Below are 57671 nucleotides of genomic sequence, written 5' to 3' on the forward strand. Positions count from 1 at the left end.
ATCTGGCGGTTCTTTCGTTAGTATATATAAACAATTTCCTGAATATCATTTTGAGTAATATCGACAAGTTATTTGTTGTTTTTGTAGCTGTAATTGTGGCCTTAGGAGCAGCACAATACTACAAGATATTCGACATTACAACTTTTACAGCTCCCTTTTTTCAAGGGTTTTATAACACAAAGGGAATGGTCTTTATTCCGGTTTTGGTATTAGTTAGTTTGTATGTCTTTACGTTTAAATATTTTAAAAACAATTTATATTTAGATGCAGGACTTTCTAAAAAAGAAGACATTGCCAGCACAGAAAATCTTTCATGGCTGAATCAGTTTGGTACTTTGGGGACATTTCTTAAGAATGATATTAAATTGATTAAGAGGAACAAGAGATCAAAAACAACTATTTTAATGAGTATTCTCTTTTTGTTTTACGGGCTTATCTTTTTTGGAAATTCACACCAGCCGGCTGTGATGTATATTTTTGCCGGGATATTTGTTTCGGGTGGATTTCTATTTGTTTTCGGACAATTTGTACCGAGTTGGGACAGTTCGTATTATCAATTGATGATGACGCAGAATATTCCGTATCGCGGTTATATTACTTCAAAATGGTGGTTGATCGTGATTGCCACTTTTGTTTCGACTATTATTGCTTCTTTTTATCTTTTTTACGGATGGGAAGTGTACTTAACAATCGTTGTTGGAGCGATTTATAATATTGGAGTTAATTCTCACATGGTACTTTTAGGAGGCGCATTTACCAAAACGCCAATTGATTTGAGTAATGCAGGAGGAGCCTTTAGCGATAAAAAAGCGTTCAACGTTAATGCCATGTTATTGACGTTACCAAAAATATTATTGCCTTTGGGATTGTATGGTATTGGACTTTATTTGGGAGATAAAACGCTCGGATTAGTATTAGTTGCCGGAGCCGGTTTTTTAGGTTTTATTTTTAGAAATAAGGTCTTTTCTTTGATTGAAAAAAGATACAAAATAGAAAAATACAGTACGATAAGTGCTTATAAACAAAAGAATTAATTAGAAAATGTGTCAATTTGATAATGAGATAATTTTATCGGATGAAAACAATCACTTTTTTAATCTAAAATCAGCAATCTAAAATCCACAATTACAATGATACAAGTAAGTCAGCTTTCAAAAAAATACAACGGGACAACAGTTTTAAATATTGAGCATCTTGAGATTCCAAAAGGGCAAAGTTTCGGATTAGTTGGAAATAACGGAGCCGGAAAAACCACTTTTTTCAGTTTATTATTGGACTTGATTCAGCCTTCGACAGGAAATATTAAAAGCAATGATATTCAGGTTAATACCAATGAAAATTGGAAATCGTTTACAGGTTCTTTTCTCGATGAAAGTTTCCTGATTGGGTATTTAACTCCGGAAGAATATTTTTATTTTATTGGAGATTTACGTCACCAGAACAAAGCAGATGTGGATGCCTTGTTAGCAAAACAGGAAGAGTTTTTTAATGGAGAAATCCTGAAAAACAAAAAGTACTTGCGCGATTTATCTAAGGGAAATCAGAAGAAGGTGGGGATAATTGCCACACTTATCGGTAATCCCGAAGTAATTATTCTCGATGAGCCTTTTGCTAATTTAGATCCTACAACGGTAAGTCGATTGAAAAAAATTATTAAAGAATTAGCCGAAGATCCAAACGTAACCGTTCTGGTTTCCAGTCATGATTTGCAGCACACGGTGGAGGTTTGCGATAGAATTGTAGCACTCAATAAAGGTGAAATAGTTAAAGATATTCAAACTTCAAAAGAAACCTTACAAGAATTGGAATCGTTTTTTGCAGTATAAATTTCGATATTACAAAAAGAAGCGTATTTTTACAAGTCATTATACTAAAAATCGTTTTTAGAAGTTAAATGATTTAAACTCTTTTCTATTGAAAAAGAATACTCTTAAATATAGCTTTTTTCTGGTGTTTTTCTTCCTTTTGATAGCCTGCTCTACCAAAAACAACACTTTTTTGTCTCGAAATTCTCATGCTTTAAGTACAAAATATAATATTCTGTACAATGGGGGTATAGGTTTAGACAAGGGATTAAAATCAATTCAAGGCAATAATCAGGATAATTTCTGGAAAATGCTGCCTATTGAGAAAATGCAGGTCGATGAGAGTTTCGCGGATGATACTAAAGCTAAAAATGCGGATTTCGAGAAGGCCGAAACAAAAGCAACAAAAGCCATTCAGAAGCATTCCATGAATATTGGCGGACGAGAAAAAAATTCTCAGATAGACGAGGCCTATCTAATGCTAGGAAAAGCCAGATATTATGATCAACGTTTTATTCCGGCTTTAGAAGCATTCAATTATATTTTATACAAATATCCCAACAGCAGTAATATTTATACCGCAAAAATCTGGCGCGAGAAAACCAATATGCGTCTGGGAAATGATGCGATTGTTGTAAAAAACATTAACAAATTATTAAAAAATACAGATCTAAAAAAACAAACTTTTTCGGATGCCAATGCACTATTGGCAGAGGCTTTCTTAAATTTAGAAAAGAGAGACAGTGCCGTTACCAAACTTAAAATTGCGGAAGAGTTTAGCCGTATAAATGAAGACAAAGCCCGTTACCGCTTTATTTTAGGACAGTTGTATCAGGAAGAAGGTAAAAAAGACAGCGCTATTTATTATTACGACGGAGTTATTGATATGAATCGAAAAGCCGATCGAAAATATATGATGCATGCTTATGCAAAAAAAGCACAACTGTATGATTATGAAACGGGTAATGATACCATTTTTATTGAAAAATACAATAAGTTGGTAGCAGATCGTGAGAACAGACCCTATTATGATGTACTGTTTTTCGAAATGGGTGTCTTTTTTGATAAAAGAAAAGAACAGGAAAATGCCTTAGAATTCTATAACAAATCATTGGACAGAAAATCCAAAGATCCTTATTTGATTGCTTCGACTTACCGGAACATCGGAAATATGTATTTTAAAAATACAGATTATACCATGGCTGCGAAATACTATGACAGTACATTGGTAAAATTAGATCCCAAAAGCAGAGAGTTTACATTTATAGAAAAAAACAGAAAAAACTTAGACAATGTTATAAAATACGAGGCCATTGCCAAACGCAATGACAGTATTATTACCGTGTATGGTTTACCGGCTCCCGACCGAAAGTTATATTTTGAAAATTATATAGTTGAGCTTAAAAAGAAAGACGAGGCCAAACGTATTCTGGAGGAAAAAGAAAAAGAGAAACTGGCTAATGTAGAGCGTAATACAAAAGCAGATAGTGAACCGACGGCTGTTAATCCGCAATCTCAACCCGGTATCGTTCCTCCCGGTGTTGGAGTTTTTAATCCGCCATCTGCTAATGAGACAACAAGTACCTTTTATTTTTACAATCCAACAACGGTTGCTTACGGTAAGTTGCAATTTAGAAAGTCTTGGGGGAACAGAATCTTAGGAGGTTATTGGAGAATGGCTTCATCAAAAGCGGCAAACGATGATGCAATAGCAAAAGAAGCAGCAGAGATGACTCAGGATTCTTTAAATGCGATAAAAGATACCATTGTTATCGAAAAATACACGACAGATTTTTATGAAAAACAGCTTCCCGCTACAGAGTTGGCTATGGATAGCATTGGAAAAGAGCGCAATTTTGCTTACTATCAATTGGGGCTTATTTACAAGGAAAAGTTTAAAGAATACAATTTAGCGAGTGGTAAATTGGAGCAATTATTGAAAAATAATCCAGAAGAAAAATTGGTTTTACCAGCCATGTACAATTTGTACAAGATTTACGAAATTACGGATCCGCGAAAAGCTCAGGAGATAAAATCGAAAATTACCACAAACTATCCAAATTCAAGATATGCACAAATCTTAAATAACACAGGTAACGATGATTTGGCACTCCCGGAAAAAGAATATCAAAAATGGTATAAATTATTCCAGGAAGAACAATTTGATTTGGTCTTGGATAATATTGATAATTTAATCAATCAATATTCCGGAGATGAGATCGTTTCTAAGTATGAATTATTGAAAGCGAATACATTAGGAAAAGTAAATGGTCTGGCAGCGTATAAAAAAGGCCTGGAAAATGTTGCCGATAATTATCCGAATAGTGTAGAAGGGAAAAATGCGCGTGAAATTTTAGAAAAACAAGTTCCAAACTTAGAAAAACTTGATTTTACAACTGTTGATGCAAAGAATTGGAAAATTATCTATCCAATTGCTAATGAAGATACTAAGACCGGAAAAAAAGTCGAGGAAGCAATTCACAAGTTTTTAGACATAGAGAATTTCCTAAAACTTAGAACATCTATCGATAGGTACAATAAAACCCAGAGTTTTGTGGTTATTCATGGTATAAAGTCGGAAGCTTATGCTAATGATCTTGCCGGTGTTTTCAGAGACGATAAAAAGTACAAAATCTCAAATAAGGCAATTATTATCTCGAGCGACAATTATAAAATAGTTCAAATTAAAAAAAATATTGACGTTTACACAGCCCCCAAAATCCCATAATCTAATGTTTGATAAAGTAAAAAAAAACGGAACAGAACTCTTAGGAAAAACCAATAGAATAGTAGAAGGAACCTCGATTATAGGCGACATCGTTTCAAAAGCCGATTTTAGATTAGATGGCGAATTAATAGGTAATTTTACCTCACAAGGAAAATTAGTTATCGGAGTTTCCGGTGTTGTAAAAGGTGAAATCGTTTGTAATAATGCTGATATTGAAGGAGAATTCCAAGGAAAAATAAAGGTTTTAGAAGTTCTTAATATAAAAGCTACAGCGCAAATTCACGGAGAAGTTACCGTTGGAAAACTTTCTATAGAACCCGGTGCCGATTTTACAGCGACTTGCAGTATGTTAACCAATACCAACGAAGTAAAACTAATAAATGGAAAAGGAGCCGAACAAAAGTCCTAACAATAAGTGGATTGCACTCATTAATATTCCATTTCAAATGGGTATTATTATCTTTTTATTTTCTTATTTAGGCGTTTGGCTGGATGAAAAATATTCGAATGGCTCTTCAGTTTGGACAATAGTTCTATCTTTGCTCTCTGTTTTTCTAGCCCTTTATAATGTCATTCGACAAGTTAAAAATTTAAATAAATAATGAATAGAGTTGTAGATTTTCTAAAGTATTTCGTTCCTTTTTCAATTGTATTATTTGCTGCACAGTACTTTGTAATGCAAGCATTGTCCCCAAAAGTAATTTTCTTCTATGCCGCATGGAGCATTTATTTATTTAATATTGCTGCTACATTTTTGGTTTATCTGTTTTTGATTTTTGTGAATAAAAATTTTTCAACTTATACAGGATTCGCCTTTCTTGGAACTAGTTTTATTAGAATGATGGCAGGTGTCGTTTTTTTGATTCCTTTTATTAAATCGAATGTTAAAGACCCGATAATAGACCTTGGCGCATTTTTTATCCCCTATTTTTTATACTTGCTTTTCGAAGTATATTTTACAATTCGATTACTAAACAAAAATTAAAAGCTTCATTATTAAGCTAATCGCAATGAAATATCGAAATATTAAAAATTATATCGATATATTTTCGATTTTCAATTTAATATGTACCTTTGCAAAAAATTTTTGAAACCTAAAATTAGATAAAGATTTAATAATGATAATTTCAAATAAACCAGTTCAGTACTTACTAGTTGCCTTATTCGCATTTACTTCGTCGACAAATTTCGCTTCAACTCCTGTTGATAGTGCTTCTGTTGAGCATAAAAATGTTGAGATAGTAGAAGAAGGAAGTCATCCAGAAGCAGGTGGTCACGGTGAAACTGTTGGACACAAAATAGAAAAAGAGTTTAATGCCAGTGAGCTGATTAATTCTCATATTGGAGATTCTCATGATTTTCATATTGCTGATTGGAATGGTCATCCTATTTCTTTTAATCTACCAGTAATTTTATGGACAAAAGGCGGGTTGGAAATTTTCTCGTCAAAAGAATTTCACCATGATAATGAAGGAGAACACGTTGTTGATATCAATGGTCAAAAATTAGTTCGTTATAAAGAGATTATTTTTTATGCTGACAAATTTGAGGAAATGGCACTTGAAGAAAGAGACAATGGAGCTTTTGCTTTTGATGCAAGACCTTTGGATTTTTCAATCACGAAAAATGTTTTCTCTATGTTAATGTCTGCAATTGTTTTGTTCTTCTTGTTTTTTGCAGTAGCAAGATCTTATAAGAAAAATCCAAATGCACCAAAAGGATTAGCAGGTTTCTTAGAGCCTCTTGTAACTTTCGTAAGAGATGAAATTGCAATACCAAATATAGGTACAAAAAAATACGGAAAATATATGCCGTATCTTTTAACGATCTTTTTCTTTATCTGGATTAACAACCTTATCGGATTGATTCCTTTCTTTCCATTTAGTTCTAACTTAACAGGAAATATTTACTTTACTTTTGTAATGGCTTTTATTACTTTTATCGTTACTACTTTAAGCGGAAACAAAAGCTATTGGGGACACATATTTAATACACCGGGAGTTCCTGTGTGGTTGGCTCCAATTATGATTCCTGTAGAAATTATCGGGATGCTTACAAAACCTTTTGCTTTGATGATTCGTTTATTCGCGAACATTACAGCAGGTCACATTATTATTTTGAGTTTAGTTTCTTTAATTTTCATTTTCAAAAGTATAGCTATTGGCCCGGTTGCTGGAGCGTTTGTTTTATTCATGAGTGTTTTAGAAATGTTGGTTGCTGCTTTGCAAGCGTATGTATTTACATTGCTTTCAGCATTATTTATTGGTCAGGCTGTTGAAGAGCACGATCATCATTAATCAGAGTTTTATTAATTATTAACTATATAAATTTATTATTATGGTATTAGCTGGAATCGGAGCGGGATTAGCTGTAATTGGTGCAGGTCTTGGTATTGGAAAAATTGGTGGTTCTGCAATGGACGCTATTGCTCGTCAACCAGAAGCTGCTGGAAAAATCCAGACTGCTATGATTATTGCTGCTGCACTTATTGAGGGTGTTGCACTTTTCGCAGTAGTTGTTGCGTTAATCGCAAAATAATTAAAATCTAAAACTTCCTGTAGCGGTTGGCTTCAGGAAGTTTTTTAAAAAAAGACAAACAATTTTAAATACATAATGTTATGCAATTAACTTCACCAGAAAGTTTAATTTTTTGGACAACAATTATCTTTATTGTTTTCTTCATTCTTTTGGCAAAATTTGCTTGGAAACCTATTTTGAGTGCTGTAAAAAGTCGTGAAGAATCTATCAATAATGCTTTAGCTTCTGCTGAGGCGGCTCGTAAAGAAATGCAAAATTTGACTGCAGATAATGAGCGTATTTTACAAGAAGCTAGAATTGAACGTGATGCTTTATTAAAAGAAGCTCGTGAAATGAAAGAGCAAATAGTAGCTGATTCTAAAAAAGAAGCACAAGAGCAAGGCTTGAAAATGATTGAGCAAGCAAAAGCTGCTATTCAAGTTGAAAAAAATGCAGCAATGGCAGATTTAAAATCTCAAGTTTCTTCATTGTCACTTGAAATTGCTGAAAAATTATTGAAAGACGAATTATCTAACAAGGATTCTCAAGCTAAATTAGTAGAGAAAATGTTAGGTGATGTAAAGCTAAACTAAGATTATGGCAAGTACAAGAGCAGCAATTCGTTATGCAAAAGCAATTCTGGACTTAGCAAACTCTAAAGGTGTTGCCGAAGTTGTCAATAACGATATGAAATCAATTGCATCTGCAATTGAGAATAATGTAGAATTGAGTACATTTATCCAGAACCCAACAACAAAAGTTGAAGTTAAAGAAAGTGCTCTTTTAGAAGTTTTCGCGAATGTAAATGGAGTAACCAAAGGTTTATTTCATTTATTATTCGAGAATAAAAGATTTGAAATTCTAGAAGCAATAGCTTTAGAATACAATAAATTATTTGATGAAAGCAATGGAATCGAAGTAGCAAAAGTTACAACAGCAATTCCTATGGATGCAGCATTAGAAGCTAAAGTTTTAGCTAAAATTGCAACATTGTCAGATAAAAAAATAACAATAGAAAATACAGTAGATGCTTCAATTATTGGAGGGTTTATTTTAAGAATAGGCGATAAGCAATACAACGCTTCTGTTGCAAACAGATTACAAGTATTAAAAAGAGAGTTAAGTAATTAGTTTTATTACACATAAAAGTGTCTAAATTATAAATTAAGATGGCGGAAATCAAACCTGCTGAAATTTCAGCAATATTAAGAAAGCAAGTAGAAGGTTTTGAATCTGGTGCTACGCTAGAGGAAGTAGGAACAGTACTTCAAGTTGGAGATGGTATTGCTCGTATTTACGGGCTATCGAACGTACAATACGGTGAGTTAGTTGAATTTGATAACGGACTTGAAGCTATTGTATTGAACCTTGAAGAAGACAATGTTGGTGTGGTACTTTTAGGACCATCAACAGGAATCAAAGAAGGATCAACTGCAAAAAGAACACAACGTATCGCTTCTCTTAAAGTAGGTGAGCAAATGGTAGGACGTGTAGTAAACACTCTTGGTTTTCCAATTGACGGAAAAGGACCAATTGAAGGTACTTTATACGAAATGCCGTTAGAAAGAAAAGCTCCTGGAGTTATCTTTCGTCAGCCAGTTACGGAGCCATTACAAACAGGTATTAAGGCAGTAGATGCTATGATCCCGGTTGGTCGTGGACAACGTGAGCTTGTAATCGGTGACCGTCAAACAGGTAAATCAACTGTTTGTATCGATACTATCTTAAATCAAAAAGAATTTTACGATGCAGGAAAACCTGTATTCTGTATATATGTTGCAATTGGGCAAAAAGCTTCAACTGTAGCAGGAATTGCTAAAATGTTAGAAGAAAAAGGTGCAATGGCGTATACCGTTATTGTTGCAGCTAATGCTTCTGATCCAGCTCCAATGCAAGTTTATGCTCCTTTCGCAGGTGCTGCAATTGGGGAATATTTTAGAGATTCAGGTCGTCCGGCTTTAATTGTTTATGATGATTTATCTAAACAAGCGGTTGCTTACCGTGAGGTTTCTCTTTTATTAAGAAGACCACCGGGACGTGAGGCATATCCTGGAGACGTTTTCTACTTACACTCTCGTTTATTAGAGCGTGCTTGTAAAGTAATTGCTGATGATGGAATTGCTAAAAGCATGAATGATTTACCGGACTCTATTAAGTCTATCGTAAAAGGTGGTGGTTCATTAACTGCTTTACCAATTATCGAAACTCAAGCTGGTGACGTTTCTGCTTATATCCCAACAAACGTAATCTCGATTACAGATGGTCAGATTTTCCTTGATGGAGATTTGTTCAACTCTGGAGTACGTCCTGCGATCAACGTAGGTATCTCAGTATCTCGTGTTGGAGGTAATGCACAGATTAAATCTATGAAGAAAGTTTCTGGAACTTTAAAATTAGATCAAGCTCAATTCCGTGAATTAGAAGCTTTTGCTAAATTTGGTTCTGACTTAGATTCTGTTACTTTAAACGTAATTGAAAAAGGAAAAAGAAACGTTGAAATCTTGAAACAAGGTTTAAACGATCCTTATACAGTAGAAAATCAAGTAGCTATTATTTACGCTGGTTCTAAAAACTTATTAAGAAACGTTCCTGTAAATAAAGTAAAAGAATTCGAAGCTGATTTCTTAGCATACTTAAACAGCAAGCATAAAGATACTCTTAATGCTTTAAAAGCTGGTAAGTTAGATGACAACATCACTGATGTTATCGAAAAAGCAGCAAAAGAAATTTCAGCAAAATATAACTAATAAGAGAATTAGTCAATTAGATAATTAGAAAATATCTCCGGATACTTCTGATTATCTAATTTTCAAATTGTCACATTTTCTAATTAATAGATGGCAAATTTAAAGGAAATCCGTAATAGAATTACTTCCGTTTCATCGACGATGCAGATTACATCGGCTATGAAAATGGTTTCTGCTGCAAAGCTTAAGAAAGCACAAGATGCAATCACTGCGATGCGCCCTTATGCCGAGAAATTAACGGAGTTGTTGCAAAATCTTTCGGCTACACTTGATGGTGAAGTAGGAGGAGATTATACAACACAACGTGAAGTAAAAAAAGTATTACTTGTTGCGATAACTTCGAACAGAGGTTTATGTGGCGCTTTTAATACTAACATTATTAAAGAGACTAAAAACCGTACTCAGTTTTACGCAGGAAAACAAGTAGATGTTTTTCCTATTGGTAAAAAAGGAAACGATGTTTTAGTTAAAACGCATAAAGTTCACGGTCATCATAATGCAATTTTTGATCATTTAACTTTTGATAATGTTGCTGCAATTGCAGATAACTTAACTGAAAAATTCTTGACAGGAGAGTACGACAGAATCGAATTGATATACAATCAATTTAAAAATGCCGCTACTCAAATCGTTCAGGTTGAGCAATTTTTACCGTTAGCTCCAATTAAATCTGATGTACCGGTTTCAACTGGAGATTATATTTTTGAGCCTTCAAAAGAAGAAATCGTGTTGACTTTGATTCCTAAATCATTAAAAACACAATTATATAAAGGAATTCGTGATTCATTTGCTTCAGAACATGGAGCGCGTATGACAGCCATGCACAAAGCAACTGACAACGCAACTGAATTGAGAAACCAATTAAAATTGACTTACAATAAAGCACGTCAAGCATCTATTACTAACGAAATCTTAGAGATCGTTGGTGGAGCAGAAGCTTTGAACGGATAATTTATTTAAGAGAAATAAAAAGAGCAGACAGTCATACGATTGTCTGCTCTTTTTTTATAGAACTGTTTTTCTTTCTGTATAGTTATAAAATGGTGATTCTCATTTTACTCAAAAAACAAGAATCGACACCATTTTAGAATTGAGTTGCAGAAACCTTAAAATCCGCAATGCTTTGTCTTTTTTGGGAACAAACAAGCTTTATTAGTCCCAATGCTCTGTTTTTGTAGGGTTACAGATCAGCTGTTATCAATCCCTGTTTAGCAAATTTAGAAAAGTATGGATAAAAAGAATTACAGAATTTTTAGCCTTTATTTATATATTTCGCACCATGGGCTGTGAATTATATAACAGGCAATGAAAAAAAATTAAGTATTTTTGTCCTCTATTTTTACACCAATGAAACTACAAATACAAGAACTTACTACGATCCCGGAAATGCTGGCACAAATTGAAACCATGCGATTTCTTTATCCGAATCTAACTATTGAAAAATACGAAGCTTATCTTTCTGAGATGGTACCGCGTAATTATATCCAAATAGGCGTCTTTGAAGAAGAGCAATGTGTGGGAATTACCGGTTGTTGGACCGCAACTAAATTATGGACCGGTAAATATCTCGAAATAGATAATTTTGTTGTTGATCCCGGACAGCGATCTAAAGGAATTGGAAAATTATTAACAGATTATATCGAGCAAAAGGCTTTAGATTCTGATTGTAGCAGCATTGTTCTAGATGCTTTTACCGGTAATTTTGCAGCGCATCGTTTCTATTATAATCAAGGTTATGGGCCCAAAGGCTTTCATTTTGTTAAAATTTTGGATGAAACAAAATTAACACACTAAAAAGACCTGCTGCGTTTTTTATTGAATCAACAAAAGCAATAATAAACGAAAGAATTGGTTATTTTTGTTTTACGAACTTTATTACAAGTATATTTTGGGATTATATAAAAATCTATTCAAACAAACGGCTATTTATGGACTAGCGACGGTGTTACCGCGAATGCTAAGTTTTTTATTAGTACGCTTGTATACCGGTATTTTACCAACGGCGGAGTACGGGGAAGTTTCTATCGTTTTATCCTGGATGGTCTTCTTTAACGTAGTGCTTTCTTATGGAATGGAAACGGCATTTTTTAGGTTTTATAGCGCAGAAGACGATAAAAAGAATGTTATCGCTACAGCGACAATATCAATATTCTGGTCTTCAATTGGATTTTTGTTTGCCGCATTAATTTTTAGAAATACGTTGGCAAATTGGGCTGAAGTAGATTCACAGTATATTACGTATTCAGTTTGGATTTTAGTTCTAGATGCGCTGGTTTTAGTGCCATTTTCTAAACTTAGAGCCAATCAGAGGCCAATGGTTTATGCGGCAATAAAGATTGGAAATGTCGTAATAAACATGGTATTAAATTTTTTCTTTTTAATATACCTACCCAAACTCGCCATCGCAAACCCAAATTCAGTTTGGGATAATTTATATATTGAAAACTTCCAGATCGCTTATATTTTCATAGCCAACTTATTAGCCAGTTTGGCCACTTTTGTTGTATTATCTCCAAATTATCTTTCGCTTGGACGAAAATTCGATCCGGTACTTTGGAAAAAGATGATGAAATATGGTTTACCTATTCTGGTTGCCGGACTAGCGTTTGCCGTTAACGAACATTTTGATAAAATCTTACTAGGTTATTTACTGCCTGAAAATTTGGCTAAATCTGAGGTTGGAGCTTATTCTGCCTGTTACAAGTTAGGTTTGTTTATGGTTTTGTTTGCAACTGCCTTTAGATTGGGTATTGAACCGTTCTTTTTTAGTCACGCCAAAAACGCCAACGCCCCACAGACCTACGCCGTGATCACGAAGTACTTCGTTATTTTTGGTTCACTGATTTTATTGGGTGTAATTGTTTTTGCAGATTTCCTGAAATTTCTTTTACTGGACAATAAATCCTATTGGGAAGCGATGAAGGTCGTGCCCTTAATCATACTGGCGAATTTCTTCTTAGGAATTTACAACAATTTGTCGGTTTGGTATAAACTGACAGATCAAACCAAAATTGGAGCCTATATTTCTATCGTTGGTGCTATAGTAACGTTGGTTTTGAATTACTTTCTAATTCCAAAATACAGTTATTACGGATCCGCAATTGCAACTATTTCAGCATATGGAAGTATGATGTTAATATCATATGTTTTAGGAAATAAATATTATCCTATTCCCTACGACATGAAGAAAATAGGGGCTTATTTAGGAATTTCAATCGCATTTTCTGCTATTTCTTTTTACGGATTCAGAGAGAAATATTACGTTGGAATCCCATTACTTTTAATCTTTATTTATTTTGTTTATCACAATGAAAAAGATACAATCAAAGGAATTATGAATAGAAAATAGAATGGGGTTAAATCCAATTTTATTTTTTTAGAATTTAATATAAAAATGAAAATACAAATTATAAATAAATCACAGCACGATTTACCAAACTACGAAACAATTGCTTCGGCTGGAATGGATTTGCGCGCTAATTTAACAGAATCAATAACTTTAAAACCACTGGAAAGAACCATCGTAAAAACGGGACTTTTTATTGAATTACCAATCGGATATGAAGCACAGGTAAGACCAAGAAGTGGTCTTGCAGCAAAAAAAGGAGTTACGGTTTTAAATTCTCCTGGTACTGTAGATGCGGATTATAGAGGAGAAATAGGTGTAATTTTAGTAAATTTATCAAATGAAGTTTTCGTAATCGAAAACGGAGAAAGAATTGCACAGTTGATTATCGCCAAACATGAAAGAGCAGAATGGGTAGAAGTAGAAGAACTTTCTATAACCTCTAGAGGTGAAGGCGGTTTTGGAAGTACGGGAGTAAAATAATTTACAGTCTCGATTTTCCGTTTATAAACTTTACAACAAACCAAACCAATTGAAGATTTTAAATCTTCCCATAAAAAATAAAAAACAAATGAAAATAATCGTTCCAATGGCAGGTCGTGGATCACGACTTAGACCACATACTTTAACTGTTCCTAAACCATTAATTCCAGTTGCAGGTAAATCAATCGTTCATCGTTTAGTTGAAGACATTGCTGAGATTTTAAAAGAACCAATCGATGAAGTTGCTTTTATTCTTGGAGATCCTGCTTTTTTTGGAGAGGATCTTGTGGAGAGTCTGGAAGAGTTAGCAGGTAGTTTAGGAGCAAAAGCATCTATTTACCGTCAGGACTTACCTTTAGGTACCGGACATGCTATTATGTGTGCAAAAGAATCGTTATCAGGCCCGGCAGTTATTGCCTATGCGGATACTTTAATCAGAGCTGATTTCGAATTAGATCCATCAGCTGATGCGGTAATTTGGGTAAAACAAGTTGAACAACCTGAAGCTTTTGGTGTTGTAAAATTAAACGCAAACAATGAAATTATTGAATTGGTTGAAAAACCAAAAGAGTTTGTAAGTGATTTAGCTGTTATCGGAATTTACTACTTTAAAGAAGTGGGTGATTTGAAAAAAGAACTTCAGAATGTTTTGGACAATAACATCCAAAATGGAGGAGAATATCAGATTAACGACGGAATTAAAGCCATGATGGCAAACGGAAAAGTTTTTAAAACCGGAAGTGTTGATGAGTGGATGGACTGTGGAAACAAAGATGTGACTGTTGAAACAAATACGAGAATGCTCGGATTTTTGCATAACGATGGAGAACATTTAGTAGACTTTGATGTGAAATTAGAAAACGCAACAATTATTCCGCCTTGTTATATTGGTGAAAACGTAGTGTTGAAAAACGCAACGGTAGGACCAAACGTTTCATTAGGAAAAGGATGTCATGTGATTGACAGTACCATTAAAAATAGTTTAGTACAAACGTTTTCTCAAATAAAAAATGCTAATTTAGACAATGCGATGATTGGAAATCACGTTAGCTATGATGGTAAGTTTACCAGTATTAGTATTGGTGATTATTCGGTTTTAGAATAGACAGGTAGTATTCTTTTGTTTTAAATGAAATTATAAAAATGATGAAAAAGGGAGTTTTAGTAATTTTGTTTTCTGTTTTCTTTGGTAATACGATGTCGGTTATGGCTCAGACAGAACCGGAGGATATTGCTATGGTTACAGACGAATATAAAGACTCTTTTTTCGAATCATTAAAGCAAAAAGGAATTGAAAATTATGATAAGGCGATCGTTTCGTTGCAGAAATGTATCAAGTTAAAACCCAATGATGCAGTTGCTTATTTCGAATTAGGCAAAAATTATCTGGCTTTAAAAGAGTATAAAAATGCACAGGATTCTTTTGAAAAAGCGACTCAGCTAGATCCAAAAAACAAATGGTTTTGGCTTGGAATTTATGATGTAAGTTTTGAAACCAAAAATTACAATCTCGCAATTGAAACCATTCAAAGAATCATTTTGTTTGATGAAGAGTACAAAGACGATCTGATTTCGATATACATGATAACCAATCAATACGATAAAGCGTTGGTTGCGATTAATGAAATGAACGACAAGTTTGGGAAATCATCAGATCGTGAAATTTATAAGAATCAGATCATGTCTCAGGGGAAATATCAAAATGCAGAGATTGGCAATTTGATTGATCAGATTAAGAAGAATCCAAAAGAAGAATCCAACTATGTAAACCTGATTTTTCTGTATTCGAAAGGAGAAGAAACGGACAAGGCTATAGATGTTGCCAAGCAATTGGCAAAAGAAATTCCGACTTCAGATTGGGCGCAGGTCAGTTTGTTTAAGGGGTATTTAGATGCCAATCAGGCTGATAAAGCGATTAAGGCGATGAATGTAATTTTGTCCAGTGCAAAAATTGATTCAAAAATAAAACACCGTACCTTAAATGAATTTTTGATTTATGTGAATAAAAATCCGCAGTACGCTCCGGATCTGGAAAAAGCGATTTCTTATTTTGATAATGATAAAGAAATTGATGTTGCAAAAGAAATAGGAAAGTTTTATCACAGCAAAAATCAGTTTGAAAATGCCATTAAGTATTATGAGAAAGATCTAAAATCAAACTCAGATACCGATCGCGAGACCAATTTACTTTTGCTGGAGGCTTATACACAGGCAAAACAATTTGAGCCTATGACAAAAAGAGCTATGTATATGATTGAAGTGTACCCGAGCCAACCGCAATTTTATTATTATGCCGGTTTAGGGAACAATCAATTGAAGCAATTTAAAAATGCAAAAACGGTTTTAGAAATGGGACTGGATTATGTAGTTGACGATATAAAACTGGAATCGAATTTTAATATTCAGTTAGGTGAGGCTTACAATGGGTTAGGAGATGCTAAGAAAAAAGAGGAATACTTTTTGAAGGCAAATGAGTTATTGAAGAAAAAAAAGTAAAGAGTAAATGAAAAAGTATATAATAATACTATCGATGTCCGTTTTTGTGATTTCTTGTAAATCTAAAGCTGTTGCCGTACAAAACAATAAAACGGAAGTAGTTGAGGCAAAAAAAGACAAAAAAGCAATAGAAAAACATTACGATAATAAATTAGATTTTTCAACCGTATACATAAAAGCAAGTGCAAGGTATGTCGATGAAAAACAAAGTCAAAATGTTTCGGCCGAGATAAAAATCGAAAAAGACAAACAGATTTTAATAAGTGTTCGTTTTCTGGGAATTACCATGGCAAAAGCGTTGATAACGCCGACAGCTGTAAGTTATTACGAAAAAATAAACAGTACTTACTACGAAGGCGATTTTACGAGTTTGAGCAAATGGTTGGGTACAGAATTGAATTACAGTAAGGTACAAAACTTATTGGTAGGTGAGGCTTTAGAAGATTTGAGAAAAGGAGACTTCACACAAACCATTGTAGAAAACCTCTTTCGTCTGGAAGATCAAAAAGAAGCGAATATCAAAAAAGTATTCTTTCTGGAACCGGAAAAATATTTGTTGCAAAAGGAACAAATTTCACAACCATCAGAAAACAGAATGTTAGAAATTAAATATTCTGACAGTAAAGTTTTTGATCAGGGAACACTTCCAACTGCAATCGAAATTAATGCGATTCAGCCGAAAGGAAAAACAGATATTAATTTAAATTACAATACTATTTCGTTCAACGAACAACTTTCTTTTCCGTATAGCGTACCAAGTGGCTATAAAAAGGTTATAATTAAGTAAATTTGCAAAAAGAAAAAAGAAACATGCCGAAATTTCTCCTAAGTCTGATTTTTATATGTGCCTCTACAATGCTGTGGGCACAAGATTCGCAACAAGAAAAGCTGGAACAGCGTAAAGCTCAGATTCAGCAGGAAATTAGAGATAACGAAAAGATGTTGCAATCCGTAAAGAAAAAAGAAAAATCAGCGGTAAATGTATTTTTAATTCAGGCCAATAAAATTAAGCTGAAAGAAAAGCTGATTAATACTACGGCAAAACAAGAGAAACTTTTAAGTAACGATATGTATATTAACCAAGTTAAGGTTAATAAACTGAAAAAAGAATTGGCGATTCTAAAAGAGGATTATGCCAAGATGATTCTTAAATCGTATAAAAGTCGTTCGGAGCAGAGCAGGGCTATGTTTATTTTATCTTCGGAAAGTTTTTTGCAAGCTTATAAAAGAGCGCAGTATTTAAAACAGTATACGAATTTCAGAAAAAATCAAGGTTTAGAAATTCAATCTAAAACGGCAGAATTAGAAAATTTCAACACAAAACTAAACGGTCAGAGGCAAGTCAAGAAAAAAATTATTGCCGAAAATCAGAAAGAGCGTTCTGCTTTAGAGATTGAGAAAAAAGAGCAACAAAAGCTGGTTAACTCAATCAAAAAAGATAAAAATAAAATTATTGCCGATACCAAAAGCAAGCAGCAGGAAGCAAAAAGAATCGACAGACAAATCGATCGTTTGATTCGTGAAGCTATTGCGGAGGCCAACAGAAAAGCAGCGCTGGAAAGAGCAAAAGAAAATCCGGGATCTACAGCATCAAATGTACCAGTTTCCTCTTCTAAAATTGCATTGACACCGGAAGGAAAAATTCTAGCTGCCGATTTCAAAGCAAACAGAGGAAAATTACCTTGGCCAGTAGAAAAAGGATTTATTTCTCTTGGTTACGGAGATCAGCCGCACCCGCTTTATCCGTCATTAACCGTGCACAATTCAGGTGTAGAGATTACGACCGAACAAGGAGCAAATGCCCGTGCCGTATTTGCGGGAGAAGTAGCGAGTATCATGGTTTTATCTCCAATTAACAGAGCTGTTATGATTCAGCATGGAGATTATTTTACCGTATATCAGAATTTAAGTCAGGTATTTGTAAATAAAGGAGATAAAGTAAATATCAAACAAAGTATCGGGAAAGTAAGAACCAGTGGTGATACAGGAAAAACAATCATTAAGTTTTTGATTCTTCAAAATACATCAAATAACAATCCGGAAGGGTGGTTGCAGAATAGATAAAAAAAGGGAGCTCGGCTCCCTTTTTTTATGAACTTTTTTTAATCATATCACTCTAATAAAGGTCTCATCATAGCGATGGTCAAAAAAATGCAACTAAAGATTCCATTATCTGCTAAGGGTATGAATGAAAAACTTTAAAAAAAAGAAGAGTAAAAACACCTTAAAACCACTGCGAATGCAAAAATCAGTCTATTGTTTATTTGAAATGGTATTGATTGAAATTTAAAATAGTATTTTTGCAGTATGGAAACAAATAGACAGAAAAAAATAGGCGGTGTCATCCAAAAAGATTTGGTTGATATTTTGCAAGGTGAAGTGAGAAAAAACGGAATTAATAATTTAGTAATTTCAGTATCCAAAGTAAGTGTTACTTCAGATTTATCGGTTGCTACCGTATATTTAAGCATTTTTCCTCAGGAGAAAGCCAAAGAAACTTTAGAGGGTATAAAATCAAACTCCACTTTAATTAAGCACGATTTATCACAACGCGTTCGTTTGCAATTGCGTCGTGTACCTAATTTGGTATTCTTTATCGATGACTCTTTAGATTATATTGAGAAAATTGACAATGCTTTATCTAACAGAGAAAATCCAATTGAAAATCGTGATCTTTTAGAAAAAAGAAGAAAATCATAAGTTGAATTTCCCATTTTACATAGCCAAGCGTTATATTTTTAGCAGAAGTAAAAACAATGCTATAAATATTATCAATTATATTGCCAGCATGGGGATTATTGTTGGTACGATGGCTTTGTTTGTGGTGTTATCCGTTTTTAGCGGATTAAAAGTATTTAGTCTTTCGTTTACAAATGAAATCGACCCTGATTTAAAAATGACCAGTACCTATGGAAAATCATTTTTGATTACACCCGATCAGGAAAAACAGATTAAAGAAATTAATGGGGTCGTTTCGTATACAAAAATTATTGAGGAACGGGTTTTGTTTCTTTTTAAAGACAAACAACAAGTTACTTACATAAAAGGAGTTGACAGCAATTATGTCGCTGTAAACGATATCAGAAAAAAACTTTTCAACGGACAATGGCTAAAACCGGACACCTATCAGGTAGTCGTTGGTTATGGAATTGCAAGAGATTTTTCGATGGGCATATTAGATTTCGAAAATCCCTTGCAAATATTCGCGCCTAAACCGGGAAAAGGAGCTTTTGAAAATCCCGAAGAAGCATTTAATAAAACAGATGTTTTACCGGTCGGGATTTATTCCATTAGCGAAGATTTAGACTCCAAATATGTGTTTGCCGACTTAGGTTTAGCACAGGAATTATTGCTGTACAAACCGAATCAGATTTCGGGAATTGAATTTAATATAAAGGAAAATGCCGATGAAAAGGCAATTAACCTTCAATTAGAAACTATTTTCAAAAATAAAATTACTGTAAAAAACAGAGCACAGCTTAATGAGTCTTTGTATAAAATGCTCAATACCGAAAATATAGCGGTTTATCTTATTTTTACCCTTGTGATTATTGTGGCACTTTTTAATTTGATCGGGGCTTTGATTATGATGATTTTAGATAAAAAAGGAAATCTTAAAACCCTTTTTAATCTGGGTACGGAAATCAATCATCTAAGGAAAATATTTTTACTTCAGGGAACATTACTAAGTGTTTTTGGTGGCGTTATTGGCCTTGCGTTGGGTATTATCTTGGTCGTACTGCAACAACAGTATGAGTTAATTATGATTACACCAACTTTGGCGTATCCGGTCGTTTTTACTTTAGAAAATGTACTGATCGTAATGGGAACCATTATTTCTCTTGGTTTTGTAGCTTCTTTAATTGCCAGTAGCCGGGTAAGTAAAAGACTATTAGATTAGTGTTTTCTTAGTAAGAAAATAATACCTATATTTATCGTCTTAAAAATTCAAGTTTATGATTGTTTCTGCCTAGTCCTATTTTTATTTTTTTAGAATAATTAGGATACTTACGTTTTTTTCTTCAGTTCAGGTCTTTGCATCTGGGCTCATTTTTACATTTATCTTAATATATCATGACAGAAACAACCATAAAGAAGAGTTTATTTTCTAAAATTTTCACCACATTAAAATTAGCAATCAAAGGAGACGAGTCTTTTGATTATACCGAAGGAAGCATTAAAAAAGCAGTCATATTACTAGCCATACCGATGGTTTTAGAAATGATGATGGAATCGGTATTTGCGCTTGTCGATTTGTACTTCGTCGGCCATCTAGAGCATAGTAGTTTTGCCATTCAAACCGTTGGTTTAACAGAATCAGTCATTACAATTGTATATTCAATTGCAATAGGAATTAGTATGGCAGCAACAGCTGTTGTAGCGAGACGTATTGGAGAGAAAGATCCGATTGCAGCTGCAAAAGCGGGAATGCAGGCTATAATTATCGCCTTTGTAATCAACAGTGTAATGAGTATTTTAGGTTTTATTTATGCCAAAGATATTCTGATATTCATGGGAGCCTCAGTTGATGCGGCTGAACATGGCTATCGATTTACACAAATTATGATCGGCGGAAGTTTATGTATCATGCTTTTGTTTTTGATTAACGGAATTTTTCGTGGTGCCGGAAATGCGGCTATTGCTATGAAAAGTCTTTGGTTGGCCAATATTTGCAATATCATTTTATGTCCAATTTTGATTAACGGCTTTGGCCCAATTCCCGCGTTTGGACTTACTGGTGCTGCGATAGCAACTACCTTAGGAAGAAGTATCGGGGTTTTTTACCAATTGTATCATTTGTTTTTTGGGAAAGGCGTTCTGAGAATTTATGCCGCTTATTTTATTCCTGACTTTACACAAATAAAAGCATTGGTAAAAATTGCTGCTCCGGGTGTTTTACAATTTGTAATTGCCTCTTGCAGCTGGATTTTTCTGGCGCAATTGGTAGCAACAACAGGAGGTGATCATGGTTCTGCCGGATATCAGACGGCTCTTAGAATCATGATGTTTTTTATACTTCCGGCCTGGGGACTTAGTAATGCAGCGGCCACTTTGGTTGGACAAAATTTAGGAGCCAAGCGAATTGATCGCGCCGAGAAATCGGTTATGACAACAGCGAAGTACAATGTCATTTTTATGGCTACAATTATGGTAGTTACATTAGTTTTGGGAAAATATATTATTTCTTTTTTCACCAATGACGAAAGTGTAAAAACCATCGCAGTCGAAGCTTTACAAATTATGAGCATTGGTTTTGTATTCTACGGAATCGGAATGGTTTTAATAAACACATTCAACGGAGCAGGAGATACGTGGACACCAACGGGAATTAATTTCTTTGGATTTTGGTTGTTCCAGATACCATTGGCTTTTTTACTGGCAAAGCACTACCAGATGGGACCAACAGGTGTTTTCATCGCAATTCCGGTTGCTGAAACCGCTATAACACTGGCAGGTATTTTCTTTTACAAACGTGGAAAGTGGAAACGTGTTCAGGTGTAAGTTTTATTTTTGTACAATATTTCTTAATCAGTCTCGTTAGAATTGATTAATAAACCAAAAAATAAACTAGCATGAAAACCAGCACCAAAATTTTAGGAATCCTTAGTACAGCATTATTATTTACCCTTTTTGCTTTTAAACCTGCTGCAGAAAAAAGAGTAATTGTTATTGACGCAGGTCATGGTGGCCATGATTTTGGTGTAGCGATGTATGGTTTTCAGGAAAAGATCATTTCAGAAACGATTGCTAAAAAAGTAAAAGAACTCAATAAAGATGCTAATCTCGAAATTGTATTACTTCGTGATGCGGATCATTTTATGGAATTTAGCGAAAGAGTTTCCATAATCAATAACATCAAACCTGAATTGGTCATTTCATTACATATCAATTCTTCGAAAAGTTTTGAAACCAACGGAGTCGACGCTTATATTACATCAAGAGAAGAGTTTCATGGAAAGTCGAAAGAAAAAGCAGAGAAGATCCTTACGGAAGTTTCGGGTGAAAATCTTTTGAAAAGAAGAATAAACGTAGCTCCTTTTTATATCTTGAAAAATGCTAATTGTCCTGCTGTACTGTTAGAGATGGGATTTTTGTCTAACGAAAAAGACAGAGCTTACATCACCAGTGAAAGCGGGCAAAATGAGGTGGCTGCTAAAATTTTGGAATCAATAAAGTAATAGGAAACATTTAATGTTCTGTGAATAATCTTGATTTCTGGGTCTGTTTCTTTTAAAGATTTGTTGACAGATATACTTTTTATTTACGTTTATTAAGTATCGTTAGATAGGTGTGTCAATTGTGGTACTTCTGAGCTATAGTTCATAACAAGAAAGGAATTACAAAGATTATAATGTGTTTTTGATTCTTAAATTTTGCTTAACTCAAATTATGAGCCATCCAAATTACTAAAGTTTGGATGGCTCATTTTACTTAATTTTGAGATGAAAAGATTTGTTAATCTTTGCCAATTACTTTAATTCGAATTACTGTAAGATTTCCGTATTTTTCTGCATCTTCTTTTGTCCAAAATAGTTCTTTGTCTTTTGATCTTTTTTCAAATACCCAATCAATTGGCTCTTTTACGTAGATAAATAAGCCGATGTTGTTTTTTTCTATTATACTCCCATTTTTAAATGCTTCTGGATCAGTAAAATAAAAAGAGAAATAGGACTGTTCTCCTAGAGTCGCCCAGGCAGTTTTTATTTCCGGTTTTATTTCTTTTAGCAAATTTTTCAAGGGTTTATTTAGAAACTGCTGTTCATTTGTTTTTAATTTATAAGCATCTTTTGGTAGTTGAACGATTTGTTGTGCATTGCATGCAACGTTCATAAATAGTAATAGGATAGGGATTATTTTTAATGTAAATTTCATGACGTTATATTTTTTTTGTTTAGTAGCAAGGAACTGTAGTGTATGCTTTATTCCCATTAGGTTGTGTTATTTGTTTAATTTTTATAGGTTGAAAATCACCCGTGCTATCTTGTTTAAATAATGTTATTCCTGAATTGTGCTGATCTAAAACATATGCCATTGCTATTGCTAATCCATTTTGGCTATATCCCATAGCTGGTCTGAGCGCTTCCATTTCATAAAATAAACTATCGGGAAATTCGGGAGTATTAGGTGGATTTATGTAAGCTGGATAAGCTTTTACAAAAGCTTGTGCTGCTACTAAATCTGTAACCACAATTGCGTAAACTTCACCACCAGTTAAAACAAAAGAAGTGTTAAAGAAAACACTTTTTTCATTCAATGTAACACTGGCATAGATGTCGCCAGCAGATGGTTTAGTATTATTTGGGTGGTTGTGTAAAACCGCAAATGCTCCAGGCCAAGTTGTATTTGTTACAACATTATATTGTCCTCCGTTATTCATCGGAGCTTGACTTATCTCATTGTAAGTACTTCTTCCTAAAGTGATACTGTGTTCTTTTCCGTCTGAACTTGCGGCAATTATTGCTGCTTTCGCAGCTGTAAAAGTAGTAGATTTAGCATCTAAAGTAGCCTGTGCTGCTGTCTCGCAAGGGTCTAAACCTGTGTTGTTTTGCGGAGGATTTGAATTCCCTCCACCGCCGTCTGATGACCCCCACATATAACTCATGTCAGCTGAACTTTCAGGGCTTGCCCCACCTGAAGCCCAGTCAAAATATTCAACATCCAAAGCATATGATTTGTGATATCGGTTAATAATGATAACCTCACGTAATTCTATCTCACCACCAGTACTTTTACTGATTCGTTTTTCTGCTCCAAAATACTGTATAACCAAAAGGCCATTTTCTACTTTAAAACCAGTAATCAGACTACCGTCAATTCTATAAAGAAATAGTTTTCCCGAGAAAAATTCAGTTGATACCTTTTGATCCGGAGTCATTTTTACTATAGCCGATTTCAGTACATTGTGTACCTTAAGTAGAACTAGTCGGGTGGTGCTTTCTTTTTCTGTTGAGAATACGGGTATTACCGTCATAAACTGATCGCTGTTTATTATTTTTTCCTGAGTTATATTTGCTGTATCGGGCGACAAAACAGTTTTTTTACTTGTTGTTGCGTCTGTTGTTATAGCATGCTCTTTTAGAAACCCAAGAGTTTCATCAATACTGACGGTTTTTATGTTTTTGTTCTGTTCCGTATTGTTTTCTTCTTTCTGACAATTAGTTAGTGTCATTGTCAGGAATAAAAATAGTAGTAATTTGTGGATTTTGGGTTTGCTTTTTTCTATCCGGCTCATAGTTAGTTGAGTTTAAGATTTTTCTTGTTTTGATCAAAAATAGGATAAAAATTACAAAGAACAAGTGTAAGAGCGAATAGTTTTTTTTCTGAGAAGAATGTTTTTCATGTCAATTTAATAACATAAAAAAAGACCTTCATTTTTGAAGGTCTTTTTACTTTTAAACAAATTCGTATCCGGCATAAACGTCTTTAATTTCATCCATAATGGTGAATAAAATTTCAGGTTCATCGGTTGTAACCAATTTTTGTTTGTATTCTTTAAAAGAGTGAATTCCTTTGAAATAATTAGTATAATGACGACGCATTTCTACAATTCCCAAACGCTGGCCTTTCCAGTCCATAGACCATTGCAGGTGGTTTCTGGCGGCTTCAACGCGATCTCCGACTGTTGGAGCAGCTAAGTGTTCACCGGTATTAAAATAATGCTTGATTTCGTTGAAAATCCATGGATAACCAATGGCAGCACGACCAATCATGATACCGTCAATGCCGTATTCGTTTTTATATTTTAATGCTTTTTCGGGGCTGTCGATATCGCCGTTTCCAAAAATGGGCATTGTAATTCTCGGGTTGTTTTTTACACGTGCAATATGCGACCAGTCGGCATGACCTTTATACATTTGGGCACGGGTTCTGGCGTGAATGGTTAGAGCCTGAACGCCAATATCCTGAAGCCTTTCGGCAACTTCATCGATATTGATAGAGTTGTCATCCCAGCCTAAACGTGTTTTTACAGTTACCGGTAAATCAGTACTGCGAATAACAGCTTTGGTTAAACGCACCATTAAGTCAACATCTTTTAAAACTCCCGCACCGGCACCTTTACAAACTACTTTTTTTACAGGACATCCAAAATTGATATCTACTAAATCGGGTTTTACGGCAGAAACAATTTTAGACGAAAGGGCCATTGCTTCTTCATCACCGCCAAAAATCTGAATACCAACCGGACGTTCGTAATCAAAAATATCCAACTTCATTCTACTTTTAATAGCATCACGAATCAATCCTTCCGACGAAATAAATTCAGAGTACATTAAGTCAGCACCATGCGTTTTGCATAATCTGCGAAACGGCGGATCGCTCACGTCTTCCATCGGTGCGAGTAATAAAGGAAATTCGGGTAATTCTATGTTGCCAATCTTGACCATCTTCAATATTTTGTGCAAAATTACAACTTTTAGTTTAATTGATTGCTATTTAGAGGGGCAAAGGGAGAAAGGGGTAAAGCTGTGGGTTAGTTTCACCATATAAGTGATGTAAGTCCAGTGCAGTAGAAGGGAGCTACAAACGTTACTTTCACCATATAAGTGATGCAAGTTCAACGAGCCAAAACACCCAGTTTATATGAACTTACATCACTTATATGGTTTAAAAAAAACTAAACAGTTGTCTTCCTAAAATCAAAAAAGCGAATAGGTTTTCTGCTCATTGGGTTAAAAACCAGTGGGTTTAAAACTTCTTTTGACGCAAATTCAATTTTTGGTGTAACCCTTAATTTGGCTCTGAAATGGTCTTTTATTTCCTGTAAAAACTCAGGAGTTTGATTTTTTACGGCAATTTTTATAAGGATTTCATCAGTTCCTAAATCATTGGTAGAGATCTCAATAAGATGATTTTCTATATTGTCGAAATCGCTTAGCACATCATTCATTGCCGGCGGATAAAGGGTTGTTCCTTTATATTTAATCATTTGTTTTTTACGACCAATCACCGGACCAACTCGGAAAGTGTTTCTTCCGCAAGCGCAAGGTTCATCATGAAGCTGTACAATATCCCCGGTTTTAAAGCGCAGCAATGGCATGGCTTCAATGCCCAAAGTAGTAAAGGTCAATTCGCCTGCTTCGCCATTTTTTACGGGATTGTTATTTTCGTCTAAAACTTCCGTAATGATTAGTTCCGGATGGTGATGCCCTCCGATTCCATGCTCGCACTCTGTAAAAGCGGTACTCATTTCTGTAGAAGCATAAGTCGAAAACAACTGAATATTCCATTGATCTGTTATTTTTTTGGATAATGTATTCATCGAAAAATCCTGATTTCTCAGCGATTCTCCAATGCAAATAGCGCCTTTTATGCTGGAGTTGTTATAATCTATTCCGTGAATTTCGGCATATTCAATCAATTTCAATAAAAAAGAAGGAACCGTTATTAAGTAAGAAGGTTTGTATTTTAAAATAGAATCCCATTGCAATTCCGGGATTCCTGCGCCTACCCGAATGACACCTACCTTAAGTTTTCGCAATCCTAAAAAGTAGGCTAAACCAGCCATAAATTTACGGTCAATTGTCGTCATAAGTTGCACAACATCTCCTTCTGCGATTCCGGCACAGGCAAACGAAATGGCTTCGTTATAAGCCAATCGGTCCAAGTCCGAATCGGTTAAACCAAAAGTTACAGGATCGCCCAAAGTCCCTGAAGTTGAGGCGTAATCGATAATTTTATGTTGTGGGACACATAAAAAATCATCATTGTATTGCTGTAAATCTTCTTTTGTAGTTACGGGTAAATGTTGTAAATCTTCAAGCGTTTTTATTTTTGAAATGTCAATATTCTGTCCTGAAAAAAGTCTTTTGTAAAAGGGAGAATGTTGACTGACATAGACTAAAAGGTCGGCTAATTTTTGCTCTTGAAAAATTTTAATTTGTTCTAAAGAATCCTTTTCTATTGATGGAATCATGTTCATTTTCTTTTGAGTTTTTTTAAATATTTTTCAATTGCCAGTTTTTGAGGAACTGTTGTGACTTCTTTGGTCAATGCTTTCTCAAAGTTTTCCTGCGCAAGTCTAAAGTATTTCTTTTGGTAAAAATACAACCCTGCTTTATAATACACAACCCAATAATCAGGGTTTAATGATTGATATTGTTGAATAAAATCAAAAGGAATCTTTGTTTTATTTTTTAGGTATACATCTATTTTATGATCTTCAGTTTTAAACTTTTTGTAGTTTTTAAAGGCTGTTGTTTGTAAAAAAGGATCTTTGGCAATGTTCCGGTTTTCTTCTTCAAACGAAAGAAGGGGATTTGTTTTCCTTTCTTTAAAAACAGAATCTAAATTGTAACAGACAAACTCGCCTAATTGATACGGATTTGCTGAAATCCAAACCGTTTTTTCTTTCGGTTTGAAAATAATTCCATGATGCGCCATCAACTGGTTTAGTGCTTTTTCATTGCCATAACCCAAGGTACTATTTTGTAAACCTTCTTTGTTTCTGAGGATTTCGGAAGCAATTTGAGGGTTAATTTTTGTGTTTTGACTAAGGAGTTCCTGCATTCTTTCAAAACGATATTCCGAGTGACTGTTGGCAATTTGAAATTTATTACGTTCGTCATTTTTAAAAGCTTCACTCTGAAAATGATTGGAACAAATTAATTGATCGCTGTTGGGAACATCGTAAACATCCATCTTTTTCGGTGAGACTTCAATCAGAATAGCTTTGTTATCGTGTGCACTTCCAACCATGATGGATTCTGAAACAAATACGTTTCTCTTTTTGACAATTGCAATGGCTTCGTCTATGTTTTGTGCGTGTTGTAAAATCTCTCTGGTCAGAATAGAAATTGGTGTTTTGGCACTCAAAGGAATTTTCGATTTTCCGGCATTTATGGTTACGGTCAGTCCTTCTTTATTCATTCCCGAAACTGCCCCAATCATTCCGGGCCAGGTTACCATCATAAAAGGATATCCTTCTTTTGGATTGATAAAGGCAACTATTTTATTTTCTGCGAAAGCCTCATTGACATAAAAATCAAAATTGCGTCCCAGAATCAGATTTCCGTCTTCCGATTTTTCATTCCAGGCAGCAAAAGAGGAACAACCGACCAAGGCTAAATCTTGTAGGGCATGGCCAATATCATGTGCTCCATGGAGGTACAAATTGCGTTGATATTGTGGCGCCAGATTGTCAAAAGTATGCGAAGTATATTGCGAAATGCCATAAATCTCGGCCTGATATTCGTTCGGAACATTGAGATATAATTTTCGATTGTACCATTTTAGAAAATTACGAAGCAAGTTTTGCTGGAATTTAGAGGGAACAATATCTTCAATTCGGGAGAAAAAAATCTGCTCCTGTTTTTTTAAAAGGGAATCCGTTAAAGCACCGGTACTAAGACCGATTTCAAGCGGATCTCCTTCAACATACAATTCCCAAAGACCTTGTTTATTTTTTAAAAACGAATTTCTTCCGGACACAAAAGCGCTGTCCGATTGTTTTGTCACTACCGGTTTTGTTGCATTATAACGGGCAACATCAGGTAAATGATGTTTTGATTTTGAGATACCACAAGAAGTTAGCAGCATCGAAATACCGATAAAGAAAAGAAGTATTCTTCTGCTTTTCATAATGCTTACTTATTCAGATTCTTGATTTATTTTGTCAACCAGATATTCTTTGCCTACAATTTCCGAGCAGGTTACTACAGCTCCGATTGTTACCCCCAGTACACCGTGCATATTGATGCTTTGACCTGTGAGATAAAGATTGTCTAATTTTGTTTTGGAGGCAATCAGGGTTTTCATCGGACTATTTGAATCTTTGACGTAACCGTACATATTGCCTTTATCACCGCCAATATAGTCGCGATAAGAAAGAGGCGTAGAAGTATGAACGGATTGGATACAGTCTTTGATTCCTGTAAATTTCTTTTCGATTTGATCTAAAAAAGCAGCAGCCTTTCGGGTTTTAAATTCTTCATAACTTTCGCCGCGATCTTTTTTGTCCACGATCGTATTATGGGTATCTACCCATGGCGAAACATCATCATATTTCATGTAAGTAATAAAAGTCATCCCGTCTGCCCATTCTTCTTCTTTTGCTGAGGCATTCATGGATGCCATATAGGCTTTTGGCCATGAATTTTCATCATACTCATGAGCGGTCCAGACTTCCTGGCTGTTCTTAAAATGATAATAATTATGGTTGATGTATTTGAAACTTTTTGGTTTGAAAACAATATAAAGACTAAAGGCAGAAATGACACCTTCCAGACTTTGAATCCTGCTGTAGAATGATTTTCTGAAATTTTCTTCCCCGACCATTTTCAGCGTAGTTTTCGGTTCAATGTTCGAAATAAAATAGGTACCCGAAACTTCCGTTCCGTCTTTCATTTTTACAGATGTGACCTTGTTGTTTTCAACGGGAAAATGGATTACTTCTTTGTGTTTGTAAAACTCTCCACCGTGTTTTTTTAACTGTTTCAGCAGTTGCTTTGTAATCTGACTTCCACCATTAATACAGCGCCAGGAACTTTGGATATAAGAGTTTACCGAGAGCGCGTGCACATAAAAAGGAGATTTGTCCGCAATTCCGGCGTACAGAAAATTAGAACCACTCAAAACGGCTCTTAACTTTTCGTTTTGTGTAAATTCTTCTATAGTTGCCTTGGCATTTAGTTCTAAAATGGCATTGTCATATTTGCCTCCCCATTCCAGATTATAAAGCGGAAAAGAATCGCAGATTGTTCTTAGTTTATCGCAATAATTTTCAATGTTGGTTTTCTCTTCGGGGAAATAGGCTTCTAATTGTTTTACAAAATTATCATACCCTTGAGCATGTGGATATTCGTTTTGATCGTCTTCAAATGAGATCATATCAAAACCATTTTCATCCATTTTTTTTAATTTCAAATGGTCAATTATCCCTAGATATTTAAAATATTTGTGCAGATTTTGCCCTTCACTCAGACCTCCGATATAATGAATTCCGGTATCAAAAATGGTTTTATCACGCACAAAAGTCTGCAGATTTCCACCGTATTGATTGTTTTTTTCCAGCACACAAACGCTATAGCCTTCTTTCGCCAGGATTATAGACGAAACTAAACCGCCTAAACCGCTTCCTACAATTACGACGTCGTAATGCTCTTTCATCCTAGTTTTTCTTTAATATAATTATGGAGTCTTTGTCTAAAACCGAATTAAAGCCAAAGTTAGTCAAAGTGTCTTTTAAACCTGAACTATCAATTAAAATAACGATAGAAGTTGTAGCAACAATTTTCTCAAGGTCATTTTTATAGTTTTCGTCAGAAATTAAAACAGCATCGTATTGATCTTGTAAAGTCAGATCAAAATGGTCCAGATAAGTGATTTTTCTTTTTGAAACGATGTAATTGGTTTTTGCAACGGCCAATTTTTCTTCGTCTTTAGTATAGGAATATATTTTTCGTTGTGGCTCTTGTAGCGTCAACAAAACATCCAATTGTCCATAATCGTTTGATAAATGCAATATTTTAGCCTTCGTCGAAAGATGTTGGTTCAGATTGTGATACGTTCCTAAGTTGACTTTCAGATCGTTTTTTACACTGTTTACGATTTCAATTTCTTTGTAATCGTAACTGTGCAAAAGCATTTTTTTAAAATATTTCGGGCCTTCTAATTCTTGGCGGATTTTAGCAAATTCGTCTTTAAAATAAGCACCAATTTGTTTTGTTCTTTCGGTGTAATTTTTGCCAAACGAAAGATTATCAGGTGCAATTCTTTCCAGAATAGAAACGGTAAGTGTGGTGTCGTGAATTACAAAATCGCCTTTCGGAATTGCTTCTGAAGCACCATGAATCAAAACAGGAAGAATGTCTAAATTAAATGCTTCGGCAAGGTAAAAAGCACCTTTGTGAAAACGTTTAATCTGATTGCTTTCTGAGCGTGTTCCTTCGGGGAAAATCATTAACGAATACCCTTCGTTTACTTTTTGACGCAAATGTTCAACACCGCCTTCGAGTCCTTCAGAAACGGGATAGAAGCCTGCTTTTCGAACGGTCGCACCAAAGATTGGCGAATTGTAAACCCAGTCATTTACTAAAAATATAATTTTTGGACTGAGCATTCCCACCAATAAAATATCAAGAAAAGAAGAATGATTGGCGATAATAATAGCCGGCTTTTCAAAATTTTCATTAAAGTTGTTAATGACTTTTTTATGAATATAAGGATTGGTATACAACACCGATTTCATGAATTTTGAAATCGCATATCGAAAGCCTTTCATTTTTGTTTTTTCGTTTAACGGAATAATCGGCATCACAATTAAACTGAAAAGAGACATTAAAAGACCACCAAGTCCGTAGTAGGCAAAAGACAAAACACCGTGAACAAAACTGCGCAATTCAAAAGGAGCATTTCCTTTTTTAGGACGATTCGATAAAAACAGTTTGAACAGTATCGGATAAAAAATAAAGGTGATAATGAGTGCGGCAAAAACCCCAATTAGGGAGATAGACGAAATAGATCTAAGCGCAGGATGATGTGCAAAAATCATCGCGCCAATTCCTAAGATAGTTGTGATTACTGCCAGAATAATGGAAGTTCTGTAGATGGCAATTTCGTTTTTTCCGGTTGTATATTCTTTTTGAAGTGCACTGGTCATGAAAATACTGAAATCGACTCCATGACCAAAAATCAGGGTACAGACAATCATACTGAAAATATTCAGCTGAATGCCAAAAATCCCCATAATCCCGGCGGTAACAATTCCCGTTAAAACAATCGGAATACAGCTTACGATGACCAATTCGATTCTTCTGAAAAAGAAGAATAAAATCAGAATTACAGCCACAAAAGAATAATTTACAAGAGAATTAAAATCAGTCTTTAAAGTGCTAAAGAATGTTTCATTCATCTGTTGACGGTCAATTGCAATCAGGTCTTTTTGAGTTTCCGCAGCTTTTATAAAAGGATCACGTTGTTCGGGAGTCACTTTTACTAAGGTCGAAATGGTATAAAAGCCTTTCTTTTCTGTTACAAATTCATGCAATTGCAACGCCTGAATTTTTAGATAATCGGCGGGTGTAATGGGTTTGAAATTGTAATCTAAATGCTCAAAAAATGTCGCGTAAGTTGTGGGTTTGAAACCTAATTTGGAACCTTCAGCAACTAATTCGGATTGCAGAAGTTGTTTTTTGTGGGTATCCCAAAACGAATTCCATTGATCTATTTTTTGCTTTTGAGCAGATTCTGAAAGCATAATACCGCCGACAGAACTGAAATTTAGTATTTTCTGTTGTTGTTTTTCTTTAGCCAAATGAGCAAAAAGACGACTGTTGTTTTGCAGCACTTCCTCCATACTTTTCCCGTACGAAGCAACATAAATGGTTTTTGAAGTCAGACTAGTGCTTTCTTCGAGGTCTTTTTCGGCCGCTTTTATTTCTTTTGGAACGAAATTTAATTGTGATAAGTCATTGTTGAAACCAACATCATTATAAGTAAAGCAGCAAACAATCGTAATGAGCACGCAAAATCCGATTAAGAATTTATTATTATGAAAGGAGAAATGAGCCAGTTTATCGATCACGTTTTTCTTATGCTCAGTAGTATGCTCTTTTGGTTTGTACAAGTGCGGAACAATCAAAAGCGAGAAAAAAGCAGAAGACATTACAATCACGGCTGCAAAAATTCCCAAATCATTCAAGGCATCAGATTTTACAAAAAGTAGACACAAGAAGGCCACAGCAGTTGTTGAACTGCTCATGATCACGGGCATTGTAATGTCTTTGTATAACGTTTTTACATCGCTGTTGTGTTTGTAATGGGTGAGGATATGAATGGAATAATCAATTGTGATTCCCAATAAGATAGAGCCAATTCCGAGGGAGATGGCCGAAATCTGGTCTTTTATAAAATACAGAAAAGCCACAGCAAAGAGACCACCAAAAACCGTTGGCAGAAAAATAATTAACGGGATCAGGATTTTTCGGTAAAACAAAATCAGAATCAACATTAAAGTGATCATCGCGATAGATGTTGTTAGTATGATATCGCTTTTAATCTGATTGGCATTGGCAACCGCAATTAAAGCCGAACCAAAATAACTGATCGAAGTTTTGGTTTTGAATTTCTGATTTAGATGGTCCTGAATCGATTGAAGCTTGGCGGCAAAAAGGGTATTCTTTTCGGTTTCGCTCGACGGAAGATTAGAGGTGATAAAAAGCAATAATTTCTTTTTGTCTTTGGTCATAACAAAACCATTATTGAGGGTGAAATCATCCCCGACATTTAGTTGTTGTAATTTTTTTAAAGCAATAAAAGAAATTCCCAACGGATCCTGTAAAATAAAATCTTTGGTAACAAATCCTGAAGGTGAAATAATTGCTTTATAATTGCCCTGAACCGTTGCCGCAATACTGTCTTTTTGAAGCTTGTTTCCGATGGCGGCATAATCTTTAGTATCCAGAAAAAGTGGCAGATTATGGTAAACAAAATCGATAGTTTCCTGAATATTTTCTTCGTCAACTTTTCCTTGAATTCCGGTGATATAGGGTTTACAGGATACCGCAACACTGTCAGAAAAAGCAGTTGCCATTTGGGTTAAATCTTCTTCGGTTCCGTTTTTTTCTAGTTTGAAAATAACGGTAATTTTATCTGCAAAATTAAGCTGTTTAAGCACTTTTGCCGTAACATCTGATTTGTCGTTTGTTGGAATAATTTTGGTAATGTCTTCTTCAAATTTAATTTGAGAAGCAAAAAATCCAAACACAAAAAGCATCGCAACAGCCAGTACAACCGATAGGGGTTTTCTTCGGTTTACAAATAAGTGAATGGCGTAGAAATAGTGATGCATAATTATTTTTTTATTGTTTTTTTGCCACAGATTAAAAGGATTAAACAGATTTTTTTTGCCGTGAATTACGCGAATTGCCACCAATTAATTCGTTTAATTTGTGAAATTCGTGGCGAATAATCACAGATCTGTAATCAATTTAATCCTTTTAATCTGTGGCAAACTTTTATTTGCTATTTATTTTTTTTAGAACTAAAAGCAGTCAAAAGTAAATAACTGATAAGACCAACTGAAAGCGCTAAAACGGATGCTAAAATAAGACTTCCGACGATATATTGTGTTGCATTTTTTTGAATATCGTCAAACGTCACGGAACTGTCTAAAACCAAAGGCGTGTCTGTGGACACAAAATAGCTGCCCATTTTTAATGATCCATAAATTACAAATGGAATAAAAGGAGGGAAACTCACATTGGATGACAAATAAGCAATGACTTTGTTGAGTTTAAAAAGAGTAGCAAAAAACAAAAGCAATACGGTTTGAAATCCCCAAAAAGGCGAAATTCCGATAAAAATGCCCAGTGCAATAGCAGCTGCTTTTTTGAAATTAGAATCACTGCTTTCTAAAATGTCTTCAAGAAAGAATCTTTTAAAACCTTTTTTTTTTGCTTTTCGAACGAAGTCCCGAGGCTTAATGTACAAAAGGGCATTGAGAACTAAAACGGTATTTAAAATACTGATTCGGGTAAAATCTTTGAAAGGACGAAAGTGTGAAACCCGCTCCGTAGGGTCATACAAAATTTGAATTGGGATATTTTTCACCGGAATTCCTTTCCAGGCTGAGCGAACGATAACTTCAATTTCAAACTCAAATTTGTTTGTATAATATTTTTTCGGGATGAGTCTTAACGGGTACAAACGGAAACCCGATTGTGTATCGTCGAGTTTAATCCCGGTTTCGAACCAAAACCAAAAGTTGGAAAACTTATTACCAAAACTACTTTTTTTAGGCACATTTTCCTGTGTCATATTTCGGCTTCCGATCAATAAAGAATCGGGTTGCTTTTGAATTTCGGCAAGAAAATTTGGAATATCGGTAGCAAAATGCTGACCATCGGAATCAATTGTAATGGCATACTCAAAATTCAGTTCAATTGCTTTTTTGAAACCATTTCTCAAAGCCATCCCTTTTCCTGAATTTTTGGCGTGGTGAATTTGAGTTAATTGTGAATAGTCTTTTAATATAGTGCTGGTTTCATCAGTAGAACCGTCATTGATGATGATGATATTGGGAGTGAAATCCAAAACAGAATCTAAGACTTTTCTTAAAGTTTTGTGGTTGTTGTACGTGGGAACAAGCACACAAAAATGCGTCGAATTAATCAGGTCCTGCTGTGGTAAAGTAGGTTTCATGTGGGAGATTTTTCTTTGTTTACTTTACGAATTGCTTCTCTTTATCGGAGAAACTCTTAGATTGTAAAACAAAATCTTTTAGGTATTCTTTTAAAGCGGCATTTTGCTCGCTGTAATGGGTGGTAATATACTTTTTGTCTTCCTTAATATTTTTTTTGTAACCCGTAATTCCCGGTACATTTTCCTGAATACTCAATCGAATCATCCGGATTTCAATATTGTTTGGTTCGCTTACAATGGTTGATTCCAGTAATTTTGCCCCTTCCTTGAAACGATTCATTTTTTCTTTCAGTTTTTTTTCAAATTTTGAATCCAATAAGATCGCAGCAGCTTTGTAGGCTACTAAGATTTTGTCGTCATTGTTTGAAACACCGGAGAGCTTTTCTACAAAACTTTTAGCATTAGCTTCTGATTTATTAACGTCAGGATATGCTTTGCGAATGGAAGCTAAATCCGGATTGCCGACAAAACTGAACCATAAAAGTAAGGAGAGTAAAAGTTTCATAATTATATTTTTTTATAAGTGTTGCTTAATTTTAAAGCAACAGTATCATTAAAATACGTAGTGTTTTTTACTTTAACCAACTGCTCTTCTGTAGTGGCAATATCCAATTCTAAACGTAATTCAGGAGTCGCTTCTGGATTGATAAGCGCCATGAATTTTACATTAGAAAGGGTTTGAATCATCAAAGAACTTGCAGTAATTGATTCTGTAAGTTCTTTGATAATCTGAATCATGCAGACACCAGGCATAATGGGGTTTCCCGGAAAATGACCTTTGAAAATTTCGTGTTTTTCATTGACCAAAATCGTGATATTGTATTTCGAATCGGATATTTTTTCCTCCGAAAGAATCTTGTAAAAATCTTTTAAAACCATAGTATCTATTTTCCGAATATATAAGAAACACCAAACTGAAAACTGTTATTTACATTGTATTCCCCTAACCAGTAATAATTATTGGAGTTGTTGGAATAATAACTGCTGTCCAATACGTCAAGAAAACCTTTTTTAAAACGGGCTTCAATTGTCAGACCTGAAGGGAAGCGATAAGCAACTCCGGAAATAAAAGAGATATCATTTCTATTTTTTGTGATCGCTAAATTATCATCTACCAGCACATCTAATGAGGGACCGAATTGGATTTGAATACCAGGTCCAAAAGTAAACTTATTAAGTAAACTTAACGACAGATAATCGAGTTTTAAATCCAGGCGTTCCACTTTTTCTATTGAAGAACCTGCCTCAAAATAATTTCGGGCAACGTCATTAGAACCCTGTCTGGTATACGTGATTTCCGGTTGAAGCGCATAACGTTTGGTTAAATTAATTTCACCAAAACCACCAACATAAAAATCAGGTTTGTAATCACCATGCATTTCAGAAATGGAAGAAAGACTCAATCCCCCTCTTAAGCCGGGTTTAAAACTAACCTGAGCTTGTGTCTGTAGTATTGTAAAAAAAACAAACAGAAGGAAAACTATTTTTTTTTGACTCATCATTTTTTATTTTTTTCCAAAGGTATAAGTGGCACCCAATTGAAATACTAAATTGGTTGCATCTGAATAATTGTAGCTATAATAGTTGGTAAAAGAATTGGTAAGCCCTTTTTTGATTCTTCCTTCAAAGGAAATTCCATTTTTTAAACTGTATCCAAGACCACCTACAATTCCTAAGTCAACATCCTCTCCTTTTTTAAAATCTCTTTCTCTGCTTTTAGGATTAACTTTAACATCATCGCCAACAAGAATATCAAAGTACGGACCTACTAACAAATAGAAATCGTTTGTTAAATTGAATTTATTAATGGTAACGGCAGAAAGATATTGCAAAGAAATATCGACACTACCTTCGTTATAAACTGTAGTGTATGTATTTGTTGACGGGTTATAAATGCTGGTATATCCCATTGGAACGTTACTTCCTTTAGCTCCTTGTCTGGAGTAGGTCAATTCCGGTTGTAAAGTGTACACTTTAGAAAGTTTTAAAGCTCCAAATGCTCCAATATAGAAATCAGTTTTGTTTCCAAAATCCGAATCTGTGAATTTTGAAATGTTTAGTCCGGCATGAACTCCGGGTCTGAACGTTACTTGTGCTTGCAGGTTTAGGGCTGTAAAAAAGAGGGCTATTGCAATTATTAGATTTCTGTTGTTCATTTGGTTTTTTATTTATTTTCTATTTGTGTTTTATTTGTTTTTATTTCATTTTGAAGGTGTAGCTCACACCAATCTGGAAAACCTGATTTAAGATGGCATCGTCATAACGGTTATTATTATTGTTGTTATTATATTGATATTCGTTATAACCATAAATGTCAATAAGACCCTGTTTAATTCTGGCTTCAAACGTTAATCCGTTTGGTAACGAATAACCAAATCCTCCAATAATCGAAAGATCAAAGTCAATCGGGTCAAATTCATTTTGTTTGAAATTATCACTTGTTTTGAAATCAGCAGAAGGACCGCCTAAGATATGAAAACCACTTCCGTTAAAATGATATTTGGCAACAGCGCCAACCGAAAGATAATTTAATTCATAGTCTTTTTTATAACTTCTAATATATGGATTTTGAGGATCATAAGAAATTCCTTCAGAGCCTTGTCTGGAGTACGTTAATTCGGGTTGAAGGGTAAAATATTTATTAAATTTTATAGCAACTAATGCACCTACATAAAAATCAGTTTTAAAGCTGGCATCTTCAATATTGCTTAATGTTGAAAAATTTGTACCTGCGCGAAGCCCCGGGCTTACTTTTACTTGTGCTTGCGATGTTATAGTCGTGATAAATAATACTAAGGCGATGATTACCGTTTTTCTCATTTGTTTGAAATAGTGTTTGCTTTGATTTATTATTCTGATTTAAAGTAATTTAATTCAATTTTTAATTTAATATTCTGATGAATTATCTGAATTTTTTCAGCAAAAATATTGTTTTCTGAACTAAATGTCAGGGTTATTTTTTCTTTTGTTTTAGAGGCATGGATCACTTTCTCTAATTTTCGGTCTTTTTTAGAGAGAAACAAATAATTAAATCGTTTTCCATCTGCAGATTTGTAAATATTATCTGATTCGTTTTCAAATTGCTCCTGAATCTGGTATTCTTTTTTGAGCAGTAATCTGAAATCTTCTTTTAAAGTATTGATCAGGATTTTGCGATCTAATTCTGATACAATAGCATTGACTTTAAAAGTGGTTTCAGAAATTTCAAAATCCAATAATTTGTTGCCAAATTCTGTCGTAAAAACAACGCGATGCGTAGTGTCATTTATTTTTTTGGCAATAAAAATTCCGCTCAGTTCATTTCCGTAAACCGTGATATTGGTTTTGTAAACGTAGTCTGTTTTTGAGTCTGAAAAATACGTTGCCTGGTAAGACGTTTTGTCTAATTTTTTTGGACTATACTCTTTTGAGACCGAGCTACAAGAAAGTATAGCAACCGCCAAAAAGCAATTAATTAGTAAAAATGGAATCGTCGATTTTTGCATTGATTACTTTATTTTTAAGTACAATTCGGGTATAGTCTTCAGAGGATTCCAGTAGTTTGACTTGAACAACTGTCGCTTCTTCTTTGTCGAAAGTAAGTTCGATTTGTTTGATGTATTTTTTCAAAGTAGCATCTTTCGGAATAAATTTGGCGATGTTTTGTCCTTTCGATTTGAAATAAGAAATTGAGAACTCTTTGTCATCAAACATATTTCCGCTTACACTTCCGATAATTAATTTATTGATGCGGCCAAAAATCTTGCTGTTACCAATATCAACGGCACTTTTCTTTCCTTCGTCGTTGATCAGGATTTTCCCGTTTTTAAAAACAATACTGTAGTTGTAGGGTTTTTTGTATTGCCATTGCAATAAACCAGGTTCTTTAAAATTCATTTTTCCCGAAGTTTCAATGTCCTTCGATAAAAAATCCAGGTGTTTGTATTGAACAAAATCCGTGGTTAAGCTTTTGATTTTTTTGGAAACCACATTTACATCCTGTTTAAAAGAAGCAATTTCGGAGTCCGTCATTTTTTGTTCCTGAGCAAACGCGGTGTTGCCAATGTTTAACAGTAAAAGGAAAAGATATAGTTTAGCTTTCATATGCTTTAAGATTCAAAAGTTCTTCCGTCGAAATTACGGTATATTTATTTTGTTGCAGAAATTGCAAAAACTGTTCCAATACCAAAACAGAGTGGGGAGCAGTATCGTGCAAAAGTACGATTCCGCCGGGAGAAACACGTTTTATAATTCGATTGTAAATTAATTCCCGGTTTTTGGTACCACCATCGAGCGAGCGAATGTTCCAGCCAATTACCTTATGTCCGGTTATTTGGAGTGCTCTTCGGATAGATGGAGTGGTTACGCCATAGGGTGGTCTGAAAAAGTTTATTTTTTTTGAAGTGAATTTTTCGAGTAAGGCATCTGTTCTCTGAATTTCTGCTGCAATTTTTTTTGCATTATAAAAATCAAAAAAGGGAGAATGACTATAGGAATGATTGGCTACCAGATGACCTTCGGCTATGATTTGTTGCAGGATTTCAGGATGCGTTTCTATGTTTTTCCCAATGCAGAAGAATGTTGCTTTTGCATTGTATTTTTTTAAAAGGGCTAAAATTTCTACGGTATAAGAACTTGGGCCATCGTCAAAAGTTAAAGCAATTTTTTTTGCTGTTTCGAGCGGATTATTGCAGTACGCTTTTACATGATAATTGGAAGAAATTCGGGAGGACTGAATGGCATTAATTCCCAACCAAATTAAAATAATCACTGGAAACCACCAGAAACTAATTGCCGTATAAAGATTCAGAAGAACCAGTAAAAGCAAGAGAAAGAGAAAGAAAAACGAGATGTTTTTGTGCGTTATCATTTGGATAGTAACGTAAAACTATGGTTTTTTCCGCTTAATTGATTGTATAATAAAATCGTATTGTAAACTGATTTTTCGACTGAATTTACTTTTATAATTTCAGGAACTTCCTGTAGTTGCAAAACTTTTGATGCCATCCATAAACCAAAGGCAGCAGCGGTATCGTATTCGCCGCACAAATGTTTGTAATACAACTGAGGCGTATTTGAAAAGGCATTTTCAGCCAGTGTTTTATAATAAGAATCAAATTGCATATCCCCGTTAAAACCTAAAACGACTGCATCGACATCTGAAATTTGCAAATGGTTAGCCTTTAAGAAAGCCGTTATTTCAGCTTCAATTTCATTTTCAGCGATCGTGTTTTTAATTTCAACGTCGAGAATTTCAGCATAAGTATTGGCTTTTTTTTCATTTTCCAAAACAAAAAAACAGGCACCTTCACCATGAACAGCTCCGGTTGTTGTTGGCGTTAAAAGATTGAAAGGTTCATTGCTTTCTTGTTTAACACGCCCTGCCAGTTTGAAAAGAGACATGGTATAGTCGCCATTTTCATCGACACCACCTGTCAAAATAGAATTTGCTTCATTTTCTTCCAACTGCATTTTGGCATCTAAAAGAGCAGATTCAAAAGAAACAGCTCCGTTTACATAGGTAAAATTATAGCCTTTGCATTGGATTGTCAGAGCAATTTGAGCGCCAACCGTATTGTGAGTAGATTGAATAAAAGAAGTAGGCGTTAAAAATTCCTCGTTATTATCGAGGATGTTTTTCAAGAATTTTTCTGAATCCTCAATACAACCCAATCCAGTTCCGGTGATAATTGCATCGACATTTTCAACATGTGCATCCTTCATGGCGAGCGCCGAAGCTACAATTCCGTTTTTTACTCCTTTTGCCATTCTTCTGGCGGCAGCGGGAGAAATAAAGTCTTTGTAAACTGGGGAAACAACGTTAAGAACAGTGTCATTTTGATTGTACACTGCCTCTTCTAAAAAAACAGTATCAAATGTTTTTTGAGTCGAAATACAACTTACTCCGTTTATATAGGTTCTCTTTTTCATTTGTTTTTTGAAAATATAAGAGTGGAACAATTTCCTCCAAAACCAAAAGAATTAGAGAGAACGTGTTCTATATTTTTATTTTTTAAAGTTGTGTGCGGTTTCAAATCAAACTCTTCCATTGGAGTTTCAAAATTTAGGTTCGGATAAACGACACCATTTTGAATTGCCAAAACACTGTAAACCGCTTCAATAGCCGCTGCAGCTGCCAAAGTGTGTCCCGTGAATGGTTTTGTTGAACTAAAATCGGGCACGTTTTCGTTTTCGTAAATTCGAAGTAAAGCTCTTCCTTCCGACAAATCATTGTTTGGAGTTGCCGTTCCGTGTACATTGATATAATCTATTTCGGAAGGTTTTAAACCTGAAACCTCAAATGCTTTTTTCATTGCCAAATAGGCACCATCTCCATTTTCTGAAGAAGCGGTTTGATGAAAGGCATCATTGGCATTGCCGTAACCGGAAACTCTGGCTAAGACTTTTTTATTTTGTTTGGCAACAATTTCGTCCGATTCTAAAACCAAATAGGCGGCGGCTTCTCCCAAGTTCAGACCTTTACGATTGTTGTCAAAAGGTTTGTTGTAATCGTCAGATAAAATCATCAGGGTTTTAAAACCGTTGATGGTGAATTTTGCCAAAGCATCAGATCCGCCAACAATAACACGATCCAGTTTACCGCTTTTAATCAATCGGGCACCCAACATAATCGAGTTTGCAGCCGAGGAGCAGGCGGTACTTATTGTGGTTACCATTCCTTTTAAGCCTAATTCTTCAGCGATTTTATCCGCTACATCGCCACCGTCATGACAACTGATGTATTTGACCAGTTCGGGTTTTTCGAAGTAATCGTAATAATATTTCTCCGTCATGTCCATTCCGCCAACGCTGGTAGCCGAAATAAGGCCTGTTCTAAATTCGTTGATGGATGTAATTCCGGCATTTTCAACAGCTTGTTTGGCAGCAAAAGCACCAATCATAGCGGTTCTTGAAAAGTTATTATCAGCAGGAAGATTTAGTTCATCAATCAATTCCGAGTTGGTTTTCTTGATTTCTCCTACCTTATTAGTGTCGGCATGAACCGTCTTAATATACTCAACACGAGTAATGGCACATTTTTCACTTAATAATGAATTGAAATTTTCCTCAACTGAATTTCCAATCGAAGAGATAATTCCCATTCCTGTTATTGCAACACCTTTCATCTAATTTTAGATTTATGATTTTAGATTTTAGATTGAAACTATGAAAAAAGCATTCAGATGGTCTCTGAAGATTCTTTCAAGTTGTTTGATCTGCTGTCTAAAATTATTTTGTTCTGTTTGCCTGAATGTAAGCAGCCATTGTTTCGATCGATTGAAAAATAGTTTTTCCTTCTTTTGGATCAACCAATTTAATACCGTAGTCTTTGTCTAAAATCACGATTAATTCAAGCGCATCAATCGAGTCTAATCCTAAACCGTCTCCAAATAAAGTATCGTTATCAGCAATATCTTCAACCGCGATATCTTCAAGGTTTAAAGTAGTAATGATTTTGTTTTTTAATTCTGCTTTTAATGCTTCCATGATTATTTATTGTATAATGTATTGATCGTTTCGTTTGTATATTTTGTGTTTTCCCGCGTGCCTATGGTACAAAGAAATGCTTTGTAAGTCTCATTAAAGTATTCAACCCAGCCACAAAGTACCAAATCGGCTTTGTTTGACTGTAGAAGAATGTTTGCATAATTCGACATAAAATCAGGATTAAAGGCATCAAATATAAAGAAAGAATTTTCACTTTTCAGCTGATGACGGATACTTATTTCGCCCAGACAAATATTTGGCAGTGTATAAACGAAAACTGCGGGACTCGGAAAGTAGTTTTCCTGGTCGGAAATCGATTCCTGATATTTTACATCGGTGTCTAAACTCGAGGATTTATTGGCCAAAACCAACGCAATATTGTTTTCTGTCTCCGGTGAAGTTATTGGACTTAAAAGTAATTCAGCTCCCAAAAAAGCCAATTTGCTCAAAGCATCCATTTTAAAAAACTTAGGGTATTGAATATCAGAATTGCGATAAGCCTGTTTAGAGAAATCACCAAAAGAGGTCGGCTCTGTTTTGAAAACAGTAGTGCCGTTGAGAACAATTTCGTTGTTTTCAATGGTACAATAATCGTGTATGTAGGTTTTGGTTTGAGTCATTTTTTGTTTTTGCAGTCTTATTCGTTGTATTTCCTAATTTATTACTACAATCTTAATATACATTAGAAATACGCGCTGGGTTTAATTTTTTGTATCTTAGCCAAGGTATGAAATTCTACGAAAAATATCCGCAACTAAAAGATAAAAGCTTCTTGTCAAGAAAGCTTACAAGTATTGTGTTTTCTACAATGGCTTTAGAAAACCAGCAAATTCCAAAGACTAAGATTGTAAAAATTGTAGCTACCATTTTAAAAGAAAAAGAATTAAAAGGAGATCAGTTCTTCGCGGATTAATTCATTTTATAGGTTAATTTTTTTTGTCCATTTTAACTCACTTTTTCAAAAATTACAGCCGTATTACAACCTCCAAAACCCGAAGCTGTTTTTAGAAAGTAATCAATGTTGGCTTTTTCATTTTTTGCAATGATATTGATGGATTCGCTTACACCCAATTCATCATATCCTTTCGATTCAAAGAGTATATTTTGATTGGCAGATTCAATAGCAATTACTGTTTCTAATAATCCCGACGCACCCAGCGTATGTCCGTAAAAACCTTTTAAACTATTTACAGGAACATTCTGCAGACCTAAACGGTTCAATGCAATGGCTTCCATCTCATCGTTAAACGGAGTTGCGGTTCCATGTGCTGAAATATAATCTAACTTTTCAGGATCTATTTGTGCTTCTTTTATAGCATTTTGGATACTTCTAAACAAACCTTCCCCGGTTCTTGATGGTCCGGAAATGTGATTGGCGTCGTTTATTGAACTGTCTCCAAGAACTTTTATTTTAGCATTTTTAGCTTCCGCCGAAAGTAAAACAGCTGCAGTTGCTTCCCCTAAACTTACTCCGGTTCTGTTTTTAGAATACGGTTTGCAAGGCGCATCACTCATGGCCTGAAAAGCATTAAATCCGGACAAAACAAATTCAGAAACTTCGTCGCCCGCTACGACAAAAATGGCATCGTAAAGCTCTGATTGAATTAATCTTTTGGCAACTGAAACAGCTAAAATTCCCGAAACACAGGCGTTTGAAACGACAATGGGTTGTGTTTTAAATCCGAAGAAATCAGCAACATTTTGTGCTAAAACATCTAAATGTGCGTTTTGAAAACTGGTTTCAGAATCCTCTTTTAATGCGGTAACATTTCCTTTTGTGGTTGAAAGGATAAAAGCTGTTTTTGAATTTAGTTCAACGCCTGAATTTTTGATAATGGGTTCTAAGGCCAAAATCATCATTTTTTCTAAGCGGGAATATTTTTTGTCAGCACTAATTTTTTCAAAAGCACTGTTTAGTTTTTCATTATTTATGATAGAAGCATAAAAGGGGACAGGCATCAAAGAAGAATCTTCGTGCTGTTGAATGCCCGTTTTACCATTCACCAGCGCATCAATGTTCGATTCGACATCAAATCCTAATGGGGTGATACAATTGGTTGCAGTGATGTATACTTCTCTTATCATGGTGTATTTTTATTCCTGCAAGGTTTTTAAAACCGTGTAGGTATGCGTTTAAATTCCTAAAACCTACAAGATCAGAAAAAGACCTTGCAGGACCGGGATGTATTCTTTTTTGCACATTTTAAATCCTATGTTTCTATGTGTTAAATTTTTAGCACGCAGATTAAGCAGATTTATTGCGTTACGTTTTTATGCCTTAGAGTTACTTGTAGGTATAGACATTTAGGGTAACTGGTATATTTTAACCTAACCAAACCAATTAAAGCAACAAACCTACTTTCCTCTTCCATTCCTCATAAAACGGAGGATTGGTCAACATTAAATTTCCTTCTTTATCTAAAAATACCTGAACGGTTTCTCCGGTGCAGGCAATTTCGCCTTTGGCGTCAATTATTTTAAAACGATAAACCATTTTGGCAGCAGGAGTGTCTACTACCGTTGTTTCTATTGTCACCACATCGCCGTAACGAAGTGATAATTTATGTTCGCATTTTGATTTTACAATTGGTGTCGTATAACCCGTGTTACCAATATCGAGATAAGTAAGTCCGTGTTGGCGGCCAAATGCTTCTCTTCCGTCTTCAAAATAGGTAATATAATTGCCGTGCCAAACGATTCCAAGCGGATCAGTTTCGTTAAAACGAATTCTGATTTCATGTGAAACGGTTAGTGCAGAAGCTTCCTTAAACTGTTCTTTTCTTTTTGTCATAGAATAATGCAATCGAGGTTGTGATGATAAAAAACAAAAACAATAAACTTATTTTTGGAATGATTTCTAATAGAGTTACGTTGCGTAATAAAACATCGTAAAAGGCTTCCAGTCCCCAATTCATAGGAGACGATTTGGCAACAAACTGCATGATTTTGGGCATTGCAAAAACAGGAACCCAAACCCCGCCAATGGCAGCTAGAATGATAACACTTGTTGCGCCAAAAGGAGCAGACTGTTCCTGAGTGCTGGCAACAGTACCCAACAAAATTCCGAATCCTATTGCTGCAAAACCGGAGAACAGGGCCACAACACTCATTAATAGTAAATGGCCTTCAACATTTAACGGAGGCAGACCGATATGCGGAAATAAGAAAATAGCAACAGCCACCATCATATAAAACTGAATCATGCAAATAGCAGAGTAGGTGATCGTTTTACCTATGATAACAACCAAATTAGAAACCGGATTGGTTAACAATCGCACAAAGGTTCCCTGTGATTTTTCTTTTACAATATTAATAGACAACGGAATTACAATAAAAAATATTGCAAAAAGAGTCCAGGCAGGAACATTATGTTGTACTGAATTCGGACGAACTTCTTTGTTGTTGATTTTCGGAATTATTTCCTTGAAAGTAATGAAACTCTTTTGTTCAAATTTAGCGCTCCCTTCTCCAAGCTGACTTTGAAAAGTAGTGTAAATTGATTGGGTTTCGATTTGTGAAATCATCTTGTCAATCGAACTCATCACCGCATTTTTGAAACTCATCTGAACCGCCGGATCAAAATACAATTTGACTTCTTTTTCTTTGATGACTGTTGCAGTTTGCGGAGCAGCCACACTGTCTGTTAAACCAATACTGCTTACAATATTTTGTACGTTCTGATCAATTTTGGCCTGTAGATCGGTGCTTAATTTTGCCGGAATTACAATGGCCAATTGGTATTTTCCTTTGTATACATTTTCTCTGGCAATGTCTTCGGTAATAGGTTTGTTGTCGATTTGAGTTACAACGGTAAACAAATTACTCTTTTCTAAATTGTCAAAAACGGTTTTAGAAACAGCTCCTTTATCTTTGTCTACTAGTAAGATCTGAATTTTAGTATCACTAACCGCTTTAAACGTGCTGTCTTGTATCAAGGTTACCGTGATGACAAGGACCAATGGCATGATAAACAAAATAATCAAACCACCTAAATCGCGTTTAAGGAGTAAAAATTCTTTTACAACCGACATCCAAATTTTATATAGCATCTCTTAAGTTTTTACCGGTTAATGAAATAAAAACTTCTTCGAGATTTCTGGCTTCAGCAGTTGAAGCGATCAGGCTTGACGGGGTGCCTTGCGCGTAAATTTTACCTTGGTCTACAATGGCAATCTGGGTACAGAAATCTTCGGCTTCGGCTAGATGATGGGAGGTATAAATAATCGTTGTTCCATTTTGATTCAGGAATTTCAAATAATCGATTATGGCATTTTTAGATTGAACGTCAACACCAACGGTTGGTTCATCCAAAAACAAAACTTTTGGATTGTGCAGTATTCCTGCAATCAGATTGACTCTTCGTTTCATTCCGCCCGAGAAGGTTTCGATGCGTTTGTCTGCAAATTTTAAGAGCCCCAAAAGATCTAAAGTTTCAACCACTTTGTCTTTGAGATGTGACCCTTTCAAACCATACATACTACCAAAATAATGCAGATTTTCTCTCGCAGTTAAGGTGGGATATAAAGCGTATTCCTGAGGAACTACACCAATAATTTTTTTAATTTTTGAGGCATGATTTGCATAGTTCAGCTCCTGAATGGTAAAATGACCTGATGTTGGTTTTACCAATCCGCAAAGCATGGAAATCAAAGTTGTTTTTCCGGCACCATTTGGACCTAATAATCCAAAAATCTGGCCTTCGTTTATGTTCAACGAAAAATCATTCAAAGAATACAATTCTGCATCTTTGTACTTTTTCGAGAGGGATTCTATTTTAATTATGGGATGCAAAATAGTTTAGCTGATTGCTTTTTTTAGTTTTTTGAAAAATACTTCTTCTCTGTTGGCAATGTCCAAAAGTTCATCGGCAATGGTATTGTAGGCGTCTTCTTTGGCGCTTCTGTTTTTATAAATTCGGGAAGCTTCTACGGCAAAATCACGCCAGGAATCTCCAATTTGAGTCATTTCTTTAGAGAGTACTTTCAACTCTTCATTGTTTAAAATAACCGAAGCTTCTTGTAAAAATGCGGCATAAATAAAACGGAAACCACCGCCTCCGGTACCAATCTCTTCCTGCATTCGTACCATTTGCGCCAGATAATGATTGGCTTTTTTAGTACCTTGTTTTACGGGCCATTTTCTAATTTGTTTGGACACAAATTTAATACCGCGTACCCCGACAATTGGCATTGGCGCCAACATATCACGGCACGTGTTCTTGATTCCCTTAAGGATAGCACTTTTAAGGTCTACCTCTTTTGGAATCTGAATCGGATAGTACATTTGTCCTCTTGGAGCAAAAGCGCCTTTGGCAAAACGTACTTTGTCTAATTCGTCATGCGTTAGCGTCGTAACGGTTTCCATTACAGGATCGCTAATTAGATAATCGGTTTCGGTTTTTCCGTAAACGACTAAATTGTGAGCGTTAAAATGAAAACGATATTCGTCAGGAAAGTAACTCAAATGATAAACACCAACTTGTAATCCGGTTGGAATATTGTTTTTTAAATTTGCCTCTAATGCCGCATTTGCGTTGGCAACAGACGAGAATTTTTGTCTTTTTATTTTTAAATTTAAACGGCTTGCCAGTTTATTAAAAATTTGCCCGGGTAAAGTTCTGTAACTTATGGCTGGAGCATGATTTACTTTTATAAAAGGAAGATATACAAAGAAAAGTCCGGAGCCAATACCAAAAACCATCGGTTCGCTGATGTTCAGCCCGTTATTTTTTAACAAATTCGAAGCTACTCCATTCTCACAATGAGCAGATTGATGATGTGTAAAATTAGTTTGCATTAGTCTGTTTTGCTATTTTTTAGTTCGGCTATTGAAATGTCAAAAGCGTCGGCATATTTCTGTAAAAGGGTATCGCTTAATTTTGCAAAAACGGCTGGTTTAAAATGTCTTTTTACACGCCATTTCCACATTCCGACATAACTGGCAAGGATCGTGAGGTCCATTTTGTTCAATTCCATATAATAACAAATCGGACTAACTTCTCCGGCTTCCACCTGTTGTTTTGCTTCGGCAATTCTTTCGTTAATATCATCAATAGAATTAGAAAGGGCAATTGTTTTGGGCTCCCAACCCGTGCTTAAAGTCGTGGTGTAATTACCGTTTTCATCGGTGGCATACAGTAATTCTTTCAGGTTGTTTTGGGTTAAATTGCCTTTGTCTTGTGGTACTTTTTCTTTTTCCATGACCGTTTGGTTTTCGATTGAAATGATTATAATACAGTCGAAATTGTTTTTTGAATGAACAAATTAATTTCGCATTCTAAAAGTATTTTGTCTTCAACTAAGCTTTCGCAGCTCATTGTGCATAAAGTGTAATCGTCGCCTTCAAACTTGGAAACCAGATTTGCTCTGGTAACAATGCTCTGTCCAACGTTTGGCAACGAATGGATTTTCAGGTTTTTTATGGCGCTGATAAAACCAATTACATTTACGTTTTCGTTTTCTGAACCGTCATCGGCAAAAAAATATTTTTTCCCTACAATAGACGAACAGGTTTGTGCTGTATTTTCGATTAAACCGGCTTCAATAAAAGTATTGTTCGCCACAAAGATATTGTCTTCTTTGATTAAAAATACGGTTTCTACAAAACTGGCATTTACATCCAGAATTAAATCGACCATAAGCATAGGTGCCCGGTGTGGTAAATAATTTTGAATGTCTACTGCAGTTCTCATACCCGTATTATTTTGCCAGGACCGTTTTCATCTGTCCGTTGGCGATTTCTTCGTTGTTCAGAGTTGTTACGATTTCGACCAAAGTGATTCCTGCAAATTCCTGTATAATGGTTACAGTCGATTGAATCGTATCATTGATTTTAGGTAACTTTTTAATTTGAATTTCTTTGATGGAACCAATATAACCCGTTGGAGCTTTTTGGTTTTTCAAGAAAAAATCATATCCGGTATGCAAGGCTACAGATTGCGCCATATGCTCAATTAAACCTGCTTCCAGAAAAGTATTTTGATTAAAAAAGATATTGTCGTCTGTAATATTTAAACCCGAAACCAATGTGTTTTCGGTAAACGAATACATTTTATCTACCATTACAAAAGGAAACTTTTGTGGTAATAAATTCTCGACAGCTTCTTTTTCTAAAAGTAAAGTTGTGTTCATTAGCAAACGGTTAAATAAGCATAGGCAAAGGAGAATCTTCCGCTTTCGGGAACAGATAAAAGAATACGGTTTCCTTTTTTCAGGCTTCCGGAATTCATTAATTCTTCCAAAGCCAGATAAATAGAGGCAGAGCCCACATTTCCTACTCTGGAAAGATTCATAAACCATTTCTCCTCCGCCATTCCGATTCCTCTTTCTGTAAGTCCTTTTTTTAATCCTTCGACAAAAAAGTTAGAAGAAACATGAGGAATAAAATAATCAATATGGTCAGCGGTAATGTTGTTCTTGTCCATGGCGTCTTTCATACTCTCGGCTCCTTTAGAAAGAATGAATTCATCCAGTAATTTCACATCCTGTTTGATGGCAAAAACAGATTCGTTTAACCATTCCTCAGGCGCATAATCACTCCATGATTTGATTTCACCATTTTCTAATTTATCTCCTCCGGCATACATGCAGGTCTCTAATTCGTATGCGTACGAAAAAGCTTCCATCCATTCTATCTTTAGTGAAATTGGGCCTTGAGGCTTATTTTCTAATAGAAAAGCACCAGCTCCATCAGACAACATCCAGCGTAAAAAATCTTTTTTGAAGGCAATGATAGGTTGTTCTTCCAGATTTTTCAGATTGGTTGTTTCGTGATTGTATTTTTGAGCTAAAAGCCAGGTAGATACTTTTTCTGATCCTGTGCAGATAGCATTTTTTGAATTTCCTGATTTTACCGAAAGAAAACCGAATTTTAAGGAATTCATTCCGGCACAGCAAACACCCGTTGACGAGTTTAATTCTACCGATTTGTTTTTTAGTAAACCATGTACCATTGCCGCATGTGAAGGAAGAAAAAGATCCGGTGTTGAGGTTCCGCAAGAAAGTACTTCCACATCTTGAGCCGTAAAGTTCTCGTCAAACAGTTGTACAATAGCATTTTGAGTTAGTTCGGCATTGCTGTGTGTACTTTTTCCTGTTTTGTCAACTGCGTAATATCGGCTTGTAATTTTATTATTGCGCAAAATAATACGTCTTGCTTTTGAAGCGGTATCGTTGATAAGGCCTAAAAAGCTTTCCATTTCGTCATTTGAAACGGCATCATTTGGCAAATATTTTGCAGCTTTGGTAATATATACTTCAAACATAATCTAATTTCGTCTTCTAAACTCCCTGATAATATTGAGTTTCTTTTTTTATGGTATTTAACTTAACGGGATAGGTAATAAGGTGCAATATATATACTATTGGCGAGATTAACCAGATAGCAAGGAATAAATAAACATTAAATAGCTTTAGCAGCATTTTTCTGTTTTTTTGATTCTTATAAATCAGGTTTGACCATTTATTGAAAATTTTATTGGCTGTTTTGTCAACGGTTACCAGGTACGGACTTATTTTGACTGCGCCAATAGCTACCAATTTAGGTTGTAAATCGGCTAGATTGTTCTGGTTAAACCCAGAAAGCATAAGTGCTCCGAACTTATCTGATTCCTTAATATCTTTATCGGAAACTCCCGGTAACGGGAATATACCCAAGTATTTTTTCTTTACTCCGGAGAACATCCATTCTACAATAGTGATTACACTGATTAGATTTCCAACACGGTCCACCAAAGCTACATTTCCGACCAATTTTGCATTGGCTTCCTGTAGCAATACCTTGATTTTTTCCTGAGCCATGATCCACATATTTCGGGAACCGCTGATGGTTATTACTGGGGTATTGTTTAGTAATTTTTTGGCCGCATCACTTTTCAAAAATGAATTTATCGGAATTGAAGGGGACAAATACCAAACTTGATAATGAAATAATACTAAGTCAAATTTGGTGTTTAAAATTTCTTCGGGTACCGGTTTTAATGCGGTTGGAATTTGTAGAAAAGTTTCGGGGAAAGCATCAAAAAAGGAATTTTTATCCCAAGGAAACGGGAATGGTTTTTCTAACTGTATTTCATGAAATGTTACCTTTATCTCTGCTGAATTTAAGAATGGTTTTGCGATATTTTGTGCAATCTCTTCCAATTGTCCAGATTGGGAATAGTAGATAACAAGAACATTTTTCATTTTGGTTTTGTCTTTGGTTCTCGCAAAAGTAGTTAATTTTTTGGAATGAATTTTCGGATTTTATCGGATCGTTTGGTATGCACCCATTCCGGCCATGTTGAAGCATCTTCAGCATCATAAATTCGTACTTTCTGATCGACATCTTTCAGTAATAAATCCTCTGATTTACATTCTAAGATTAATGCCGCGGCTGCGATTCCGGAATACGTGGCACCACTAACACCGTGTGATAACGTACAGGCTCCGCAAAGAAACAAATTAGCGATCTCGGTTTTATTTTTATAGCTAAAGGGCCCCACCTGATTCAGTGTTTTTTCCGTTCCGTAAACATTTCCTTTTGTCGAATTAATGTAGAATTCGTTGGTTTTTGGCGTTCCTAATTCGGCCTGAATAATATGTTGTTTTGCATTCGGGATTATTTTTTCGACATTATTCATCAGTTTATTGGTGACTTTTTCTTTGAAGATTTTGTAAGCTTCATTGTGATAGTCTTCTAAACCGTTAAAATCCTCTAAATGCTCATAATTGACATAGGTAACAATTTCGAAATTATGATACCTTCCGTTAAAACTTGCCGGATCTTTGAGTGTGGTACAGCTTATAAAAACGGCAGGGAATGAATCTCCTTCTGCAATGTCATTGTTCATTAAATCTTCAAAATTGGCATCGTCATTTTCATCTTTCATCATCCAGATATTTCCCGAATCAATTTTAAATTGAGTAACATCAATATCTAAGGTCAGAAATAGAATCAATGAGGTGACGGAGTATTTTGTTTTATCAAGTTTCTTGAGAAGCGAGTTGCTGAGGTGCTCCTTGTCAATTAAATTTAAATAGGTAATAGAAGGATCAGCATTCGAAATAATATTTTTTGCCCATAGCTTTTCACCATTTCCCAGTTCAATGCCAACGGCTTTTTTATCTTCGATTATAATTTTATGGACGTTTTGCTGTACGCGGATTTCCCCCCCATGTCTTTTTATTCCGTTTGTCATTGCTTTTACGATACCGCCACCACCGCCCATCGGATAATAACCGCCATCAAAATAATGACTCATTACAGAACAATGTACCGGAAAACAAGCCCGGTTTGGTGGAAGCCCGTGATCCCCGCATTGAATATTAAGAACTGCTTTTAACATCGGATCTTTGACATGCCATCCGACTACTTTTTTTAAGGGAAATAAAGCAAATTTTCCAAAATGTTTGGTGCGAAAGGGCACTGTTATTTTTTGCCACCAGCCTTGTAATTTCGGAATTAGCTGAAGTTCCGTACTTACTTTTTCGACTAAGGAAAGATATTCGTTTATGTTTTTTTCTTCAGAAGGGAAATGAGAGGAAAGGGTTTCTTTAAGATTGTCAATTCCTGCCGGGAGATCAAAAGTTTTATCGCCGATTAAACAATGTTCGTAGGCTTTTTTATTCATTCGAAAAAAAACCAGATCATTGGCAATTCCTAAACCACGATACAGTTCATTGGTAGAGGCTCCTTCCTCAAGAAGTCCGACATAATGTACACCGGGGCTAAAACGTTGTCCGTTTAGCGTGAAACTGTGACTCCAGCCACCCGGAACATAATGTTGTTCGAGAATTAGAACTTTTTGTCCGGCTCTTGCCAAACAAATACCAGTTGCTAAACCTCCAACTCCGGAACCAATGATAATCGCGTCGTATTCTTTCATGTTTTGTTTTAAGATTTCTTAAAAGTAGGAAAGAATGCCAATTATAAGTGGAATGATGCTGTCTTTTATTGTTTATTTTTCAGAGCGCTTCCAAAAATCAAAATAATTAAACCATTGCAAAGGGTATTGCTGTATAATTGTTTCGACACTTTGTACGTATTCTTTGAGTAGGGCTTTTTCGTCGCGATGTTTTACAGTAGCTTCTCTGGCGTATAAATGATAATGCAGGTTGGGTTCCTTCATTACATAAACAAAAACCACCGGAACTCGTAAACGGGAAGCAATTAAAAAAGGACCGGCAGGGAAGTTGGCCTCTTGTCCAAGTATTTTTTCGGAAAGTGATTTGGTGCCTTCAAAATAGCGATCACCGGTAAAACAAACCAATTCGTTATTTGCCAAAGCCGCATTGATCTCAAAAATATGAGACAAATCGTCTTTGATGATAATAAATTTTACGGTTGGTTTTTGAGTAACCGTTTCCAGATATTTTTTAATATGGGAATGTTCCAAATCTGTAGTGACCAAATTAATCTGGAAATTAAGATCGATATCGCCCAGAAAGTGTTCGGCGATTTCAAAATTTCCAACATGAGCACTAATCAGTACACCCCCTTTTTTCTCGGCTAAAAGTTGCTTCAGAATTTCTATTCCATCAAACTCATAGGTGAATTTATTCCGCATTCCTGCAGAAATAGCCACCTTATCAATAATGGTTTGTCCAAAAGTATAGTAACTTTTGAAGACCATTTTTTTAGATTTGAAATAGGAATAGTCGAGCCGTTCTTTAAAATAATAAGAGATGGCCCGATTGCTTTTCTTTAGAAACAGAAAATAATAGGAGGCAACAAAATAAAGTAAGATATAGGCCGATTTAATCCCCGCTTTTTGTATTAAAAAAACGAATATTTTATAGCCTAAAACGGTGCCTTTTGATTTGCCGTCCCATTGACTCATTAAAGGGCTTTCGCTTTTAATTTGGCTTCGATAAGATCGTAGAAATTTTGAAAAGTAGCGATTCCGACGAAATCAGCTTCTACTAGTTTTACACCAAAATTAGATTCAATAGAAACCACTAAATCTACATAATCTAAACTATCCAGACCAAGTGTATCTTTTAAATTAGCGTCTGGTTCAATGTCATCACTATCAACCTCAAATTCATCAACCAAAAAACTATTAATTTTTTCTATTATTTCTTCTTTATTCATCACTTCATTTAAACTTTTTAACTACCAACGCAGAGTTGGTTCCTCCAAACCCGAAGGAATTGGACAAAAATATATCAAATTTTTTGTTTAACGTAGTTTTAACTAAATTTAATTTTGAAGCATCTTCGTCAGGATTTTCTAAATTGATGTTTGGAGCAATAAAATCGTGCTGCATCATTAGAATAGAGTAAATTACCTCGCTTGCTCCTGCCATCCAGCATTCATGACCCGTCATGGACTTGGTTGAGCTAATGTAGGGATTTTCTTCTCCGAAAACTTCAAAGATTGCTTTGGCTTCATTTTCATCTCCAACCGGAGTTGAAGTGGCATGTGCATTTATGTAGTCAATATCTGATGATTTTAATTTTGCATCGTCAAGAGCGCGTTGCATCGCTGTTGATGGGCCTTCGACATTTGGGGTAGAAATGTGTCCTCCGTTTGAAGAAAATCCATAACCGGCAACTTCTGCAATAATAGTTGCTCCACGGGCGATGGCAGATTCATAACTTTCGAGAATTAAAGTTGCACCTCCACCACTCGGGATTAAGCCGTCGCGACCGGAATCAAAAGGTCTTGACGCTTTTGTCGGATCATTTTCACGGGAAGAAAAAACACCTAAACCATCAAAACTGCTCATGGCGTATTTGTTGATTTCCTGCGCTCCTCCGGTGATAATAATATCCTGAAAACCACTTTTTATTAAAAAATAGGCTAGTCCAATAGAGTGAGACCCACTGGCACAGGCGGCACTTATGGTAAGATTGATTCCTCTCAATTTAAAAATAGTAGATAAATTCATTGTTACCGTAGAATTCATCGATTTAAAAATGGCTCCGGAACCAATTAAAGCAGTGTCTTTTTTCTCTCTGATAATATCGGTGGCATCAATAATAGCTTTAGAAACACTATCGTTTCCGTACATGATTCCCACTTCACGAGTGTCAAAAAAAGTATCGTCTATTTGGGCATTTTTTAAGGCTTCAATAGTGGCCATATAGGCATATTCGGTTTCTTCACCGATGCTCATACGTTGTCTTCGCGACAGTAAGTTTTTCAGATCGGCTTTAGGAACCATTCCTGTTAAGGCCGATTGAAAACCAAATTCTTTTCTTTCAGGGTCAAACTGAATGCCTGATTTTCCATTGTATAGGGACTCTTTTACTTCATCTAAAGAAGTTCCGATACAAGAATAAATTCCCATTCCAGTAATTACAACTCTCTTATTCATCGTCTTTCAAAGTAATTTTTTAAGAATAAATTCCTCCGTTTATATTGATAATTTCTCCTGTAATGTAGCTCGCTTTTTTTGAAATCAAAAAGCTTACCAAATCTGCTACTTCTTCGGCTTCGCCAAAACGATTTACCGGAATTAGCTTCAGTAATTCTTTTTCGTCTAACTGACTGGTCATATCGGTTCTGATAAAACCCGGTGCTACTGCATTTACAGTAATGTTTCTTTTGGCAACTTCCTGAGCCAAAGCTTTGGTTGCCGCAACAATTGCTCCTTTTGCAGCCGAATAATTGGTTTGTCCGGCAGTTCCTTTTACTCCCGAAACCGAAACTATATTTACGATTCGGCCATATTTGTTACGCAACATTTTCTGAATGAAAAACTGAGTAACATTAAAAAATCCGTTTACACTGGTGTTCACAACTCCGTTCCAGTCTTGTGGAGTCATCCACATAAAAAGACCATCTTTTGTTATTCCGGCGTTGTTTACTATTGCTTCAACAATTGCTTCAGGATTGGCTTCCTGCCATTTTGTTAAAATGTCTTGTACTTGTTCAAAATCAGAAACATCAAAGCCTAAAATTTCGCCCGTAGCTCCTAATTTTTGTATTTCCTGAAGTGTTTCTTCGGCAGCCGTTTTATTAGAATGATAATTAATCAAAATATGATAATTGGCTTCAACGGCTAATTTTTTACAAATAGCGCTTCCAATTCCTCTTGATCCGCCTGTTACTAATACACATTTCATTTAAGTAATTTTTATTTTTTATAGGTCGATGTTATCGCTTTTTTTTATTTACCGGCTTTGCGGCTGGTTTTGTTGCTGGTTTTGGTTTTTCAGCTGCGATTTCAGTTACCTCTTTTTTTTCTGTTGTATTTGAAAATAGTTCAGCGTTTTCAAACCATTGGTTGCCTAAGACAGTTCCGTCCGGTTTTAGAAAGCCCCATTTTCCTTCATTTTTTACTCTTGCAAAACCATCAATAAATCCTTTGTCCTGTTTGACAAAAAGGGAAATAATGATTCCGTTTGAAGTAATAGCATATTGGGTTGGAATGACTAATTTTCCGCTTTCATTGATGAATCCCCAGTTTTTTTCTTTTACCGGAGCGAGTCCATTTGAACTGAAAACTTCTGCATCAGCATAGGTTGGCGGAATAATGAATTCTGCTTTTGGATTAATGTATCCCCATTTTGATCCTACCGCAACAGGAGCTAAATTTTTTGAGAATGCTTTTGCTTTATCGTAAATAGGCAAAATGGCCCAATTTCCTTTTAAGTCAATGAATCCGATTTTTCCGTTCTTTTTAGCATAAGTTAAATCTTGTGTGTCAAAGTCCCAGATTTTTTCGGCACCCTCAACCGGAGTAAAATTTCCGCCACTTACGATTCCGAAAGTTTTATCTTTTCTTGCCCAGGTTGTGTTTTTAAAATAATTGCCTATTTCATCGTAGGCAGGTTCTATTAATTCCTTACCGGCCGTATTAATAATGCCCCATTTTTTATTGCTCTCAACTCTTGCATAACCATTTTCAAAAGGTTTGATCTGATCGTATTTTGGTTCTAAAACAACGACCATTTTTGAATTGATCAATCCCACTTTATCATTTTGTCTGATAAAAGCAACTCCGTCATTAAAAT

The 57671-nt window shown here is 35.2% G+C and carries 60 protein-coding genes (2 of these 60 cut by a window edge); 24 read left to right on the plus strand and 36 right to left on the minus strand.

Annotated elements, in window-relative coordinates:
* The 23 genes from ACHRV3_RS15290 to ACHRV3_RS15400 form a co-directional block, all read left to right on the plus strand.
* Window positions 1–1034, plus strand: partial view of a DUF5687 family protein gene (locus ACHRV3_RS15290; protein WP_395435281.1) — the 3' portion only. Its footprint begins 427 nt before the window's first position; the window shows 1034 of its 1461 coding nt (coding positions 428–1461); its start codon lies beyond the left edge, outside the window; it ends in the stop codon at window positions 1032–1034.
* A gap of 96 nt (window positions 1035–1130) precedes the next feature.
* Entirely contained in the window at window positions 1131–1826 is a 696-nt protein-coding gene (locus ACHRV3_RS15295) for an ABC transporter ATP-binding protein (protein ID WP_230004100.1), read from the plus strand.
* A gap of 88 nt (window positions 1827–1914) precedes the next feature.
* Entirely contained in the window at window positions 1915–4533 is a 2619-nt protein-coding gene (locus tag ACHRV3_RS15300) for a tetratricopeptide repeat protein (RefSeq protein ID WP_395435282.1), read from the plus strand.
* A gap of 4 nt (window positions 4534–4537) precedes the next feature.
* A complete protein-coding gene (locus tag ACHRV3_RS15305) occupies window positions 4538–4942 on the plus strand; it encodes a polymer-forming cytoskeletal protein (RefSeq protein WP_047774640.1) in 405 nt (134 codons plus the stop codon).
* Complete coding sequence (locus ACHRV3_RS15310; protein ID WP_395435283.1) at window positions 4914–5135, plus strand: AtpZ/AtpI family protein; 222 nt, start codon at window positions 4914–4916, stop codon at window positions 5133–5135. The genes ACHRV3_RS15305 and ACHRV3_RS15310 overlap by 29 nt, the downstream gene beginning before the upstream one ends.
* On the plus strand, window positions 5135–5518 hold the full coding sequence (locus ACHRV3_RS15315; protein WP_395435284.1) for a hypothetical protein: 384 nt from the start codon (window positions 5135–5137) through the stop codon (window positions 5516–5518). Before ACHRV3_RS15310 ends, ACHRV3_RS15315 begins: the two co-directional genes overlap by 1 nt.
* Window positions 5519–5651: 133 nt before the next feature.
* Window positions 5652–6830, plus strand: a complete 1179-nt coding sequence (gene atpB / locus ACHRV3_RS15320) for a F0F1 ATP synthase subunit A (RefSeq protein WP_395435285.1) — start codon at window positions 5652–5654, stop codon at window positions 6828–6830.
* Between the two features lie 40 nt (window positions 6831–6870).
* Window positions 6871–7071, plus strand: coding sequence for an ATP synthase F0 subunit C (gene atpE, locus ACHRV3_RS15325; protein WP_031453874.1), 201 nt, complete (start codon window positions 6871–6873; stop codon window positions 7069–7071).
* A gap of 80 nt (window positions 7072–7151) precedes the next feature.
* Window positions 7152–7643 carry a F0F1 ATP synthase subunit B gene (locus ACHRV3_RS15330; protein WP_395435286.1) on the plus strand — a complete coding sequence of 164 codons (492 nt, stop codon included), beginning with the start codon at window positions 7152–7154 and terminating at the stop codon, window positions 7641–7643.
* Between the two features lie 4 nt (window positions 7644–7647).
* Window positions 7648–8181, plus strand: a complete 534-nt coding sequence (atpH, locus tag ACHRV3_RS15335; RefSeq protein ID WP_395435287.1) for an ATP synthase F1 subunit delta — start codon at window positions 7648–7650, stop codon at window positions 8179–8181.
* Between the two features lie 38 nt (window positions 8182–8219).
* On the plus strand, window positions 8220–9797 hold the full coding sequence (atpA, locus tag ACHRV3_RS15340; RefSeq protein WP_395435288.1) for a F0F1 ATP synthase subunit alpha: 1578 nt from the start codon (window positions 8220–8222) through the stop codon (window positions 9795–9797).
* A gap of 90 nt (window positions 9798–9887) precedes the next feature.
* Window positions 9888–10748 carry an ATP synthase F1 subunit gamma gene (atpG, locus tag ACHRV3_RS15345; protein WP_047774654.1) on the plus strand — a complete coding sequence of 287 codons (861 nt, stop codon included), beginning with the start codon at window positions 9888–9890 and terminating at the stop codon, window positions 10746–10748.
* Window positions 10749–11144: 396 nt separating this feature from the next.
* Window positions 11145–11591 (plus strand): GNAT family N-acetyltransferase, encoded by a 447-nt coding sequence (locus ACHRV3_RS15350; RefSeq protein ID WP_395435289.1) that lies wholly within the window; start codon window positions 11145–11147, stop codon window positions 11589–11591.
* Between the two features lie 94 nt (window positions 11592–11685).
* Window positions 11686–13146, plus strand: a complete 1461-nt coding sequence (locus ACHRV3_RS15355) for a lipopolysaccharide biosynthesis protein (protein ID WP_047774658.1) — start codon at window positions 11686–11688, stop codon at window positions 13144–13146.
* A gap of 45 nt (window positions 13147–13191) precedes the next feature.
* Window positions 13192–13626, plus strand: a complete 435-nt coding sequence (gene dut, locus ACHRV3_RS15360; protein WP_047774659.1) for a dUTP diphosphatase — start codon at window positions 13192–13194, stop codon at window positions 13624–13626.
* An 88-nt stretch (window positions 13627–13714) separates the two neighbouring features.
* Window positions 13715–14731 carry a sugar phosphate nucleotidyltransferase gene (locus ACHRV3_RS15365; RefSeq protein ID WP_395426222.1) on the plus strand — a complete coding sequence of 339 codons (1017 nt, stop codon included), beginning with the start codon at window positions 13715–13717 and terminating at the stop codon, window positions 14729–14731.
* Between the two features lie 41 nt (window positions 14732–14772).
* Window positions 14773–16122 carry a tetratricopeptide repeat protein gene (locus ACHRV3_RS15370; RefSeq protein WP_395435386.1) on the plus strand — a complete coding sequence of 450 codons (1350 nt, stop codon included), beginning with the start codon at window positions 14773–14775 and terminating at the stop codon, window positions 16120–16122.
* A 7-nt stretch (window positions 16123–16129) separates the two neighbouring features.
* Window positions 16130–16909, plus strand: coding sequence for a DUF4292 domain-containing protein (locus tag ACHRV3_RS15375; RefSeq protein ID WP_395435290.1), 780 nt, complete (start codon window positions 16130–16132; stop codon window positions 16907–16909).
* Between the two features lie 23 nt (window positions 16910–16932).
* Window positions 16933–18186: a murein hydrolase activator EnvC gene (locus ACHRV3_RS15380; RefSeq protein ID WP_230004118.1), complete on the plus strand. Its 1254-nt coding sequence runs from the start codon at window positions 16933–16935 to the stop codon at window positions 18184–18186.
* Between the two features lie 243 nt (window positions 18187–18429).
* Window positions 18430–18822, plus strand: a complete 393-nt coding sequence (gene rbfA / locus ACHRV3_RS15385; RefSeq protein WP_047774669.1) for a 30S ribosome-binding factor RbfA — start codon at window positions 18430–18432, stop codon at window positions 18820–18822.
* Window position 18823: 1 nt separating this feature from the next.
* A complete protein-coding gene (locus ACHRV3_RS15390) occupies window positions 18824–20023 on the plus strand; it encodes an ABC transporter permease (protein ID WP_395435291.1) in 1200 nt (399 codons plus the stop codon).
* 173 nt (window positions 20024–20196) lie between these two features.
* Entirely contained in the window at window positions 20197–21624 is a 1428-nt protein-coding gene (locus ACHRV3_RS15395; protein ID WP_047774672.1) for an MATE family efflux transporter, read from the plus strand.
* Window positions 21625–21695: 71 nt separating this feature from the next.
* Window positions 21696–22301 (plus strand): N-acetylmuramoyl-L-alanine amidase, encoded by a 606-nt coding sequence (locus ACHRV3_RS15400; protein WP_395435292.1) that lies wholly within the window; start codon window positions 21696–21698, stop codon window positions 22299–22301.
* A gap of 277 nt (window positions 22302–22578) precedes the next feature.
* Here the strand turns inward: ACHRV3_RS15400 and ACHRV3_RS15405 are convergent, their stop codons facing one another.
* The 20 genes from ACHRV3_RS15405 to ACHRV3_RS15500 all read right to left on the minus strand — a co-directional run bounded on the left by ACHRV3_RS15405 (window position 22579) and on the right by ACHRV3_RS15500 (window position 43349).
* Window positions 22579–22995 (minus strand): hypothetical protein, encoded by a 417-nt coding sequence (locus ACHRV3_RS15405; protein WP_230004126.1) that lies wholly within the window; start codon window positions 22993–22995, stop codon window positions 22579–22581.
* A gap of 19 nt (window positions 22996–23014) precedes the next feature.
* Window positions 23015–24355: a hypothetical protein gene (locus tag ACHRV3_RS15410; protein ID WP_395435293.1), complete on the minus strand. Its 1341-nt coding sequence runs from the start codon at window positions 24353–24355 to the stop codon at window positions 23015–23017.
* A gap of 160 nt (window positions 24356–24515) precedes the next feature.
* Window positions 24516–25508 carry a tRNA dihydrouridine synthase DusB gene (gene dusB, locus ACHRV3_RS15415; protein WP_395435294.1) on the minus strand — a complete coding sequence of 331 codons (993 nt, stop codon included), beginning with the start codon at window positions 25506–25508 and terminating at the stop codon, window positions 24516–24518.
* A 230-nt stretch (window positions 25509–25738) separates the two neighbouring features.
* Window positions 25739–27037, minus strand: a complete 1299-nt coding sequence (locus ACHRV3_RS15420) for a phenylacetate--CoA ligase family protein (protein WP_395435295.1) — start codon at window positions 27035–27037, stop codon at window positions 25739–25741.
* A gap of 2 nt (window positions 27038–27039) precedes the next feature.
* Complete coding sequence (locus tag ACHRV3_RS15425; protein ID WP_395435296.1) at window positions 27040–28701, minus strand: C45 family autoproteolytic acyltransferase/hydolase; 1662 nt, start codon at window positions 28699–28701, stop codon at window positions 27040–27042.
* Between the two features lie 9 nt (window positions 28702–28710).
* Complete coding sequence (locus ACHRV3_RS15430) at window positions 28711–30228, minus strand: phytoene desaturase family protein (RefSeq protein ID WP_395435297.1); 1518 nt, start codon at window positions 30226–30228, stop codon at window positions 28711–28713.
* A gap of 1 nt (window position 30229) precedes the next feature.
* Entirely contained in the window at window positions 30230–33910 is a 3681-nt protein-coding gene (locus tag ACHRV3_RS15435; RefSeq protein WP_395435298.1) for a 1-acyl-sn-glycerol-3-phosphate acyltransferase, read from the minus strand.
* 173 nt (window positions 33911–34083) lie between these two features.
* On the minus strand, window positions 34084–35262 hold the full coding sequence (locus ACHRV3_RS15440; protein WP_395435299.1) for a DUF2062 domain-containing protein: 1179 nt from the start codon (window positions 35260–35262) through the stop codon (window positions 34084–34086).
* Window positions 35263–35281: 19 nt separating this feature from the next.
* On the minus strand, window positions 35282–35767 hold the full coding sequence (locus ACHRV3_RS15445) for a hypothetical protein (protein WP_395435300.1): 486 nt from the start codon (window positions 35765–35767) through the stop codon (window positions 35282–35284).
* A gap of 2 nt (window positions 35768–35769) precedes the next feature.
* A complete protein-coding gene (locus ACHRV3_RS15450; RefSeq protein ID WP_047774694.1) occupies window positions 35770–36141 on the minus strand; it encodes a 3-hydroxyacyl-ACP dehydratase in 372 nt (123 codons plus the stop codon).
* A gap of 5 nt (window positions 36142–36146) precedes the next feature.
* Window positions 36147–36764: an outer membrane beta-barrel protein gene (locus ACHRV3_RS15455; RefSeq protein ID WP_395435301.1), complete on the minus strand. Its 618-nt coding sequence runs from the start codon at window positions 36762–36764 to the stop codon at window positions 36147–36149.
* A gap of 3 nt (window positions 36765–36767) precedes the next feature.
* Window positions 36768–37418, minus strand: coding sequence for a porin family protein (locus ACHRV3_RS15460; protein WP_230004143.1), 651 nt, complete (start codon window positions 37416–37418; stop codon window positions 36768–36770).
* 40 nt (window positions 37419–37458) lie between these two features.
* On the minus strand, window positions 37459–38082 hold the full coding sequence (locus ACHRV3_RS15465) for a porin family protein (protein ID WP_047774704.1): 624 nt from the start codon (window positions 38080–38082) through the stop codon (window positions 37459–37461).
* A gap of 29 nt (window positions 38083–38111) precedes the next feature.
* Window positions 38112–38747: a hypothetical protein gene (locus ACHRV3_RS15470; RefSeq protein ID WP_395435302.1), complete on the minus strand. Its 636-nt coding sequence runs from the start codon at window positions 38745–38747 to the stop codon at window positions 38112–38114.
* Complete coding sequence (locus ACHRV3_RS15475; protein ID WP_395435303.1) at window positions 38713–39345, minus strand: outer membrane lipoprotein carrier protein LolA; 633 nt, start codon at window positions 39343–39345, stop codon at window positions 38713–38715. Before ACHRV3_RS15475 ends, ACHRV3_RS15470 begins: the two co-directional genes overlap by 35 nt.
* The gene (locus ACHRV3_RS15480) at window positions 39335–40111 is read right to left on the minus strand and encodes a polysaccharide deacetylase family protein (RefSeq protein ID WP_395435304.1); all 777 of its coding nucleotides are present in this window, start codon (window positions 40109–40111) and stop codon (window positions 39335–39337) included. Before ACHRV3_RS15480 ends, ACHRV3_RS15475 begins: the two co-directional genes overlap by 11 nt.
* Entirely contained in the window at window positions 40108–41172 is a 1065-nt protein-coding gene (locus ACHRV3_RS15485) for a beta-ketoacyl synthase N-terminal-like domain-containing protein (RefSeq protein WP_395435305.1), read from the minus strand. The genes ACHRV3_RS15480 and ACHRV3_RS15485 overlap by 4 nt, the downstream gene beginning before the upstream one ends.
* Complete coding sequence (locus ACHRV3_RS15490) at window positions 41169–42368, minus strand: beta-ketoacyl synthase (RefSeq protein WP_230004152.1); 1200 nt, start codon at window positions 42366–42368, stop codon at window positions 41169–41171. Before ACHRV3_RS15490 ends, ACHRV3_RS15485 begins: the two co-directional genes overlap by 4 nt.
* Before the next feature lie 103 nt (window positions 42369–42471).
* On the minus strand, window positions 42472–42729 hold the full coding sequence (locus tag ACHRV3_RS15495) for a phosphopantetheine-binding protein (RefSeq protein WP_047774715.1): 258 nt from the start codon (window positions 42727–42729) through the stop codon (window positions 42472–42474).
* 2 nt (window positions 42730–42731) lie between these two features.
* Window positions 42732–43349 (minus strand): 3-oxoacyl-ACP synthase, encoded by a 618-nt coding sequence (locus ACHRV3_RS15500; RefSeq protein ID WP_395435306.1) that lies wholly within the window; start codon window positions 43347–43349, stop codon window positions 42732–42734.
* A gap of 107 nt (window positions 43350–43456) precedes the next feature.
* Here ACHRV3_RS15500 and ACHRV3_RS15505 point away from each other — a divergent pair, with 107 nt between their 5' ends.
* The gene (locus ACHRV3_RS15505; RefSeq protein ID WP_047774718.1) at window positions 43457–43642 is read left to right on the plus strand and encodes a hypothetical protein; all 186 of its coding nucleotides are present in this window, start codon (window positions 43457–43459) and stop codon (window positions 43640–43642) included.
* A gap of 32 nt (window positions 43643–43674) precedes the next feature.
* On the opposite strand, the gene ACHRV3_RS15510 is transcribed toward ACHRV3_RS15505, so the two are convergent.
* The 16 genes from ACHRV3_RS15510 to ACHRV3_RS15585 form a co-directional block, all read right to left on the minus strand.
* Window positions 43675–44814, minus strand: coding sequence for a beta-ketoacyl-[acyl-carrier-protein] synthase family protein (locus ACHRV3_RS15510; protein ID WP_395435307.1), 1140 nt, complete (start codon window positions 44812–44814; stop codon window positions 43675–43677).
* A 256-nt stretch (window positions 44815–45070) separates the two neighbouring features.
* Window positions 45071–45520 (minus strand): thioesterase family protein, encoded by a 450-nt coding sequence (locus ACHRV3_RS15515; protein ID WP_230004159.1) that lies wholly within the window; start codon window positions 45518–45520, stop codon window positions 45071–45073.
* Window positions 45495–46778 carry an ABC transporter permease gene (locus ACHRV3_RS15520; RefSeq protein ID WP_395435308.1) on the minus strand — a complete coding sequence of 428 codons (1284 nt, stop codon included), beginning with the start codon at window positions 46776–46778 and terminating at the stop codon, window positions 45495–45497. Before ACHRV3_RS15520 ends, ACHRV3_RS15515 begins: the two co-directional genes overlap by 26 nt.
* The gene (locus ACHRV3_RS15525; protein ID WP_117610275.1) at window positions 46768–47520 is read right to left on the minus strand and encodes an ABC transporter ATP-binding protein; all 753 of its coding nucleotides are present in this window, start codon (window positions 47518–47520) and stop codon (window positions 46768–46770) included. The genes ACHRV3_RS15520 and ACHRV3_RS15525 overlap by 11 nt, the downstream gene beginning before the upstream one ends.
* 6 nt (window positions 47521–47526) lie before the next feature.
* Window positions 47527–48525, minus strand: a complete 999-nt coding sequence (locus ACHRV3_RS15530) for a BtrH N-terminal domain-containing protein (protein ID WP_395435309.1) — start codon at window positions 48523–48525, stop codon at window positions 47527–47529.
* Window positions 48525–48929, minus strand: a complete 405-nt coding sequence (locus tag ACHRV3_RS15535) for a hypothetical protein (RefSeq protein ID WP_047774726.1) — start codon at window positions 48927–48929, stop codon at window positions 48525–48527. Before ACHRV3_RS15535 ends, ACHRV3_RS15530 begins: the two co-directional genes overlap by 1 nt.
* A 26-nt stretch (window positions 48930–48955) precedes the next feature.
* Complete coding sequence (locus tag ACHRV3_RS15540) at window positions 48956–49420, minus strand: ABC transporter permease (protein WP_047774728.1); 465 nt, start codon at window positions 49418–49420, stop codon at window positions 48956–48958.
* Window positions 49421–49427: 7 nt separating this feature from the next.
* Window positions 49428–49859, minus strand: a complete 432-nt coding sequence (locus ACHRV3_RS15545) for a hypothetical protein (protein WP_047774729.1) — start codon at window positions 49857–49859, stop codon at window positions 49428–49430.
* Entirely contained in the window at window positions 49859–50992 is a 1134-nt protein-coding gene (locus ACHRV3_RS15550) for a beta-ketoacyl-ACP synthase III (RefSeq protein ID WP_395435310.1), read from the minus strand. Before ACHRV3_RS15550 ends, ACHRV3_RS15545 begins: the two co-directional genes overlap by 1 nt.
* A 16-nt stretch (window positions 50993–51008) precedes the next feature.
* Window positions 51009–51911: a dialkylrecorsinol condensing enzyme DarA gene (locus ACHRV3_RS15555; protein ID WP_395435311.1), complete on the minus strand. Its 903-nt coding sequence runs from the start codon at window positions 51909–51911 to the stop codon at window positions 51009–51011.
* 32 nt (window positions 51912–51943) lie between these two features.
* Window positions 51944–53593 carry a phytoene desaturase family protein gene (locus ACHRV3_RS15560; protein ID WP_395435312.1) on the minus strand — a complete coding sequence of 550 codons (1650 nt, stop codon included), beginning with the start codon at window positions 53591–53593 and terminating at the stop codon, window positions 51944–51946.
* Window positions 53594–53665: 72 nt separating this feature from the next.
* Window positions 53666–54547: a lipid A biosynthesis acyltransferase gene (locus ACHRV3_RS15565; RefSeq protein WP_230004168.1), complete on the minus strand. Its 882-nt coding sequence runs from the start codon at window positions 54545–54547 to the stop codon at window positions 53666–53668.
* On the minus strand, window positions 54547–54801 hold the full coding sequence (locus ACHRV3_RS15570) for an acyl carrier protein (RefSeq protein WP_047774738.1): 255 nt from the start codon (window positions 54799–54801) through the stop codon (window positions 54547–54549). Before ACHRV3_RS15570 ends, ACHRV3_RS15565 begins: the two co-directional genes overlap by 1 nt.
* A 4-nt stretch (window positions 54802–54805) precedes the next feature.
* On the minus strand, window positions 54806–56029 hold the full coding sequence (locus ACHRV3_RS15575) for a beta-ketoacyl-[acyl-carrier-protein] synthase family protein (RefSeq protein ID WP_395435313.1): 1224 nt from the start codon (window positions 56027–56029) through the stop codon (window positions 54806–54808).
* A 19-nt stretch (window positions 56030–56048) separates the two neighbouring features.
* Window positions 56049–56780 (minus strand): 3-oxoacyl-ACP reductase FabG, encoded by a 732-nt coding sequence (fabG, locus tag ACHRV3_RS15580; protein ID WP_047774742.1) that lies wholly within the window; start codon window positions 56778–56780, stop codon window positions 56049–56051.
* 31 nt (window positions 56781–56811) lie between these two features.
* Window positions 56812–57671, minus strand: the 3' portion of a protein-coding gene (locus ACHRV3_RS15585) for a WG repeat-containing protein (protein WP_395435314.1). The gene runs 352 nt beyond the window's last position; the window shows 860 of its 1212 coding nt (coding positions 353–1212); its start codon lies off the right edge, out of view; it ends in the stop codon at window positions 56812–56814.

Source organism: Flavobacterium sp. FlaQc-49 (assembly GCF_044005985.1).
In the GTDB taxonomy this organism is placed as follows: domain Bacteria; phylum Bacteroidota; class Bacteroidia; order Flavobacteriales; family Flavobacteriaceae; genus Flavobacterium; species Flavobacterium cupriresistens.

Bases quoted from the DNA above. Each gene is read 5' to 3' on its own strand.
- ACHRV3_RS15565 (WP_230004168.1), bottom strand. From the start codon at position 54,547: ATGAGTCAATGGGACGGCAAATCAAAAGGCACCGTTTTAGGCTATAAA.
- ACHRV3_RS15440 (WP_395435299.1), bottom strand. From the start codon at position 35,262: ATGAAACCTACTTTACCACAGCAGGACCTGATTAATTCGACGCATTTT.
- fabG (WP_047774742.1), bottom strand. From the start codon at position 56,780: ATGAAATGTGTATTAGTAACAGGCGGATCAAGAGGAATTGGAAGCGCT.
- ACHRV3_RS15430 (WP_395435297.1), bottom strand. From the start codon at position 30,228: ATGAAAGAGCATTACGACGTCGTAATTGTAGGAAGCGGTTTAGGCGGT.
- ACHRV3_RS15535 (WP_047774726.1), bottom strand. From the start codon at position 48,929: ATGGAAAAAGAAAAAGTACCACAAGACAAAGGCAATTTAACCCAAAAC.
- ACHRV3_RS15330 (WP_395435286.1), top strand. From the start codon at position 7,152: ATGCAATTAACTTCACCAGAAAGTTTAATTTTTTGGACAACAATTATC.
- ACHRV3_RS15455 (WP_395435301.1), bottom strand. From the start codon at position 36,764: ATGATGAGTCAAAAAAAAATAGTTTTCCTTCTGTTTGTTTTTTTTACA.
- ACHRV3_RS15350 (WP_395435289.1), top strand. From the start codon at position 11,145: ATGAAACTACAAATACAAGAACTTACTACGATCCCGGAAATGCTGGCA.
- ACHRV3_RS15495 (WP_047774715.1), bottom strand. From the start codon at position 42,729: ATGGAAGCATTAAAAGCAGAATTAAAAAACAAAATCATTACTACTTTA.
- ACHRV3_RS15405 (WP_230004126.1), bottom strand. From the start codon at position 22,995: ATGAAATTTACATTAAAAATAATCCCTATCCTATTACTATTTATGAAC.
- ACHRV3_RS15560 (WP_395435312.1), bottom strand. From the start codon at position 53,593: ATGAAAGAATACGACGCGATTATCATTGGTTCCGGAGTTGGAGGTTTA.
- ACHRV3_RS15395 (WP_047774672.1), top strand. From the start codon at position 20,197: ATGACAGAAACAACCATAAAGAAGAGTTTATTTTCTAAAATTTTCACC.
- ACHRV3_RS15400 (WP_395435292.1), top strand. From the start codon at position 21,696: ATGAAAACCAGCACCAAAATTTTAGGAATCCTTAGTACAGCATTATTA.
- ACHRV3_RS15445 (WP_395435300.1), bottom strand. From the start codon at position 35,767: ATGAAACTTTTACTCTCCTTACTTTTATGGTTCAGTTTTGTCGGCAAT.
- ACHRV3_RS15570 (WP_047774738.1), bottom strand. From the start codon at position 54,801: ATGAATAAAGAAGAAATAATAGAAAAAATTAATAGTTTTTTGGTTGAT.
- ACHRV3_RS15555 (WP_395435311.1), bottom strand. From the start codon at position 51,911: ATGAAAAATGTTCTTGTTATCTACTATTCCCAATCTGGACAATTGGAA.
- ACHRV3_RS15450 (WP_047774694.1), bottom strand. From the start codon at position 36,141: ATGGTTTTAAAAGATTTTTACAAGATTCTTTCGGAGGAAAAAATATCC.
- ACHRV3_RS15410 (WP_395435293.1), bottom strand. From the start codon at position 24,355: ATGAGCCGGATAGAAAAAAGCAAACCCAAAATCCACAAATTACTACTA.
- ACHRV3_RS15540 (WP_047774728.1), bottom strand. From the start codon at position 49,420: ATGAGAACTGCAGTAGACATTCAAAATTATTTACCACACCGGGCACCT.
- ACHRV3_RS15375 (WP_395435290.1), top strand. From the start codon at position 16,130: ATGAAAAAGTATATAATAATACTATCGATGTCCGTTTTTGTGATTTCT.
- ACHRV3_RS15510 (WP_395435307.1), bottom strand. From the start codon at position 44,814: ATGATAAGAGAAGTATACATCACTGCAACCAATTGTATCACCCCATTA.
- ACHRV3_RS15545 (WP_047774729.1), bottom strand. From the start codon at position 49,859: ATGAACACAACTTTACTTTTAGAAAAAGAAGCTGTCGAGAATTTATTA.
- ACHRV3_RS15420 (WP_395435295.1), bottom strand. From the start codon at position 27,037: ATGATTCCATCAATAGAAAAGGATTCTTTAGAACAAATTAAAATTTTT.
- ACHRV3_RS15520 (WP_395435308.1), bottom strand. From the start codon at position 46,778: ATGCTATATAAAATTTGGATGTCGGTTGTAAAAGAATTTTTACTCCTT.
- ACHRV3_RS15380 (WP_230004118.1), top strand. From the start codon at position 16,933: ATGCCGAAATTTCTCCTAAGTCTGATTTTTATATGTGCCTCTACAATG.
- ACHRV3_RS15465 (WP_047774704.1), bottom strand. From the start codon at position 38,082: ATGAGAAAAACGGTAATCATCGCCTTAGTATTATTTATCACGACTATA.
- ACHRV3_RS15500 (WP_395435306.1), bottom strand. From the start codon at position 43,349: ATGACTCAAACCAAAACCTACATACACGATTATTGTACCATTGAAAAC.
- atpB (WP_395435285.1), top strand. From the start codon at position 5,652: ATGATAATTTCAAATAAACCAGTTCAGTACTTACTAGTTGCCTTATTC.
- ACHRV3_RS15315 (WP_395435284.1), top strand. From the start codon at position 5,135: ATGAATAGAGTTGTAGATTTTCTAAAGTATTTCGTTCCTTTTTCAATT.
- ACHRV3_RS15470 (WP_395435302.1), bottom strand. From the start codon at position 38,747: ATGCAAAAATCGACGATTCCATTTTTACTAATTAATTGCTTTTTGGCG.
- atpH (WP_395435287.1), top strand. From the start codon at position 7,648: ATGGCAAGTACAAGAGCAGCAATTCGTTATGCAAAAGCAATTCTGGAC.
- ACHRV3_RS15425 (WP_395435296.1), bottom strand. From the start codon at position 28,701: ATGAAAAGCAGAAGAATACTTCTTTTCTTTATCGGTATTTCGATGCTG.
- ACHRV3_RS15490 (WP_230004152.1), bottom strand. From the start codon at position 42,368: ATGAAAGGTGTTGCAATAACAGGAATGGGAATTATCTCTTCGATTGGA.
- ACHRV3_RS15515 (WP_230004159.1), bottom strand. From the start codon at position 45,520: ATGACAAAAAGAAAAGAACAGTTTAAGGAAGCTTCTGCACTAACCGTT.
- atpG (WP_047774654.1), top strand. From the start codon at position 9,888: ATGGCAAATTTAAAGGAAATCCGTAATAGAATTACTTCCGTTTCATCG.
- ACHRV3_RS15505 (WP_047774718.1), top strand. From the start codon at position 43,457: ATGAAATTCTACGAAAAATATCCGCAACTAAAAGATAAAAGCTTCTTG.
- ACHRV3_RS15295 (WP_230004100.1), top strand. From the start codon at position 1,131: ATGATACAAGTAAGTCAGCTTTCAAAAAAATACAACGGGACAACAGTT.
- atpE (WP_031453874.1), top strand. From the start codon at position 6,871: ATGGTATTAGCTGGAATCGGAGCGGGATTAGCTGTAATTGGTGCAGGT.
- dut (WP_047774659.1), top strand. From the start codon at position 13,192: ATGAAAATACAAATTATAAATAAATCACAGCACGATTTACCAAACTAC.
- ACHRV3_RS15310 (WP_395435283.1), top strand. From the start codon at position 4,914: ATGGAAAAGGAGCCGAACAAAAGTCCTAACAATAAGTGGATTGCACTC.
- dusB (WP_395435294.1), bottom strand. From the start codon at position 25,508: ATGGTCAAGATTGGCAACATAGAATTACCCGAATTTCCTTTATTACTC.
- ACHRV3_RS15475 (WP_395435303.1), bottom strand. From the start codon at position 39,345: ATGAAAGCTAAACTATATCTTTTCCTTTTACTGTTAAACATTGGCAAC.
- ACHRV3_RS15460 (WP_230004143.1), bottom strand. From the start codon at position 37,418: ATGAACAACAGAAATCTAATAATTGCAATAGCCCTCTTTTTTACAGCC.
- ACHRV3_RS15485 (WP_395435305.1), bottom strand. From the start codon at position 41,172: ATGAAAAAGAGAACCTATATAAACGGAGTAAGTTGTATTTCGACTCAA.
- ACHRV3_RS15305 (WP_047774640.1), top strand. From the start codon at position 4,538: ATGTTTGATAAAGTAAAAAAAAACGGAACAGAACTCTTAGGAAAAACC.
- ACHRV3_RS15530 (WP_395435309.1), bottom strand. From the start codon at position 48,525: ATGCAAACTAATTTTACACATCATCAATCTGCTCATTGTGAGAATGGA.
- rbfA (WP_047774669.1), top strand. From the start codon at position 18,430: ATGGAAACAAATAGACAGAAAAAAATAGGCGGTGTCATCCAAAAAGAT.
- ACHRV3_RS15370 (WP_395435386.1), top strand. From the start codon at position 14,773: ATGAAAAAGGGAGTTTTAGTAATTTTGTTTTCTGTTTTCTTTGGTAAT.
- ACHRV3_RS15575 (WP_395435313.1), bottom strand. From the start codon at position 56,029: ATGAATAAGAGAGTTGTAATTACTGGAATGGGAATTTATTCTTGTATC.
- ACHRV3_RS15480 (WP_395435304.1), bottom strand. From the start codon at position 40,111: ATGATAACGCACAAAAACATCTCGTTTTTCTTTCTCTTTCTCTTGCTT.
- atpA (WP_395435288.1), top strand. From the start codon at position 8,220: ATGGCGGAAATCAAACCTGCTGAAATTTCAGCAATATTAAGAAAGCAA.
- ACHRV3_RS15435 (WP_395435298.1), bottom strand. From the start codon at position 33,910: ATGCATCACTATTTCTACGCCATTCACTTATTTGTAAACCGAAGAAAA.
- ACHRV3_RS15365 (WP_395426222.1), top strand. From the start codon at position 13,715: ATGAAAATAATCGTTCCAATGGCAGGTCGTGGATCACGACTTAGACCA.
- ACHRV3_RS15550 (WP_395435310.1), bottom strand. From the start codon at position 50,992: ATGTTTGAAGTATATATTACCAAAGCTGCAAAATATTTGCCAAATGAT.